We start from the raw sequence: 41,137 nt of genomic DNA, 5'->3' as shown, positions 1-41,137 counted from the left end.
AACTACGGGGCTATCTGGACTGACGCCGTCCGCGCGCCGGTGGGGGTTGGTCGCGGGGGTCCCCCCCCCCCCCCCCCCCACGGCCCGGCTGCCGGGGTTCGGCCGGGCGGTGGCTCCCGCCCGGCCGGGTGCTCCTATGCGGCGACCGGTTCGCGCTCAGTGACTCGGCACCGGGTGAGTACGGTCTGTGCGGTCTCGCCGTAGATGCTGTGGTCCTTGACCGTGCCGGTCAGCTCGACCTCGTCGCCCTGGTCGGGGACGTCGGCGGCGGAGCTGAACCAGACGAACACGTTCCCGTCGCCGTCCTGGAACTTCACCAGTCGGCGGCGCTGGGTGTGGTAGCCGTACGTCCGGCCCTCCAGCTCGATCACGGTGGTGACGGTGGCGTTGGTGGTGATGCGCTCGCCCACGGTGCCCTGCGGCTTGGAGTTCTGGGCGGCCCGCTCGGTGGCCTCCTTCTCCTGGTCGCGGTACCAACCCGCGATGGCGGACACCAGCGTCGGCAGGTGGCGGGGGTCGACGGTCTCCCCCTTGGCCAACTGGCCTACCTTGTGGCGGTAGTCGGAGAGGCTGCCGTATCCCTGGACGGCCCATGCCCGGACGGCGGCTGCGGTGGTCAGCGCGTCGGGGTCGGCGTCGATGGCGGCCCGCCACTCCATCGGGGCCTTGCGGTCGAAGAAGTACGCTTCGACGCCGTCGGCGGTCGGCATGGTGTTCTTCCACTGCTCGGACCGGCTGTAGAAGCGGCCTTCGGCCTTCACGATGGCGGCGGTCACCCGCAGGACTTCGGCCACCGGGACGCGGAGATCGGCCGGGATGCCGCCCTCGTCGCCGTCCCAATCGGAGTCCTTCAGCGTGCCGAACCTCCACAGGGCCTCAAGGCCCTTGATCGGCAGACCGGTGTACGGCTCAACGCACGTCGTGCCCAACTGCCGCATCTCGCCGTTCTCGTGGCGCGCGAGATAGGTGGCGGTGCGGTGACGGGCCACGGCGCACCCGTGGCAGAAGTTCTCGATGGCGCGGTACTGACGCGCGGCCTCGGCGTCCTGCTCGGGCAGACCGGGGAACAGGCTGGTGATCGTCTCGCCCTCCTCGTCGTGGTCCAGGCGGGCGATGACGGTCCAGCCGTGGTGACGGGGGATGTCACCGGAGATCGTCACGGTGACGGTGGGGCGCTGGCCGATCAGACGGCCGTCAATGTCGTGGTAGTCGGCGAGGAACGGCTCGGAGATGTCGAGCGCGTACGCGCTGAGGCGGTGGACGGCGGCGCGGGCGTTGGTGGCCTCGACAAGCTGACGGACGCGGGACTCGGCCGTGGCGGGGATGGAAAAACGCATGGCTGCGCTGGTCATCGTGGGTGCTCCTGCTGGTGAGAGAGGAATCGAGCGCCCGGCCGGGCGGGTTGCCCTCCGCGTACGGCCGGGGTCGGGCCGGCTGGCGGCCCGTGGTGTTGGAGGGGGGTTGCCCTCCCCCTCCAACACCGTTAATTAAACCATGTTTTGCGGTGCGGGGCAAGCATCCCGGCCGGGGATGTCGAGTGCGGCGCGGTCGCGCAGGAACGCGGCGAACAGGGCGGCGGTGTAGCTGTCGGCGGTGCCGTAGGTGCGGCGGCAGTCCAGCGCCCCGATGCGCTCGCCCCGGTGGCGGACGGGGAACGCCTGGCCGGGGGCCGGGATGGCGAGCGCATACAGTCCGCGCGGCGTGTCCACGCGCAGGACGACGGCGGCGGCCTGGTGGTCGTAGGCGGCGGACCAGCGGGCGGGCCCGATGCCGAACTCCGCGAGCCCGGACGCGATGGCGCGGGCCTGCATGATGTCGGCGGTGGTACCGGGGTCGGGCTCGGCGGGGGCCGGAACGCATCCGCAACCGTGATCGTCGGCGTGGGTCTCGAACAGAGCTGTACGGGTCACTGTGGGGCTCCTGGGGCGGTCGGGGGCGGGAGGGATTCCCGCCCCCGGGCGTCGGGCGGCTGAGGTGGTTAGGCGGCGGCTTCGTCGTCGCTTGCCGGGTCGTCGGCTTCCTCGGCCTCCGGCTCGCTCGCCTCCTCGTCGCTGCCGGGCTCCTGCTCGGCCCCCGGCTCACTGCCGGACGTGATCGCGGCGCGGGGCTTCTTCTTCGACGGGTCGTAGGGCTCCTCGTCCACAACCGACTGCTCAATGGGCGTGAGGGGGTAGCCCAGGGACGCGAGCACCTGCAACCAGCGGCCTGTGGGCTTCCGCGTCCACGGGGCGTGCTGGCTGTCCGTCCGCCACGCCGACCGGTTCGCGCACTTCTCCCGGACGGCGGCGATGGCAGCGAACTGCAACTGGGGAGCGCGGCGCGGGTCCTTGGCGACGTGCCCGGCGAAGCTGCCCCGGTCCTTGGCCTGCTGGGCGTTCAGGCCCAAGAAACCGGCCAGGATCTCGGTCGTGCCCTCCTTGTTCAGGTCGTCGGAGATACCCCAACTACCGTTCAGCAGAGCGTTATTGACGTGCCCGATCAGGGTGTTGGTGGTGGCCTTCGGGAGGTTGCGCCGCTTGATCAGGTCTGTGATCCACTTCCGGCGCAGGGCCTCGGCGGCGTCCCAGTCGATGTTCCCCTTCTTGACGGCGGCGCGGGCTGCACGCTCGGCTTCCTTCTCGGCGGTGGTCTTCGTGCCGCCGGTGCCGTTGGCACTCTCGGGCACCGTGTGCCCGTACAGGCCAGGGGCGGAGCAGTAAGGCTCGTACCGGTCGCCCCGCCGCTCATCGAACACCCACACAAGGCCCTTGCACTCGGCGTGCTCCTCGGTGCTGATGCCGCGCAGACGCCACACGGGCATGGCACGCTCGGACAGCTCCTCGGCGTCCCTGATCTTCTGCCCGGCCGCCTCCAGCTCGGTGCGGTGGGCCTCGGCCTTGTTCCGCTTGTCGCGCTTGGTCCGCTCGACGGCAATCGCCCAGTCAACGTCTCCGGCGTCGGCGTCGTCCTCGGCGGCGGCCTCTGTGATCGCGGCGAGTGCTTCGGGGTCGTCGGCAAACTCGGTGAGGGCGGCCAGGTGCTCAAAGGTCCACTCGTAGCCGCTCGCGCCCGTGACGGCGGCGCTCAGCTTCTCGTCGGACCTGACCTTGACGAGGGTCTTCACGTCCTTCTGCCGCACGCCTGCGGCCTTCGCGATGCGGCCCACCTGCGCGCCCGCCTCGGCGGCGCTGAACATGGCCTGGTTCATCTCCGCCGCGCTCAGGCTCTTGCGGTGCTGGGCGGTCGTGATCATGTCGAGGAACTGCCCGGCGGCGTCGCGGTCGTCGTCGTCCCACTCGTACGGCAGGTGGGTAAGGCCCGCGTCCATCGCTGCGTGGTAGCGGCGGTTTCCGTCGTTGACCTGGAGGACTCCGCCGTCAAGTCGCTGGATCTTGACGGGGATGCGGCACCCCTCGGCGCGGAGCGACTCCACGAACGGCGCGTTGATGTCGAGGTCTTCGCGGGCGTTCTTCGGGTGCGGGGTGAGCGCGTCGATCCGGATGACGGGGCGGGGCGTGACCGGCACGGTCTCCAGCCCTGCGGCGACGGCTGCGGCCAGTCGCTGGAACCCGTCGATGATCTGCGGCACGTCGCCGTGGGTCCGCACGACGTACAGCGGCTCCACGACGCCGTTGTCCTTCACGTCGGACAGCAGATCGGCCGGGGCCTCGATGTCACGGACGTTGCCGGGGTGCGCAGTGAGTTCGGCGACCGTGCGGGTCGACCACGGGGCAGGGGCAGTCTGGACGCCGGCCTGGGTCTTGACGTTGGTCATCGGTCCTTCTTCTTCCTGGTGAGAGTTCGTCGGGCCGTTCGGCCCGGTGAAGGTGCCGGTCGGGGGGTTGCCCTCCCCCTTCCGACACCATTAATTAAACCATGTTCTTGCCGCTGGGGCAACCAGGGGTGCTGTGATCGCCGCCACTCGGGTACAGGGCTGCGGCGGCGCGGATCATCGCGGCGGCCTCGGCGGTGGTCCGCTTGAGCTCGTCTCCCCAGCACCACAGGAGGGTGCGCCGGTAGGCGTCCTCGGTGAGCCGCAGTTTGCGCCACCGGACGCCGGAGACGGGGCGGCCGTTGATGTGGTTGCTGAGCACTACAAGGGAGTCGAATAGGGCGCGCTGGAAGATGTCCCACGGTTCACCGCGCACGGACCAGCGGGGCCGGACGGAGCGCACGCCGCGCCCCCACGCGTGCAGCACGGTACACGGGGCGGTGTCGCCCATCCGGCCGGGCTGCCAGAGGTGGTCACCCTGGTAGAGCCCGACTCGTTCGATGTGGTCGGCGGCGGCCGTGAGGATACGGGCAGGGGTGGCGGGCGGTGGCTTCCGGGACGGCATTGCTTTCTCCTGGGGCGGGTTGGTGACGGTCAAGAGCTGCTGTGCTGGGCGGACTTGGCCTTGATGGTGCATTCGACGCAGTGACACGGCGTCTGCCACTGCCACCCGGACGGGCAGATGATCGAGTAGGCAAGGGCGGCGGCTTCGCTGATCCGGCCGGTGCCGGGGTCTTTCGGGGTCGCGGCGGCCCATTCCTGGGGGAAAGGGTAGACCTGGAAGTAGTGGCGGCCGTTCTCGTCGGTCTTGGCGAATCTGGCCCATTCCATGTACATGCGGGATTCCTCTGCGAGCGCGGTCAAGGGCGAGTGGGTATGTGCACGATTCGGCTCACGCCGCGTCCGCCAGGTCATACAGGAGCGTTATCGCCCTGTCCTCAATGGAGTTCGCGGTGACCTCTTCGTCTTCTTGATCGCGTTCATCCTCGTCCGCGTATGCGCCTGCTTCGGCTTCCCATTCGTTGAGCAGTGACTGTGTTCGTCGGGCGAAATCCTCTTGCGCGGCATTGAGTTCGGACCAAGAGAGGAAGTCACGCAGTGCGCTGGCGTAGTCCTCGCCGTGGTAGTGGCCGTGCCACCATTCGGAGGGGGTGGGGCCGAATGCCTTGGGAATGATGGCGGTAACCCACTCATCTCCGTTGTGGAGCAAAGCCGTGCGCATTCCCGTCTGGTGGTTGGCGTGGAAGCTCATTACTTCGTGGTTACCGATGCGCATTTCCGCTCCTGGGGGTCGCAGTGACGTGGTTCGGATGGCCCTTTATCCGGACGCCGGGGCGGCAGGTGACTGCCGCCCCGGCCTGCGCGGGCTATGACGCGATGGCCCCGGCGGCGGCGCGGCCGATCCTGCGGCCCCCGATGTCTGCGCGCCCTCCGGCGGCCCAACCGTCGCCGTATCCGCTGCCTGTGACGGTGGTCCGGCCGCCGCTGCGGGTGCGCGGGTAGGCGGCCCGGTAATTGCGCTCCACGATGGCCTTGCGGTCGGCGAGTACCAGTGCGGTGCTGCGGCCGGTGGCCGTGGTCTCGTGGCTCGCCTCGGCTTGCGCTCGGCGCTCGGCTTCCTCGATGCGGTCCCCGACGCGGTTGATGTAGCCGAGCAACCAGGACCGGCGCCACGCGCGGGCACCTTCTCCCCACGGAACCGACTGGCGCGCCAGGCTGCTGTTCATCTGAAGGAGAAGGGAGGTATAGAGGAGTTCGACCCGCTGAATGTCGGACTCAAAGCCGAAGATGTGCACCTGTCGCGCGGGGCCGTTGCCCTCTCGACCAAGGTGGATGAGTTCGCATCCCATGGCGCGAGCAATGCGGTTGATGAGGCGCACGCGTTCCATGGCCCACGGGTTGGTGACGGTGGTCTTGCGGTCCGTGGAGGCATCGCCGCTCGACTGCCCGTCGTTCAACATGGCCTGCTCGATGCCGTACTTGGCCATGAGCTGAGCGGCCTTCGCGGTGAGCGCTTCGGCCTCCTCGGGATACTGAGTCGCTTCAGCCTTCGCGAGGATGGCTCGAATCTGGGTGAGCTTCGGGTGCTCCTGCTGCATCACTGCCGTTCTCCTGGTGAGAGAGGTTTCGCCGGAGCGTTCGCCCGGCGGAGTGCCGGTTGGGGCGTTGCCCTCCCCTTCCGACACCACTAATTAAACCATGTTATAGAGATTGGGTCAACCTGGAAAGAGGCTCTGACCTGCCCTTTTCTTCACCCCTCGGCCCGCATCCGTCCGGCCGGGCCCGGCCACAACGGACCTGGGCGGGGTTCCCTCCTCGGTCGGACAGCTCCGCCGTACCAGGGTTCCGGACGCGGTGTCCAGGCTCGCGAAGCGACCGCGAAGCGGCCCGGCCTGGACGCCGTGTCCGGGTTCCTGGTACGCCCCTGGGGTGTCCGGCCGAGGAGGGAACCCCGCCTCCACCACCCGCACCACAACGGCGCGGAACCCGCACGACTGCCCCCTCCCCCTCCGAGAGAGGACCCGCCGGAGGCACAGAATCTCTGACGCCGGCGCCCTCTGCCTGGTTCGAGATGTCCGCGGAACCGTGCTTACGGTGCGCGCGATGAGCAGTGACTTCGAACAGAACTAGGGGAACGGGTGAGCACGATTCCGGCAGCATCAGTGAGCGCGGCGGAGCTACGGCGGCGGGTTCGAGCTGCCGAAGCACTCAAGGCGAAGACTCGGGAGATGGCCGCGGCCAACGTGTTGGTCACACGTGAGGCTGCGGTGAATGCCGCGAGGGCGAAGGACGACGCTGATATCGCAGCTCGGGAGGCCGCTGCGGTTGTCCTGCGGCTTTTCGACAGCGACGCCGAGTTGGTCTCCGAGCTGCTGGGTGTACCGGCGGAGGAACTGGAACGTGAGGCGAAGCCTGTTACCGCCGCTCGCGCGAAGGAGGTCATCGAGGAGCTGCGGGCCCGCGCCGAGCGGCCGCCCACCCGTCGTCCCCGGACACCGAAGACAGAGCCATCGGCCACACCGCCTCCTGCACCCACGGCTCCGGCCCCGGTCTACACGCCGGATGACGGCCGGTCTGATGCCCCCTGAGAGCGACTTCGGGCCCGGGCTGTTCCCGCTCACAGCGGTGAACGAGTCCGGGCCCGCTCCCGTCGACGAACAGCTCGCACTCATCGGCGAGCCAACACCCGTGCGCATCCCGGCCATTGAGTGGGCAGCATGGCTGGCCAACGAGGCCGTGCAAGCCCGCTACTGGGCCAAAGTCCGCCGGACCTCGTCGCAGACAGACTGCTGGTTCTTCTTCGGTGGGATCTCCAGCACCGGTCACGCCAGTTTCAGGGCCGCTTCACGGCCGGGCAGAACACGACGCGGTACGGTGCCGGGCCACCTCTACGGATACCAACTCGCCCACGGCGTAATCCCTCGTCTGGGCTGGGGAAACGACAGTCCCACCGTTTGCCATACCTGCGACAACCACTCGTGCCAGCAGCCTGCGCACCTTCGGCTGGGCACGGCAGTGGAGAACCGGGCGGAATGGCTGGCTCGCCGCAGGGATCCGGGAAGTCCGCTGGCCGACATTCGCGGTCCGGCAGGACGCTCCCGCGCCATCGGCGCCGCCATTCGCGCCGCCCTGGCGACCGGTGAGTCGGAGCGGGAGATCGCGGACCGCATTCAAGCTGCCGTTGCAGCGGGCAGACCGCTCAGCCTCTGGTGACCACCTTCTAACTGCTCAACCCAGGTTTCATCCGGGGTTGGGGGCTTTGGGCGTCGTTGCGCTGGCTACAGTGCTCATGACACCCAAGAGGCCTCCTCGGATTCTTCCGGGTGTAGAACCCGACTCGCCTCCCTCACGAACGCGTTCAGTGCCTCGTGCATGGGCTTCAGCCCACGTAAGACCCTTTGCCGGGGGTCGTCCTCTGCCCACTCCACCGCATACATGAGGATCTTCGAAACGTCCTGAGAGGTCAGGTACCCGGCCTGTACGGCCACGTTCAACGCGGTGGGTGAGCCGTCATCCTGGATCAGGCAGACCAGCGCGGCCACGTCCTCATAGGCGGGCGCTTCGTCGGGCGATCTGTCGCGCTCTTCCCCACCGCGCTCGCACGTCCGTGGACGTATCCCACGCCCACACCCGCGCCTGCGAGCGCCAGTTCTGCGGCAGGGCACGGGCCGCGCACTGGATCCGCGCTACCTCCTGCTCCACAGCCAGCACCGCTTCGAGCTGGTCGCGGTCATCGGTCCGCTCCAACTCGTCCAGCTTGTTGAACGCGGCCACGGCACTCGTGTTCCAGCTCTCCTTTCCCCGGCACGCTATCGCCTGGTCGATGAACTGCTTAGCCGCATCGCGAACGGGCCGCGGGCCTTCAATCGACACAACGTCGTACGACCACCGTGCCCGGTCCAGCACCTGGGTGTAGGCCGCCGTATCGGCGTCCAGATCAGGCCCCGGAGCCATGACGTACCGGTGGACCCCATCCGCCAGGGCGCGCGCGTCGCGGGCGAACTCGGCATAGACCAGGCGACGGGCGTCTGTGGCAGCCTGATCTGCCATACCGCGGTTCCCCTCGCGAGCGGCGGCCACAGCACCCTTCCCGCCGACGCGTGCACAACAGTACGCGGCCAGGGCCCCGCCCACCATGGCTATGACCGCTGCCGCAGTCTCCGGGGATACCAACGCGGCCCACAGTGTGGGGTCTTCCTTACGTTGTAGGTGGGTTGGTTTCGGTCACTCGTAGGATCGAAAGGCCCAGGGATGCCGGGTGTGGCTCATGGGTTTCCGCCCGTTGGTGGCTTGAAAGGATTGGCCGCTCGGCATCCCGCGACGACTCGACCACTCATTGGGATGCGCGGCACAAGATCGCTTGGTAAGGACACGCTGGCGAGGTCGTCTGCTGGACTGTGAACGGATACGACTTCGGAGGTGGCCGTGCCCGAACTGTGGGCCGGTACGGATGCGGGCAAGGCCGCGCATCACTGCGTGGTGCTCGGCGCCGATGGCAAGCGTCGGCTGTCGCGTCGGGTGGACAACGACGAGACCGCGCTGCTCAAACTGATCGCCGATGTGCTGGAGTTGAGCGAGGGCGAGCCGGTGACCTGGGCCATCGACCTGAACGCCGGCGGGGCCGCGCTGATGATCGCGCTGCTGACCGACAACGGCCAGCAGGTCCTCTACATCCCCGGCCGCACCGTCCACCACGCCTCCGGCTCCTACCGGGGCGACGGCAAGAGCGACGCCAAGGACGCCTTCGTCATCGCCGACCAGGCCCGCATGCGCCGCGACCTCGAACCCCTGCACCGCGGTGACGACATCGCCGTAGACCTGCGGATCCTCACCTCGCGCCGCCTGGACCTGGCCGCCGACCGCACCCGGGCGATCAACCGGCTGCGGGCACAGATGCTGGAGTACTTCCCCGCCCTGGAACGCGCCTTCGACTACAAGACGTCCAAGGCGGCCCTGGTGCTGCTGACCCAGTATCAGACGCCGGCCGCTCTCCGGCGCATCGGCAGGAACCGGCTCGCGACCTGGCTGAAGAACCGCAGGGTCCGCAACTATCAGCTCGTCGCGTCCACCGCGGTGGACGCCGCCGAGGCCCAGCACACCGCCGTCACCGGGGAGAAGCTGGCCGCCGCCATGGTGGCCAAGCTCGCGAGGGAGGTGATGACCCTCGATGAGGAGATCGCCGAGACCGACGCCCTGATCGAGGGTAGGTTTCGCGACCACCCGCACGCCGAGGTCATCCTGAGCATGCCCGGCATCGGCCCCGTCCTGGGCGCCGAGTTCGTCGCCCACACCGGCGGCGACCTGAGTATTTTCGCCAGCGCCGACCGCCTCGCCGGCGTCGCCGGCCTGGCACCTGTCCCCGGGGACTCCGGACGCATCAGCGGCAACATGCGCCGACCACGCCGCTACTGCCGCCGCCTGCTGCGGGTCTTCTACATGTCCGCCATGGTCGCCGCCCGCTCCTGCCCCGTCTCCAGAGCCTTCTACGAACGCAAGCGAGCCGAGGGCAAGGGCCACAAGCAGGCGATCATCGCCCTCGCGCGGCGCCGCCTGAACGTCCTGTGGGCCCTCATACGCGACGACCGCCCCTTCAAGCTCACAGCACCACACGCCCCCGTCGAGCTGGGCTGACACGCTCACAGCGAGTCACCAACCTGGGTTGACAACTCCATTGGGAATCCTTTCCAGACACGAGTGTGTGTTCCCTTCTCTCGTACGGCGGTCACACACGGTAGCGGCCTGGAATCGGCGGCGGCCCGCACCGTGGGGTGCGGGCCGCCGTCGTGTTACCCAAGTCGGCCCAGGTCGTAGATCTAAATGCCGTCGAGGTATGCGATGCACAGCGCCCAGGAGCGCGGCCCGAACCGCGCCGCCGACTCCGGCGGGCGGCCACGCCTCGCGGTGGACGAACGCCTCGGCGATCGTCTCCAAAATCTCCTGTTGCCCCAACGGGCGCCATGGTGCAGCGGCGTTGGTTCTCGCTACGGTCGCAGGATGACGTTCGACGATGAGTTCGCAGCCGACTTACGGCAGAGCGTGGCACCGGCCGGGGTGATCGCCAACGCGCTGCGATGGGACATCCTGAATGACTGGGTCCGGTACCTGAACGACGACAAACACCCGGACAAAACGGCAGAGATGTCGTACCTCTGGGGTTTCATCAAGCACGATTTCGGCGGCGATGCACTGCGGTGCCTGTGGAACAAGCACCAGAGCAGCTACGGCATGTTCGCCGAGGTGGTGTGGCTGCTGCACCGCGAGTTCAGCGAAGGCGCCGGTGCAGATCATCACCCCCTCTTCGCCAGTCTGCCGCCGATCCCCGCCGATGTCCTATTCCGGAAGATTGCTAGCTCCTCCGCGGTGGCCTGGCGGGGGATGAACGAGGATCAGATGTTCGAGAGGCTGAGCAAGGCGCCACAGGACTACGACGCAATGCGGTAACCCTCGCACCTGGAACGCCGAGGGCGCGCACCCCCAACAGGTGCGGGCCCTCCTGTTACCCGGCCCCGGCCCACGAATCCTCATAGCGCGTACCGTCGAACCTCGTGCTCAATTCCCGAACGGGCCAACCACCGTGTGCTCTGCGCGTAATCTGACCTCGTGCCACGGCATACGTGCCCTCCGCCACCCACGTTCCCGGACACCGGGTCCGGGGCGACTCAGTGGAGGTAGCCGATGCGACGGCACTTAGGGAAGCTGGCCGACAGATTCGGACGGCGCGAACTAGCCCTGATCATCGTTGGATCGATTGCTTCAGCGGTGGCGGCCAAGCTGGTGGACGCACTGTTCTAGCTGGCGACCACGGCGACGGTAACGCCGTGGTCGCCAGCCGCTGGAAGGCCACTCCCCAGGGAGCCCTGCTCTGCAAGCGGAGCAGGGCTCCGCTGTGCGCCGAGCATGGCTTACTCATGTCCTGGACAGCGTGGGCGGGCCGCTGGCGGTCGGCCCCATCTCGGCCAATCGCGTGGCGGCGCAACTGACCCTTATAACTTGACGGATACCGAAAGCGTAGACGATCCAGGAGCGGCTCGTAGGGCGTTAAGCGTCATCACCACGAGAACGGCCATGAGCAGCAAGCACCCTCCATGCAGCCAGGGAGGCGCTCCCTCGTACATGCGCAGAAAGAACTAAGCAATGACGATCGCCCTCACAAGAGCGGTGATGATCCGTCCGCCGCGTGACAAACGCGCATCAGGGCTGGGGACGGCGGCAGCCACTCTCCGCTTGATCAGCTACGCCGCGTCCCCCGCCGGCGCGGGGTGCCGGACGGCCTTCTTCACGTCCATCTCGACGGAGACGCGGTCTGTGCCCTGCCCCTTCGCGTACTTCGTCACCTTCGCCTGAAAGTCCGCGGCGGCGTCGAACCAGGGCCTCCACGCCTCCGGACTGTAGGGCTCGCTCTTGACGGCGTCGTGAGCTTCCAGGGCAGCGCGCTCCGCGTTGATCAGGTCATCGAACGAAATAGCGGTCACGTCAGAGCATCTTACGTCCGAGCAGGACAAAGCCCCGGTGCTAAGCCGCCCTTTGGGCTTCGTCGCGGCCCTGGTCGTCGCCCCCGCCGCCGCGCTCGCGCCGAGCAGCTTCCTCCGCGACTGGCCCGACAGGCCCCTGGATGTCTGGCACAGGCGTCCAGCGCCTTCACACAGGCTTCGTGAAATGCCCGGATCATGGCCGGCCTGTTGATTCCACGTGCGTGTGCCTTCGTGCTGCCGTCGGGTCGGAACTCGGTCCGGAACCCGGCGGCCCGCGTCGTGAAACCGTCGGGCTCGAACTCCCACGTCCACTGGCTACTCACCGGAAGCGGCTCATACGTCAGGGTGCCGCCGACTTCGTACGACGCTAGAACGGAGTACACGAACTGCCGCTCTGGCATCCGGGCCCACACGGCGCCACTGCCGGCCCATCGGTCGCGTCTTTCGGGGCCGAGGGCTCCGCGGCGGGCGATCTTCTCCTCTGGCCAGTCGTCTGCCCGCATGACCGCGATCTCGTCCTCGTGGCCGTCGTTCCACTGGTCGGCAACATCCTGCGCGTGCTCGGTCCACGAACGGCACTTCCCGACCTCCCAGGGTGACGACCCGTTGCGGAGGGTAGGCCGCTGGACCTACCTGCCTTGGCCCCGCCAGCTCGTCAGGCTGTCGCCGCACCAGGTCATGCGGGTAGCTGCCGACAGGCCGGCGCCAGAAGGCAAAACGCATAGACAGTCACAGAGAGTATTCACGATCAGGCCAGGCTGGCAGCACAAAACTCCCCGGTCGCACCCTCACCCCAGGGGGTTTCCAGGGAGTTCAAGTGCGAATCCAGGGAGTTTTCAGGGAGTTTCAGCGCGGGACGGGCCGGGACGCGTAGGGCTTTCGATTCCGCACAACAGTGCAGGTCACAGCGCTAACTCACGTATATCGCCGCAGGTCGGCAAGTCTTCCGCTGCCAGAAGACCGTCAACCGCATGCGCCCAGTATCCCGCCCCTGGGGGTGGGTCTGTGCCGGGACCACTTGCCGAGACCGCTTTCCGTCCTACGGTCTGACGCATGCCCGAAACCGGAGCTTCCGCACTCCCCTCGACGCCCCAGGCGCATTCCCCGCTCTTCCGCGCCGAGCAGTTCGTCTGGCTCACCGCGCGTGTGCTGGAGCAGCGCCTGTTCGCGTACCACTTCCTGAACGGCGCCGCCGACCCGGTGGAGACCGCGCTGGACGCCTACCGCAACGAGGACGGAGGGTACGGCCACGCGCTGGAGCCGGATCTGCGCGGCCCGGTCAGCCAGCCACTGCACACCGGTCACGCGCTGCACGTCCTGGACGCCATCGAACGCTGCGGCGGACAGCGAGTGGACCGCGTGTGCCGCTACCTCACCTCGGTCTCCACCCCGGACGGCGCCCTGCCGGCCGTCCATCCCGGCCAGCGCGGCTACCCTGCGGCGCCCTTCCTGCCGATCATGGACAACGCGCCCAGCTCACTCCTCGCCACCGGCCCGGTGGTCGGCCTGCTGCACCGCAACGAGGTGTGGCACGCCTGGCTGTTCCGCGCGACGGACTTCTGCTGGCAGGCGGTCGAATCCCTGGAGAAGTCCCATCCGTACGAGATCGAGGCCGCCGTGGCCTTCCTGGACTCCGCTCCCGACCGCCCGCGCGCGGAGGCGGCCGCCGACCGGCTCGGCCGCCTGGTCCGCGAGCAGCGCCTCGCGGCACTGGAGCCGGACGACCTCGACGCCTACCCGGTCGCACCCGGCTACGCCCCCGGCGAGCACCACTTCCCGCACGACTACGCGAGCACACCACGCTCCTTCGCGCGCGCGTGGTTCACGGACGACGAGATGAGCCGCTCCCTCGACCACCTCACCGCCCAGCAGCAGGACGACGGCGGCTGGCCGATCGGGTGGCGCCAATGGGCGCCGGGCATCTCCCTGGAGGCCCGCCCCATGGTGACCGTCCAGGCGCTGCGCACGCTCAGGGCGTACGGCCGTCACATCGGCTGACCAGCCTCACCCGCCCATGGCCCGCACCCCTGCCGTCACCACCACGGCCGCCGCGACGACGAGCAGGAACGGGGCCCGCAGCACGAGCGCCAGGGCAGCCGCGGCAAGCCCCGCGGCCCTCGCGTCCAGCACCAGCGCCTGCCCGTCACCGAAGGTCTGCTGAGCGGTGAGGGCGGCAAGCAGAGCGACGGGCAACAGCGCGGCAAGACGCCGTACGACAGGCCTCTCCAGAGCACCCGCGGGCACGAGCAGCCCGACGAGCTTGACGGCGTAGCAGCCGAGAACGGTGACGCCTATGGCTGTCCAGGTGCTCATCGCACACCCTCCCCCGTACGTCGCCCCCGCACCCACAGCACGGTCGGCGCCGCGAGGGCGGCCACCAGAACGGGCACCCCGGCAGGCAGCACCGGCAGGAACCCGAGCCCCAGAACCACGGCCAGACCGGCGACAGCGCGCTCGGTGGCGGACTTCAGCATCGGCGCGAGCAACGCCAGAAACACAGCGGGCCCAGCCGCATCCAGCCCCCAGGCATCCGTGTCCCCGATGGCCTCGGCCCCCAGCGCTCCGAGCAAGGTGGTGAGGTTCCACAGCACATACAGGCTCAGCCCGGTCACGACGAACCCGATCCGCGCACTGCGCCGCGTCGGCTGTGCCAGCGCGACAGCCGCGGTCTCATCGATCACCCACTGCGCGGCGAACGGCCGCACCGCGCGCGGGAGGCGCAGTATCTGCGACAGCCTCAGCCCGTAGAAGGCATTGCGCGTCCCCAGAAAGAACGCCCCGGCGGCCGCGGTCAGTGGACTGCCGCCGGCCGCGAGCGCCCCCACGAGCGCGAACTGCGACGCACCGGTGAACACCAGCAGGCTGAGCACACAGGTCTGCGGGAGCGTGAGCCCGCTGCCCGCCGACGTCACCCCGAAGGCGAACCCGGACAGCCCGACGGCGACCCCCACCCCCAGGGCGTCCCGTACCACGGCGGCATCGGGTTTACCGCCACCCGTGCGGGGATCCATGCGAATTATCTGTTCTGCCACGCCCTCGAAGCTAGACAACCCACTACCGCGGGTCTTGTACGTTCTTGCGCTCCCGCTGATAGGCCCCGGGCGGCACCCCGACGATCCGGGTGAAGTGCCGATTCAGATGCGGCTGATCGGTGAACCCCACAGCCACGGCCGCCTCGGCCGGCGAGACACCGGCGTCCAACAGCCGCCGAACCCGCCGAACCCGCGCATCGGTCAGCCAGGTGTGCGGCGGCATCCCGTACACATCCCGAAAGGCCCGCAACAGAGCGAACGGACCGGTGCCAAGATCGGCGGCCAACCGCTCCAGACTCGGCGGCTCGGCCATCCGCCCTTCCAGCAGCTCACGCGCGCGGGCCGCCACCCGAGCCCCCGCCGTCCGCACCTCCCGCTGCGGCAGCGCCCCACCGTTCAACCGCAGCAGCCGAGTCACGGCAACGCGGAGCAAGGTGTCGGCAGCCAGCGCATTGCCCTCGTCAGCGGCCCGCAACACCTGGTGAACCAGGCCCACGGCATGACGGTCCTCCAACACCGGCCGGACAAACCCCGGCGTTCCCCGAATGGCAGTCGTCTCGGCAGCGATCTCCCCCACCACCTCCGGCGACGGATAGACGGCCCCGTACCGCCACCCCTCAGGAACCCCCGCCCGTCCCGTATGCGGCGTATCCGGATTGACCAACGCGAGAGCCCCGGCCCCCGCGTACACATCGGCCCCCCGATGATGAAAGACCTCCACACCGTCGGCGATGGCGGCGATCACGAAGTGCTCGTGGGTGTGCCGCACAAACGTCTTCCGTATGTACCGCGCCCGCAGCAGATCAACTGCGGGCAACTCGGCGTACCGCCAGTGCCGCGCCAGCTCCCCAGAACCTGCCATGAACCCATTGTCGGCCAGCTCCGGCGGGTGCCCTACGGAGCCGCACCGCTGTACGGCCCCGACCCCCAACCCAACCCCGGGCGCTACCCGCACCCCACCGAACCCCCACAGGCCGCCGCAGGCATCCCGCCCCCCACCACCAGAGGCACGACGTTTCCCCAGCTCAGCCCCCGTTGTCAGTGCCCGGGTGCAGGATGGACACATGGTCAGCAACCCACGCCAAGCCCTCGCCGGCTTCTCCCCCGCCACCCGCGGCTGGTTCACGGGCGCATTCTCCGCGCCCACCGCAGCCCAGGCAGGCGCGTGGCAGGCCATCCAGGAAGGCTCGGACGTGCTGGTCGTAGCCCCCACCGGCTCCGGCAAGACGCTGGCCGCCTTCCTCGCCGCCCTGGACCAGCTGGCCTCCGCACCCCCACCGGCCGACCCCAAGAAGCGCTGCCGAGTCCTCTACGTCTCCCCCCTCAAGGCCCTGGCCGTGGACGTGGAGCGCAACCTCCGCAGCCCCCTCACGGGCATCCGCCAGGAATCCGTACGCCTGGGCCTCCCGGAGCCCGAGGTGAAGGTCGGCATCCGCTCGGGCGACACCCCCGCAGCCGAGCGCCGAGCCCTGTCCACCCGCCCCCCGGACATCCTCATCACCACCCCCGAGTCCCTGTTCCTGATGCTGACGTCGGCCACCCGCGACGCCCTGACCGGCATCGAGACAGTGATCATGGACGAGGTCCACGCGGTGGCCGGCACCAAGCGCGGCGCACACCTCGCGCTCACCCTGGAGCGCCTGGACGAGCTCCTCCCGAAGCCGGCTCGCCGCATCGGCCTCTCCGCGACGGTCCGCCCGGTGGACGAGATCGCCCGCTACCTCTCCCCCCAGCGCAAGGTGGAGATCGTCCAGCCGAAGTCGGGCAAGGAGTTCGACCTCTCGGTCGTGGTCCCCGTGGAAGACCTCGGCGAGCTCGGCGGCTCCCCGGTGGCCGACGGCTCCGAAGGCACGGAACGCCCCTCGATCTGGCCGCACGTAGAGGAACGAATCACGGACCTCGTCCAGTCCCACCGCTCCACCATCGTCTTCGCCAACTCCCGCCGCCTCGCCGAACGCCTCTGCAACCGCCTGAACGAAATCGCCTACGAGCGCGCCACCGGCGAAACCCTGGACGAACACCACGCCCCGGCCGAACTGATGGGCGGCTCGGGCGCGGCCCAAGGCGCACCCCAGGTCATCGCACGCGCCCACCACGGCTCGGTCTCCAAGGAGCAGCGCGCGCTCGTGGAAGAGGACCTGAAAGCCGGCCGTCTCCCCGCAGTGGTCGCCACCTCCAGCCTCGAACTCGGCATCGACATGGGCGCGGTGGACCTCGTCGTCCAGGTCGAATCACCCCCCTCCGTGGCCTCCGGCCTCCAGCGCGTGGGCCGCGCGGGCCACCAGGTCGGCGCTGTGTCCACCGGCGTGGTCTTCCCGAAGTACCGCGGCGACCTGGTCCAAGCAGCGGTCGTCACCGAACGCATGCGCACAGGCGACATCGAGTCCCTCAGGGTCCCCGCCAACCCCCTGGACGTCCTCGCCCAGCAGGTCGTCGCGATGACGGCGATGGACACCTGGCAGTTCGACGACCTCCTCGCCACCGTCCGCCGGGCCGCCCCCTTCGCCTCCCTCCCCGAGTCCGCCTTCACCGCGGTCCTCGACATGCTGGCCGGCCGCTACCCGTCAGACGCCTTCGCGGAGCTTCGGCCGCGCGTGGTCTGGGACCGCGTCGCCGGCACGATCACCGGCCGCCCCGGCGCCCAGCGTCTCGCCGTCACCTCCGGCGGCACCATCCCCGACCGCGGCCTCTTCGGTGTCTTCCTCGCCGGATCGGACCCCAAGAAGGGCGGCGGCAGGGTCGGCGAGCTCGACGAGGAGATGGTCTACGAGTCCCGCGTCGGCGACGTCTTCACGCTCGGCACCAGCTCCTGGCGCATCGAGGACATCACCCGCGACCGCGTCCTGGTCTCCCCCGCCCCGGGTGTACCGGGCCGCCTCCCCTTCTGGAAGGGCGACCAGCTGGGCCGCCCGCTCGAACTGGGCCGCGCGGTAGGCGCGTTCCTGCGCGAGGTCGGCTCGCTCCCCAAGGACGACGCCCGCCTGCGCCTGGTCACCGCCGGCCTGGACGCCTGGGCGGCCGACAACGTCCTTTCCTACCTGGACGAGCAGCGCGAGGCCTGCGGCCACGTCCCGGACGACCGCACGATCGTCGTCGAGCGCTTCCGCGACGAGCTCGGCGACTGGCGCGTCGTCGTGCACTCCCCCTTCGGCGCCCAGGTCCACGCACCCTGGGCACTCGCCCTCGGCGCGAAGCTCTCCGAGCGGTACGGCATGGACGCGCAGGTCATGCACGCCGACGACGGCATCGTGCTGCGCCTGCCCGACGCCGACATCATGGGCCTGGACCTCCTGGACCAGGAGCCGAGGAAGGCCGGCACGGAGTACGACGCCGACCAGGCGCCCGTGGGCGCGTCGGACGTCGTCTTCGACAAGGGCGACGTCGATCAGATCGTCACCGACCAGGTCGGCGGCTCGGCCCTGTTCGCGTCCCGCTTCCGCGAGTGCGCCGCCCGCGCGCTGCTGCTGCCGCGCCGCAATCCCGGCAAGCGCACCCCGCTGTGGCAGCAGCGCCAGCGCGCCGCTCAACTGCTTCAGGTGGCAAGCGAGTTCGGCTCGTTCCCGATCGTCCTGGAGGCGGTCCGCGAGTGCCTCCAGGACGTCTTCGACGTTCCCGGGCTCGTCGAGCTGATGGGCGACCTCGAGTCCCGCAAGGTGCGCCTCGTCGAGGTCACCACCCCCGAGCCGTCGCCCTTCGCGCGCTCCCTCCTCTTCGGGTACGTCGCCCAGTTCCTGTACGAGGGTGACTCACCGCTGGCCGAGCGCCGAGCCGCCGCCCTGTCGCTGGACTCGCGGCTGCTGGCCGAGTTGCTCGGCCAGGCGGAGCTGCGCGAGCTGCTCGACGCCGAGGTGCTGACCGAGCTGGAGCAGGAGCTGCAGTGGCTCACCGAGGACCGCCGCGTCAAGGACGTCGAAGGCGTCGCGGACGTCCTGCGTCTCCTCGGCCCGCTCACCGACGCCGAGCTGGTCGAGCGGGGCGCCGAACCGCACTGGGCCCAGGAGTTGGCCGGTGCCCGCCGCGCCATCAAGGTCCGCATCGCCGGCACCGACCACTGGGCGGCGATCGAGGACGCGGGCCGCCTGCGCGACGCGCTCGGCACGGCCCTGCCCGTCGGTGTCCCCGAGGCCTTCACCGAGCCCGTCAAGGACCCGCTCGGCGATCTCCTCGCCCGCTATGCCCGCACCAACGGCCCCTTCACCTCGGCGACGGCGGCGGCCCGCTTCGGCCTCGGCGTGGCGATCACTGAGGGCGCCCTCCAGCGGCTCGCGGCGAGCGGAAGGGTCGTACAGGGCGAGTTCCACCCGGCCGGCATCGGCCAGGAGTGGTGCGACGCGGCGGTCCTGCGCCGCCTGCGCCGCCGCTCCCTGGCGGCCCTGCGTCACGAGCTGGAGCCGGTGCCGCCGGCCGCGCTCGCACAGTTCCTGCCGCAATGGCAGCACATCGGCAAGGGCCACGGGCTGCGCGGCATCGACGGCCTGGTGCGCGCCATCGAGCAGTTGCAGGGCGCCTCGGTGCCCGCGTCCGCCCTGGAGAAGCTCGTACTGCCGTCCCGCGTCGCCGGTTACACCCCCGCGATGCTCGACGAGCTCACCGCGGCCGGCGAGGTCGTCTGGGCAGGCGCGGGCTCGCTCCCCGGCAAGGACGGCTGGGTCTCCCTCTACATGGCGGACGCGGCCCCGCTGCTCCTGCCGCAGCCCCACCCGCTGGAGCTGACGGCACTGCACCAGTCCGTCCTGGACATCCTCTCCGGGGGCTACGGCCTGTTCTTCCGCCAGATCGCCGACCAGGTCCGCGCCACCACCCACCCCGACGCCACCGACCCCCAACTCGCCGACGCCCTCTGGGAGCTGGCCTGGTCGGGCCGTCTGACGAACGACACCCTCGCCCCCATGCGCTCCCTGCTCGGCTCGGGCCGCACCGCCGGCTCCACGGCCCACCGCGCCAAGCGCACCGTCCCCCGAGGTCGCTACGGCTCACTCACGGCCGCCGCCCGCCCCGCTTCCCGCACCGGCCCGCCCACCGTCGCCGGCCGCTGGTCCCTGCTCCCGGCCCACGAACCCGACGCCACCGTCCGCGCCCACGCCCTGGCCCGAGCCCTCCTCGACCGGCACGGAGTCGTGACCCGGGGAGCGGTCGGCGCGGAGGGCGTCGAGGGCGGCTTCTCGGCGACGTACCGCATCCTGTCCGTCTTCGAGGAGAGCGGTCAGGCGCGTCGGGGCTACGTGGTCGAAGGCCTCGGCGCCGCCCAGTTCGCGATGGACGGCGCGGTGGACCGCCTCCGCGCGGTGGCCAACGCCCGCGACCGGGGCGAGGACCTGCCAGGCCCCCACATCCCCGACTTCCCCGACGACTTCGGGGCGCCCGGGACCCACGGTGGCTCCGACGGTTTCGGCGCCGCGCACGACAACCCGGACGGCACCCCCGCCTACGACATCCCCGACCTCGACCACGACTTCCTGGACGCCCACCTCGGACAACTCGGACCGGGCGACTACGTCTCGCCCCGAGACCTCTCCCCCCAGGACGCCGGCCGCACCCGACAGGGCAACCGGTGGCAGAACAGCGGCACCCCCTACAGCCCCGGCCCCGGCCCCGCACCCCACCGCTCCCGCCCCACCCCCGACACCCGAGCCGTCGTCCTGGCCGCCGCCGACCCGGCGAACGCGTACGGCGCCGCCCTCGCCTGGCCCGAGCCCCCCACCGGCGCCGGGCACAAGCCGGGCCGCAAGGCGGGCTCTCTCGTGGTCCTCGTCGACGGCGAGCTGACCCTGTACATGGAGCGCGGCGGCAAGACCCTGCTCGCCTGGCCCTCGTCCCCGGACACGGAACCCACCGACGACCCCCGCCTGCACACGGCCGCGGAAGCCCTCGCCGCGGCAGCCCGCGCGGGCTCCCTCGGCACGGTCACGGTGGAACGCGTGAACGGCGCCTCAGCGCTGACGGCCCCCATGGGCACCCTCCTGGAAGGAGCCGGATTCATCGCGACACCGAGAGGCCTGCGCCTACGCGCCTGACGCCCCACAGCCCGCCGCCTCGCCCCTCACGCGCCCGCGCCCCATGCCACCCTTGACTCATGCCCGAAGGAGACACGGTCTGGCAAACCGCGAAACGGCTCCACACCGCCCTCGCGGGCGGAACGCTGACCCGTACCGACTTCCGGGTCCCGAAGTTCGCCACCGTCGACCTCACAGGCCGCGCCGTCCTGGACGTCACCCCACGCGGCAAACACCTCCTCACCCGCATCGAGGGCGGCCTGACGATCCACTCGCACCTCGGCATGGAGGGCTCCTGGAAGGTCTACGCCGACCAGCAGCGCTGGACGGGCGGCCTCGCCCACCAGATCCGCGTGATCCTCACCGCAGCGGCCACCGCCCACTCACCCACCCCCGGCCTCACCCACACAGCCGTCGGCTACCGCCTCCCCGTCCTCGACCTCCTGCGCACCGCCGAGGAAGACGGCGCCGTCGGCCACCTCGGCCCCGACCTGCTGGGCCCCGACTGGGACCCGGACCGCGCCCTCGGAAACCTCCTCGCGGACCCGGCCCGCCCCCTCGGCGAGGCCCTGCTGGACCAGCGCAACCTGGCCGGCATCGGCAATGTCTACAAGAGCGAGCTCTGCTTCCTGCTCCGCGTCACCCCCTGGCTCCCGGTGGGCGCGCTCCCCGCCGAGCACACCGCGCAGCTGCCGGTGCTCGCCAAGAAGCTCCTGGAAGCCAACCGCGACCGCCCGATCCGCAGCACGACGGGCCGCCGCGGCCAGGACCTCTTCGTGTACGGCCGCACCCGCCGCCCCTGTCTGCGCTGCTCCACCCCGATCCGCGCCGCCGACCAGGGCGACGGCTCCCGCGAGCGCCCCACCTACTGGTGCCCGAGTTGCCAGGCGGGCCCGGCCCCGAGCACGACGCCGGGCGCCACCTCGCACCGCAGAACCCAACGCCGTACGACTAATTGACGACCCGTCAGAAACCCTCGTACCGTCCCTTCATGGCCGTCAAGGCGTACGACCTCACCGGACGCACCGCATTTGTCACCGGCGCCGCCAGCGGCATCGGCCGCGCGTCGGCCGTGCTGCTCGCCGAGGCCGGCGCCGCCGTGCACTGCGCCGACCGCGACGCGCAGGGCCTGCACGACACCGCGACCCGGATCAAGGCGGGCGGCGGTACGGCCCACACCCACCACCTCGACGTCACGGACCGCGAACAGCTCGGCCGGGCCGTCGCCTCCTGCGAGCGTCTGGACGTGATGGCCGCGGTCGCCGGGATCATGCACAGCAGCCCGGTCCTGGGGACCCGCGACGAGGACCTCGACCGCGTACTCAACGTCAACTTCAAGGGTGTGCTCCACGCCTGCCAGGAGGCCGCCCGCGCGATGCTCGCCCAGCGCATCAGGGGCAGCATCGTCACGATGGCCTCGGGCGCCGTGGACACCGGAGGCCCCGGCCTGCTCTGCTACGGCGTGGCCAAGGCGGCCGTCGTACAACTGACGAAGACGCTGGCGACGGAGATGGGCCCGCACGGCATCCGCGTCAACGCGGTCGCCCCGGGCTGGATCCGCACCCCGATGACCGACCGGCACGACAGCGCGGCACAGACCCAGACCGAAGCTTTCATGGCCCGGATGTCACCGTTGGGCCGAGTCGGCGAACCGGAGGACATCGCGCACGCGGTGCTGCACCTGGCATCCGACGCGTCGTCCTTCACCACGGGGCAGATCCTGCGTCCGAACGGTGGTGTGGCGATGCCCTGGTAGCTGCCCTGGTAGCCGGCCCCAGGCGTCTCACCCGCCCCGCCCGCCAGGCCCGCGCCCACCGCCGCGGGTCCACGACGCCCACGGCGCGCGACTTCGGCACACAGTGCACCGGCAACAGGCTCAGCCCCCACCCTCCGGCGGCGACGGCTCCCTCCAGCGCCCCCGCGCCCGGCACCAGCGCGAGCCGCAGCACGGCCCACCACCACAGCGCGCCGAACGCGCAGGCCGCCCCCCAGCGCGCTATCGGCCGTGCCATCCGCTCACCTCCAGCCCGAGGCTAGGCCGCCCGTTCACCGGCCGGGAGGGCGCACCGACGGCACGCGCAGGGGGCGCGGACCGACGCCTTCACCACCCGTCGGGCACCGTCACATCGGACCAACACCGCGTGTCGGGCACCGTCACACGCGCCGTCACATCCTCCAACCATGACCGCCGACCCACGCACCGGCAAACGGACCCGGAAGCGCCCGCACCGGCAAGCCGACCCGGAGGGCCCCGCACAGCACGAAACCCCGACCGCACTCCCCCAGGTCTCCCTGGAGAAGCCCCGGCCGGGGCTTCACACAACTCCCAGCGCGTGGTCAGCCCACGCGCACGGGCGGCGCCGTCACGCGGCGACCACGTCCACCGCCTCGGAAGGCGCCTTGATGGTCACCCGTTCCGGTGGCACGCCGGTCACCGACACGGAACCCAGCATCGGACGGACCGATGCGGGTACAGGCTCGCTGGGTGTGGCCGCAGCAGACTGGGCCAGCTCGGCGAGGGCGAGCTCATCGCTCACTTCCCGCATGAGCTCGGACATCCGTACGTCCAGCGCGTCGCAGATAGCGGCGAGCAGCTCGGAGGAAGCCTCCTTCTGCCCCCGCTCCACCTCGGAGAGATAGCCGAGTGAGACTCGGGCGGACGAGGAGACTTCGCGCAGAGTACGGCCCTGGCGCTGGCGCTGCCGACGCAGCACGTCACCCAGCAGGCGACGGAGCAGAATCATCGGTGGCTCCCTCCTCGGACCGCGTAGCCGCATCCTTCACGCCCCACCGTACCGCCTTGCGCCGCGGCCGTGCGGGGAGCGATGTCGTGTTCACTCAGGGCTGCAAACATCAAAACCCCCCGTTCTGTTCCGTATCCTGTGCCCGCTCATTCCCACTGTGTTCGCTCGCAAGCTCCTTCAGGAGCAGTGCGAGTACGCTCCGTACACTCTCCATACGGATTTCCTCGCGGCCGCCGTTCAACCGCAGGGCCTCCACTTTTCCGCCACCGGCAGAACCGGAATCGGCGCCGATGGGCCCGTCGACCGCCACGAAGACGGTCCCCACGGGGTGCCCGTCCTGCCTGTCGGGCCCCGCCACACCGGTCGTGGCGATGCCCCAGTCGGCCCCGAGCGCCTTCCGCACACCTGCCGCCATCTGGGCGGCGACCTGCGGGTTCACCGCTCCGTACCGCTCCAGCAGAGCGGCGTCGACGCCGAGCAGTCCGTGCTTGAGCTCGGTGGCGTAGGCGGTCACCGAACCCCGGAAGGCCTTCGATGCCCCGGGGACGCTTGTGATGTCCGCCGCAACCAGTCCACCGGTCAATGACTCGGCGACAGCGAGCGTCTCACCCTTCACTGTGAGTAGTCGCACCACGTCGGTGGCCGGGGAACTCACGCTTCGGTCTCCTCCAACGCGGCCTTGCGCTCGGCGATTCCCTGCCTGCGCAGCACAATGGCCTGTCTCACATAGTCGAGCCCGGTCACCACGGTCAGGACGACCGCCGCGGCCATCACCCAGAACCTCAGGGTGGCCAGCCACCCCGTCAGCGCCAGGATGTACATCCCGACGGCCACGCCCTGCGTGAGGGTCTTGAGCTTGCCGCCCCGGCTCGCCGGGATCACGCCGTACCGGATGACGATGAAACGCAGGAGCGTGATCCCGAGTTCCCGGCCGAGGATGACGCCGGTCACCCACCACGGCAGATCGCCCAGTCCGGACAGACAGATGAGCGCCGCCCCCATGATCGCCTTGTCGGCGATGGGGTCGGCGATCTTCCCGAAGTCGGTGACGAGGTTGTACGCGCGCGCCAGATGACCGTCGAACAGGTCGGTGATCATGGCGATGGCGAAGGCCGCCCAGGCGAGCGAGCGCCACGCCGGGTCGTAGCCGTCGTCGGCCAGCATCAGCGCGACGAACGCCGGCACGAGGACCAGCCGGAGCATGGTCAGGAGGTTGGCGATGTTCCAGACGCTGGCCTGGTTGACGGCCGCGGCCGTGATCTTCCCGCCGCGCGGGGACTTCGCACCGCCCGGGACGCCGTTCCCGGCGCCGGCGACCTTCGAGCCGCCCCCCTTCGAACCGCCCGCCTTCGATCCGCCCCCCTTGGACGACCCGGCCCTGGACGAGCCCATCGCGCTCGCCTTGCCGCCCGCCGCACCCGCCGGGGAGGAGCCACCCGCGGCGGACGCCGGAACTCCGGTCATCTGGCCGCCTCCTCACTACATGCGAGCGAGCCCAGCAACGGCTCGGCCACCAGGTCGACACCTTCCGTACCGACCACCTTCGCCTCGACCATACGACCCACGTGCAACCCCGCGCTGCTCGTGAGCAGCACCTGGCCGTCCGTCTCCGGCGCCTGGTGCGCGCCACGGCCGTACGCGCCCTCGTCCGCGCCGTCCTCCGCGTCCTCGGAGTCGACCGACTCGACCAGCACGTGCACGGTCTCCCCGAGGCGCTCCTCGGCCCGCTGCGAGACGAGCTCCTCGGCCAGCCGGGAGACTCGCGCCAGCCGCTCGGCGACGGTGTCCTCGTCCAGCTTGTTCTCGTACGTCGCGGCCTCGGTGCCCTCCTCGTCGGAGTAGCCGAAGACGCCGATGGCGTCCAGCCGGGCGTGGTTCAGGAAGCGTTCCAGCTCGGCCAGGTCGGCCTCGCTCTCGCCGGGGAAGCCGACGATGAAGTTGGACCGCACACCGGCCTGGGGCGCCTTGCCACGGATGGTGTCGAGCAGCTCCAGGAAGCGGTCGGTGTCCCCGAAGCGGCGCATCGCGCGCAGCACGCCGGGCGCGGAGTGCTGGAAGGACAGGTCGAAGTACGGGGCGACCTTCGGCGTCGAGGTCAGCACGTCGATCAGCCCGGGCCGCATCTCGGCCGGCTGGAGGTAGCTGACGCGGATCCGCTCGAGGCCGTCGACCTCGGCGAGCTCCGGCAGCAGGGACTCCAGTAGGCGGATGTCGCCCAGGTCCTTGCCGTAGGAGGTGTTGTTCTCGGAGACCAGCATGATCTCCTTCACACCCTGTTCGGCCAGCCACCGCGTCTCGTTCAGCACATCGCTGGGTCGGCGGGAGATGAAGGAGCCGCGGAAGGACGGGATGGCGCAGAAGGAGCAGCGCCGGTCGCAGCCGGAGGCGAGCTTCACCGAGGCGACCGGGGTGCCGTCGAGGCGGCGGCGCAGGGGCGCACGGGGGCCGGAGGCCGGAGCGAGGCCTTCCGGCAGGTCGGCGGGGGCGTGCCCGGGGAGCGCCACGGCGGCCGCGGACTCCTGCCGCTCGGCCGGGCTGATCGGCAGCAGCTTGCGCCGGTCACGCGGGGTGTGCGAGGCGTGGATACCGCCGTTCAGGATGGTCTGCAGGCGGTCCGAGATGTCGGCGTAGTCGTCGAAGCCGAGCACGCCGTCGGCCTCGGGGAGGGCCTCGGCGAGGTCCTTGCCGTACCGCTCGGCCATACAGCCCACCGCCACGACGGCCTGGGTTCTTCCATGACCCTTGAGGTCGTTGGCCTCCAGGAGGGCGTCGACGGAGTCCTTCTTGGCGGCGTCGACGAAGCCACAGGTGTTGACGACGGCGACATCCGCGTCCCCGGCGTCCTCCACGAGGTCCCAGCCGTCCGCCTCCAAGCGGCCTGCGAGCTCCTCCGAGTCCACCTCGTTGCGGGCGCAGCCAAGAGTGACTAGTGCGACGGTACGGCGTTCAGGCATGGGCTCAAGACTACTTTGTCTCACTGACAGCCCACGTCGACGGGGTTGGCCGATCTTGGCCAACCCCGTCCTCAGCTCAACCCTTCGGTCGGACTTATCCGGCCTGCGGGTCGCCCTTCGTGTAGGTGAGGCGCTCCACGGCGCCCGGCTGCCAGTCGTCCTCGATCTTCTTGCCGTTGACGAACAGGTCGATCGCACCCGCGTCGCCGAGGACGAGGTTGATCTTCTCGCTGTCCTGGAAGGTCTTGGAGTCGCCCTGCTTGAGAAGCCCGTCGAAGAGCAGCCGGCCGTTGTGGTCCTTGGCCGCGACCCAGCTCCTGCCGTCGGCGGCGCTGACCTGGACGGTCACCTTGTCCTGGGGCACGGCGGCGATGGCGCTGTCCGACGGCTCGGGCTTGGGGTCCTTGGGCTTGTCGGTCTTCGGGGTCGGCGTCGTCTTGTCGGACGTCGGCGTCGAGCCGCCCTCGGCGACGGCCGACTTGCCACCCTCGTCCTCGCCCTTGAACGCGGTGAACCCGACGAACCCGATCACCGCCACGATCGCGGCGACCATGGCCGCGGTCCAGTTCGGCCCGCGGCGCTCGGGCCGGATGCGTTCCGCCTCGAACAGGGGGGCGGCCGGAGTCGGCTCCGGCCGCCCACCGTGCGAGTCGTCGTACAGGGCGAGCAGCGGAGCTGGATCGAGGTGGACGGCCTTGGCCAGGGTCCGGATGTGGCCGCGGGCGTACACGTCGCCGCCACAGGGGGCGAAGTTGTCAGCCTCGATGGCCTGCACGATGGCGATGCGGACCCGGGTGGCACTACTGACGTCGTCGACGGTCAGCCCGGCGTCGATACGGGCCTGCCGGAGGGCATGGCCGATCGAGGGGCGGGCTTCCTCGGACACGTCTTCGAACGGACGCTCGTCTTCAGGGGAGTTGCCGATGGACACGGGGGCGCCTTTCGAGCGTTTAAGCCACCTGTGCTGGAGGTTCAGTCTAGGGGGGTAACGAAAGGGTGGGGCAACCGGGCGGTGGGACTTTATACGCCATCAGAATGGCCGGACACGCCGATGGTGGGGTACCTGCTTGTCGCTTCGCTCAACTTGACGTACGTCGAAGGGAAACGGTTGCTCAATGATCCCTTACGGGTGAGTCACGATCGGACATCGGCTCGTCCCGCACGCGGCCCGCAAGGCGACCACAGCGTCCGGATTCCCCTCCGGACTCCTGTTAAGCCTCCCCGCGGATCACGGCGAGCACGCCGTCCAGCTCATCAGCTTTCACAAGAACGTCACGAGCCTTGGAGCCCTCGCTGGGCCCGACGATGCCCCGCGACTCCATGAGGTCCATCAGACGCCCCGCCTTGGCGAACCCGACGCGCAGCTTGCGCTGGAGCATGGACGTCGACCCGAACTGCGTGGACACCACGAGCTCGGCCGCCTGGCACAGCAGGTCCAGGTCGTCGCCGATCTCCTCGTCGATCTCCTTCTTCTGCTTGGTCCCCACGGTGACGTCGTCCCGGAAGACGGGCGCCATCTGGTCCTTGCAGTGCTGGACGACGACGGCGACCTCTTCCTCGGTCACGAAGGCGCCCTGCATACGCGTGGGCTTGTTGGCCCCCATGGGCAGGAACAGCCCGTCGCCCTTGCCGATCAGCTTCTCGGCACCGGGCTGGTCGAGGATGACGCGCGAGTCGGCGAGCGAGGACGTGGCGAACGCGAGCCTTGAGGGCACGTTCGCCTTGATGAGGCCGGTGACGACGTCGACCGACGGCCGCTGCGTGGCGAGCACCAGGTGGATGCCGGCCGCGCGCGCGAGCTGCGTGATGCGCACGATCGCGTCCTCGACGTCGCGCGGGGCGACCATCATCAGGTCGGCGAGCTCGTCGACGATCACCAGCAGATACGGGTACGGCTGGAGCTCGCGCTCGCTGCCCTCCGGCGCCTTCACCTTGCCGCCCCGCACGGCCTCGTTGAAGTCGTCGATGTGCCGGTAGCCGTACGCCGCCAGGTCGTCGTACCGAAGATCCATCTCTCGTACGACCCACTGGAGCGCCTCGGCGGCCCGCTTCGGGTTGGTGATGATCGGCGTGATCAGGTGCGGGATGCCCTCGTAGGCGGTCAGCTCGACGCGCTTGGGGTCGACGAGGACCATGCGGACGTCCTCCGGGGTGGCGCGCATCATGATCGAAGTGATCAAGCAGTTAATGCACGACGACTTACCCGAACCGGTCGCACCGGCGACCAGCACATGCGGCATCTTCGCGATGTTGGCCATCACATAGCCACCCTCGACGTCCTTGCCGAGCGCGACCAGCATCGGGTGGTCGTCCTCGGCGGCGGCCGCGAGGCGCAGCACGTCCCCGAGGTTGACCATCTCGCGGTCGGTGTTCGGGATCTCGATGCCGACCGCGGACTTGCCGGGGATCGGGCTGATGATCCGCACGTCCGGGCTTGCGACGGCGTACGCGATGTTCTTGGTCAGCGCGGTGATCCGCTCGACCTTCACCGCGGGCCCGAGCTCGACCTCGTAGCGCGTGACCGTCGGCCCACGCGTGAAGCCGGTGACGCGGGCGTCGACCTTGAACTCGGTGAAGACGGTGGTGAGCGACTCGACGATGGCGTCGTTGGCGGCGCTGCGCGACTTGCCGGGGCCGCCGCGCTCCAGGAGGTCGAGCGACGGCAGCGCGTAGGTGATGTCACCGGACAGCTGGAGCTGTTCGGCGCGCGGCGGCAGATCGCGCATCTCGTCGGGCGCGGCCTTGGTGAGGTCGGGGACCCCAGACTTGGTCAGGTCCGGGACCTCGGACTTGGGGAGCTTCTCCTGCTTGGGCCGGGCGGCCGGGACGGGCGTCGGCACCGGGGTGGTCTCGGCGCGGTCGCCCACGCTGACGCCCTGGGTGAGGTCGGCGACGATCGGCGAGGGCGGCATCCCGTGCAGGACGGCGCCGTCGAGCGCGGCAGCGGCGGCCGCCGCGACGTCCACAGCGTCCATGGGACGGTCCATCTCGGGCTGCGGCACCGCGGAGCGCCTCGGGCGGCCACGACGCCGCGAGAGGGCCTCCTGCTCGGCGCCGTCGGGGTCGTACGCCTCGCGCGCCGGTCCCCGCTTGCGGCCGCGCGACGCGGGCAGCGCCTCCCGCCACTGGTCGTCGTAGCGCTGTTCGTCCTCGGGGTACTCGTCGTCGTCCTCGGGGTCGGGCAGGATCCCGAGCTTCACGCCCAGCTGCCGCAGCCGCTGCGGGATGGCGTTGACCGGCGTGGCCGTGACCACCAGCAGACCGAAGACCGTGAGCAGCACGAGCAGCGGTACGGCGAGTACCTCGCCCATGGCGTACGTCAGCGGAGTCGCCGCGCCCCAGCCGATGAGCCCGCCCGCGTCCCTTATCGCCTGCATGCCGGCGCTGCGGGCGGGCGAGCCGACGGCGATGTGGACCTGGCCGAGCACCCCGATGACGAGCGCGGACAGGCCGATCACGATCCGGCCGTTGGCCTCGGGCTTCTCGGGGTGCCGGATGAACCGTACGGCGATGACCGCGAGCAGTATCGGCACGAGCAGGTCGAGTCGGCCGAAGGCACCGGTCACGATGATCTCGACGAGGTCGCCGACGGGACCGCGCAGATTCGACCAGGTGCCGGCGGCGACGATCAGCGCCAGGCCCAGCAGCAACAGCGCGACGCCGTCCTTGCGGTGGGCCGGGTCGAGGTTCTTCGCACCCTGCCCTATGCCGCGGAACACCGCGCCGACGGCGTGCGCGAGCCCGAGCCAGACGGCGCGCACGAGCCGGTAGACGCCCCCGGTGGGGTTGGGCGCGGGCTTCGGCGGCGCGGCTTTCTTCGCCGCGGCCCTTTTGGCCGGCGCCTTTTTCGCGGGGGCTTTCTTGGCAGCGGCCTTCTTCGCCGGAGCCTTCGTGGAAGCGGCCGCCTTCTTCGCGGGCGGCTTCTTGGCTGCGGAGGAACGTGAGGCCATGGAGGTGAGGTTACCGGTGGAGAAGACAGTGGACACGTGTGCCCACTGCTTCACCCGTTCGTGTCGCCCTTGCCAGGGCGGCGAACTGACGCCGGTTCACCGACCGGCCACGCGCAGGACGATCCGGCGCCGCCGGCCCGCCAACCGGCGCCTTCACGACGTCAGTTCTGCGAGGAGACCGACGAGGTGCTCCCGGTGCCCGGCTCCAGCGCGTCCAGCGCCCGTCGCAACCCCGTGAGTTTGCGTTCGAGATGGGCCGCGGTGGCCACCGCGGCCGCGTCCGCGGACTCGTCGTCCAGCTGCTTGGACAGCGCCTCGGCCTGCTCCTCGACCGCGGCGAGCCGCGCCGACAGCTCGGCCAGCAGCCCCGCCGGCTCCTTGGAGTCGGCGCCCGCGGGCTTGCCGCCGCCCTCCAACTGGAGCCGCAGCAGCGCCGCCTGCTCACGCAGCTGGCAGTTCTTCATGTACAGCTCGACGAAGACCGAGACCTTCGCTCGCAGCACCCACGGGTCGAACGGCTTGGAGATGTAGTCCACCGCGCCCGCCGCGTAGCCGCGGAAGGTGTGATGCGGGCCGTGGTTGATCGCGGTGAGGAAGATGATCGGGATGTCCCTGGTCCGCTCTCGCCGCTTGATGTGCGCCGCGGTTTCGAAACCGTCCATTCCCGGCATCTGGACGTCCAGCAGAATGACCGCGAAGTCGTCCGTCAGCAGTGCTTTGAGCGCTTCCTCCCCGGACGATGCCCGCACCAGGGTCTGATCGAGCGCAGAGAGGATCGCCTCCAGCGCCAGCAGATTCTCCGGCCGGTCATCGACCAGGAGGATCTTGGCCTTCTGCACCATGGCCCGCCCTCCTCGCCCCGGCTGTGCACCGGGCTCCGCCCCAGGGGACGACTCCCTAACGCCGCCCGCCCTCGTGCCGGTCATGGTAGCCGCACCCCGCCTGTCGCCACACCCTGTCACCGTGATGTCACTGTGCACGTAGCAGAAACGCAGCAGGAGACCAGAAGGTTCCCCGTATCCCGCACTTCTACACGGCTTCGAGCACACTGAGTCAGCAACTCCGTGTGAACACTCTCGGCTGTCGTCACTGCTCCCTCATCCACTGGTCCATCACCGCCAGGAGATGATCGGGATCGACCGGCTTCGTCACGTAATCGGACGCGCCCGACTCGATCGCCTTCTCCCGGTCGCCCTTCATCGCCTTGGCCGTCAGCGCGATGATCGGGAGCCCGGCGAACTGCGGCATCCTGCGGATCGCCGTGGTCGTCGCGTACCCGTCCATCTCCGGCATCATGATGTCCATCAGGACGACCGCCACGTCGTCGTGCTGCTCCAGGACCTCGATGCCCTCACGGCCGTTCTCGGCGTACAGCACCGACAGGCCGTGCTGCTCCAGGACACTGGTCAGCGCGAACACATTGCGGATGTCGTCGTCGACGATCAGCACCTTCTCGCCGCCGAACCGGATGCCCCGGCGCGACTTCGGCGCCACGTTCTGCTCGGCCGCCGACCACTGCTCCTGCGGTGCCGGACGATGTTCCAGCTCGTTGGCGGCCCTGCGACGGCGCCTGAAGAGTGCCGCGGCGCCGTTCTGCGTCTCCCGGTACGACCGCACCTCGGCCGGCGTCTCGATCTCCACGTCGGACAGCTCCGCCAGATCGGCCGCCGAGGCCACCAGGTCGCCCGCGTCGAGGGCCGGCAGCTGCTGCTGGTAGCCGTGCGGGGGCAGTTCGCTGGGGTGCAGCGGCAAATACAACGTGAACGTCGATCCGCGTCCGGGCTCGCTCTGGGCGTAGATCTCGCCGCCGAGCAGCTGAGCGATCTCCCGCGAGATGGACAGCCCCAGTCCGGTGCCGCCGTACTTGCGGCTGGTCGTGCCGTCCGCCTGCTTGAACGCCTCGAAGATCACCCGCATCTTGCTGGCCGCGATCCCGATGCCGGTGTCGGTCACGGAGAACGCGATCAGCGGCGCGTCCGCCTCGGTCAGCGAACCGGCCTCCAGCAGCTGCTCCCGGATCGTCGGCGGGACGTCCATCCCGGCGGGCCGGATGACCAGCTCCACCGACCCGGAGTCGGTGAACTTCACCGCGTTGGACAGCAGGTTCCGCAGCACCTGCAACAGGCGCTGTTCGTCGGTGTGCAGCGTGGCCGGCAGCTCCGGAGAGACCCGTACCGACAGGTCGAGGCCCTTCTCCGCGGTCAGTGGCCGGAAGGTGGCCTCCACGTAGTCCACGAGCTGGACGAGCGCGATGCGCGTCGGCGAGACGTCCATCTTGCCCGCCTCGACCTTCGACAGGTCCAGGATGTCGTTGATCAGCTGGAGCAGATCCGAGCCGGCGCCGTGGATGGTCTCGGCGAACTCGACCTGCTTCGGCGAGAGGTTGCCCTCGGCGTTGTCGGCGAGCAGCTTGGCCAGGATCAGCAGCGAGTTCAGCGGCGTACGCAGCTCGTGCGACATGTTGGCGAGGAACTCGCTCTTGTAGCGCATGGACACGGCCAGCTGCTCGGCGCGCTCCTCCAGGACCTGCCGCGCCTCCTCGATCTCGGTGTTCTTCACCTCGATGTCGCGGTTCTGCTGGGCCAGCAGCTCGGCCTTCTCCTCCAGCTCGGCGTTGGACGCCTGGAGGGCCTTCTGCCGGTTCTCCAACTCGGCCGAGCGCTCACGCAGTTGCTCGGTCAGCTCCTGCGACTGCTTCAGCAGCACCTCGGTCTTGGTGTTCACGGAGATGGTGTTGACGCTGGTCGCGATCATCTCGGCGATCTGGTTGAGGAAATCCTTCTGGATCTGCGTGAAGGGAGTGAAGGAGGCCAGCTCGATGACGCCGAGCACCTTGCCCTCGAACAGCACCGGAAGGACGATCACTTGCGCCGGAGGCGCCTCGCCGAGCCCGGAGGAGATCTTCAGATAGCCGCTGGGCGCGTTCTCCACGAGGATCGTGCGCTTCTCCTCGGCGGCCGTCCCGATGAGCGCCTCACCCGGCCGGAAGGACGTCGGCATGGACCCCATCGAGTAGCCGTACGACCCCAGCATCCGCAGCTCGTACTGGTCGTCGTTCTCGGCGGCCAGGTCCTTGCCGTCGAGGAGCGGCATGGCGACGAAGAACGCGCCGTGCTGCGCGGTCACCACCGGCGTCAGCTCGCTCATGATCAGCGAGGCCACGTCCGCCAGGTCGCGCCGGCCCTGCATCAGCGCCGAGATCCGGGCGAGGTTGCCCTTGAGCCAGTCCTGCTCCTTGTTGGCGATCGTTGTGTCGCGCAGGTTGGCGATCATCTTGTTGATGTAGTCCTGGAGTTCCTGGATCTCGCCGGACGCGTCGACGTCGATCTTCAGGTTCAGGTCGCCACGGGTCACCGCGGTCGCCACGCGCGCGATGGCGCGCACCTGCCGGGTGAGGTTCCCGGCCATCTCGTTCACGGACTCGGTGAGGTCGCGCCAGGTTCCGTCGACGTCACGCACGCGTGCCTGGCCGCCGAGCTGCCCCTCGGTGCCCACCTCGCGGGCGACTCGGGTGACCTCCTCCGCGAACGACGACAGCTGGTCGACCATCGTGTTGATCGTCGTCTTGAGTTCGAGGATCTCACCGCGCGCGTCGATGTCGATCTTCTTGGTCAGATCACCCTTGGCGATGGCGGTCGTGACCATGGCGATGTTGCGCACCTGACCGGTCAGGTTGGACGCCATCTGGTTCACGGACTCGGTGAGGTCCTTCCAGGTACCGGCCACACCCGGTACGTGCGCCTGACCGCCGAGGATGCCGTCCGTGCCCACCTCTCGGGCCACCTTGGTGACCTGGTCGGCGAACGAACTCAGCGTCTTCACCATGGTGTTGAAGGTGTCGGCGAGCTGCGCGACCTCACCGCGGGCCTCGATCGTCACCGTCCGCGTCAGGTCGCCGTTGGCGACGGCCGCCGCGACCTGGGAGATGTTCCGCACCTGCATGGTCAGGTTCTTGGCCATCAGGTTGACGTTGTCGCTGAGGTCCTTCCAGATGCCGACGACACCGGGCACATGCGCCTGGCCGCCCAGGATGCCTTCGGTGCCCACCTCGCGGGCCACCCGGGTCACCTGCTCGGCGAAGGACGAGAGCTGGTCGACCATCGTGTTGACGGTGGTGACGAGTTCGAGGATCTCGCCCTTCGCGTCGACGGTGATCTTCTTGGACAGGTCTCCCTTGGCGACCGCGGTCGTGACCTCGGCGATGTTGCGCACCTGGATGGTCAGGTTGTTCGCCATGAAGTTCACGGACTGGGTGAGGTCCTTCCAGGTGCCGGAGACGCCCTGTACCTCGGCCTGACCGCCGAGCTGGCCCTCCGTGCCCACCTCACGGGCGACCCTGGTGACCTCCTCCGCGAACGACGACAGCTGGTCCACCATCGTGTTCAGCGTGTTCTTGAGCTCCAGGATCTCGCCGCGCGCGTCCACGGTGATCTTCTGGGACAGGTCACCGCGCGCGACGGCGGTGGCGACCTGCGCGATGTTGCGCACCTGGGCGGTGAGGTTGCCGGCCATGCCGTTCACGGAGTCGGTCAGATCCCGCCACACACCGGCCACACCCGGCACCTGCGCCTGCCCGCCCAGCCGGCCCTCGGTACCCACCTCACGGGCCACCCGGGTCACCTGGTCGGCGAAGCCGGAGAGCTGGTCGACCATCGTGTTGATGGTGTTCTTCAGCTCCAGGATCTCGCCGCGAGCGTCGACGTCGATCTTCTGGGACAGGTCGCCACGGGCCACCGCGGTGGTCACCTGGGCGATGTTGCGCACCTGGGCGGTGAGGTTGCCGGCCATGCCGTTGACGGAGTCGGTGAGCTCCTTCCACGTACCGGCGACCCCCGGTACGACCGCCTGACCGCCCAGCCGGCCCTCGGTACCCACGTCCCGGGCCATCCGCGTGACCTGGTCGGCGAAGGACGACAGCTGGTCCACCATCGTGTTCACGGTGTTCTTCAGCTGGAGCATCTCGCCGGAGACGTCCACGGTGACCTTCTGCGAGAGGTCGCCGTTGGCCACGGCCGTGGTGACCTGGGCGATGTTCCTCACCTGTCCGGTGAGATTCCGGAACGCCGTGTTGACGGAGTCCGTCAGGTCCTTCCAGGTCCCCGCAGCGCCCGGCACCTGCGCCTGGCCGCCCAGCTCACCCTCGACACCGACCTCCCGCGCGACACGCGTGACCTCGGCACCGAAAGACGACAGCTGGTCGACCATGCCGTTGACGGTGTTCTTCAGCTCCAGCATCTCGCCGGCCACGTCGACCGTGACCTTCTGCGACAGATCACCGTTGGCCACGGCGGTCGTCACGGCGGCGATGTCCCGCACCTGAATGGTGAGGTTGCGGAAGACGGTGTTGACGGAGTCCGTCAGGTCCTTCCAGGTGCCGGCGGCACCCGGCACGTTCGCCTGGCCGCCCAGCTGTCCCTCGGCGCCGACCTCGTTGGCCACGCGCGTGACCTCGTCCGCGAAGATCCGCAGCGTCTCGGTCATCTGGTTGATCGTGTCCGCGAGCTGAGCGACCTCGCCACGTGCCGAGACGGTCACCTTCTGCGACAGGTCACCGTTGGCGACCGCCGTCGTCACCTGCGAGATCCCTCGCACCTGCGCCGTCAGGTTGCCGGCCATAAGATTCACCGAATCGGTGAGGTCCTTCCACACACCGGCCACACCCGGCACCTGCGCCTGCCCGCCGAGCTCGCCCTCGGTACCCACCTCGCGGGCGACTCGCGTCACCTCGGAGGAGAAGGACGACAGCTGGTCCACCATCGTGTTGACGGTGTTCTTCAGCTCCAGCATCTCGCCGGCCACGTGAACCGTGACCTTCCGCGACAGATCACCCTTGGCGACCGCCGTCGTCACCAGCGCGATGTCCCTCACCTGCGCGGTCAGCCGGTACGCCATCGTGTTGACGGAGTCCGTGAGGTCCTTCCACGAACCCGACATCCCTCGCACGCGCGCCTGGCCGCCGAGCTTGCCCTCGGTGCCCACCTCGCTGGCCACGCGCGTGACCTCGTCGGTGAACGTCGACAGCTGGTCGACGAGATTGTTGACCGTACGGCCGACCTTCAGGAACTCGCCCCGCAGCGGATGCCCGTTCCCCTCCTGAGCCTGCGACCGCAGCTCCATGCGCGGCGACAGATCACCTTCGGCCACCGCGGACAGCACCCGGCTGACCTCGGAAACGGGCCGTACGAGATCGTCGACCAGGGCGTTGGAGTTGTCGACGGCGGCCGCCCAGGAGCCCTCACAGGCGCCCGTCTCCAGCCGTTCCGTGAGCTTGCCCTCGCGCCCGACCATGCGCCGCACCCGCGCCAGCTCACCCGTGAGGTGGAGATTGCGGTCGGCCACCTCGTTGAAGACGGCGGCGATCTCCGCCATCACGCCGTCCCCGGACACCGTGAGCCGCTTCCGGAAGTTCCCGTCGCGCATCGACACCAGGGCCGCCAGCAGCCGGTTCAGGGCAGCTGTGTCCACCGCGGTGGTCCCGCCACGCGCCTTGCGCTCGTTCCTCAGGGACTGTCCGCCTTTCGCGCGCGTCTTAGTGCCCCGCGTCGCTGCGCCAGACTCCACTGTGTCCCTCCCGCAGGGGTCGACCGTTATGCCGTGTTCGGGTTCTACTGTTCGGCGTACCCATTACTGCTGGGTAGTCCTGCCGGATATACCAGGCCACACCACGTGCTGCTGCCCGCGGTACGCGAATGACACCCAGCCTGCCCGGACCTTCACAAGAAGCTTGCCCAGTGTTTCACCCCTGCTGAACCCGGCCATAACAGTTCGGCAGCTTCGCACATCGTCCGCACACCCTCCGGGCGGAAACACTGCCGACCGGCATCCGCATGGACGGCGAAGGTAAGTAACCTTGCATGCGGCTGTCCAGCCGCGCCGGTCCCGTCCGGCCTGGGCGGTGACAGGAGGAGTACGAGCGGGCATCGGAGGGGCAGCCGGACATGACCACCGGACTGATCCCGGGGGGACAATCCCCGGAGCGGCCGACGGGCGCGCAGATGCCGTACCAGCGGCGCGAGCCGGCCGGCCACGGAGCCCTGCATGGAGACAACCGGACGAGGAGTTCTGTGATCACCGCGCGTGCGGCAGCCAGCTTCGATCCCGTCGGGCGATCGGTCGCTAGCGCCCGCTCCTTCGTCCGCGACACCCTCCAGGGTTGGGGCTTCGCAGACATCGTCGACGACGCCGTCGTCCTCACCAGTGAACTGGTGACCAACGCCGTCGTGCACGCGGGCACTTCCGCGGACGTTCTGTGCCTGCGCAGTGAAGAGGGCGTACGGATCGAGGTGGCCGACCGGTATCCGGAGCGCGAGATCCCCCTCCAGGGCTCCCCCGTCAACATGGGCAGCCCCGACCGCGAGGGGGGCCGCGGCCTCCAGCTGTGCGCGGCCCTGGCCGGCCGCTGGGGTGTCGAGTACACGCCCACGCACAAGCAGGTCTGGTTCCAACTCGACCTTCCCGAGCGACCGGTGGGCACCCGCGCGGCCGGCCCGGCCCTGCCCTCGGACCTCCTCCCGCTCGCCGACGCCCGCGTCCGCGTCGCCGTCGTCCAGATCGACCGTACGGGCGCCATCTCGTCGTGGAACGAGGACGCGGAGGAACTCTTCGGCTACGCGGCCGAGCAGGTCATCGGCAAGCCCCTGACCGACCTCGCGGCCTGGCCGCACACCCCGGGCACCAGCACCGGCATCGCGGAGGCGCTCCAACTCTCGCGCTGGGAAGGCAGCTACGGCCTCAGGGGCGCCAACGGCCGCGTCACCCCGGTGTACGCCTCCCACCTCCGCGTCCGCGACACGGACGGCGAGCCCTCCACGGTCTGCCTCCTGGTCCGCGACCACGAACGCGCCGTCCTCCAGACCCCGTTGCGCGTCCCCGCCACCGACACCGCCGGCGAGTCGCAGAGCACCGACCCCTTCGAGGTGTTCATCGGCTCCCCAGCCCCGGACGACCTCGACGGCCTCCTCCAGCGCACGGTGGAGCGCGCCCGCGACATGCTCGACGGCGACTCCGCCTTCCTTCTCCTCGCGACCGACGACGAGACGGAACTGGAGGTCCGCGCCTCCACAGGCCTGCCCTCCGCGCGCCAGCGCTTCGCGCGCGTACCCGTCGAGGCGGGCCCCGGCCGCTACGGCTCGGCCCGTATGCCGGCCGTCCACGAGGACCTCACCATGGTCCCCGGCGCCGTGCCTCTGCTGAGGGGCACCGGCATGCGCTCGGTCGTCACGGTCCCACTGAAGGTCGAGGGCCGCCTCACCGGCTCCCTGGGCGTCGCCGCCGAGGGCCCCGGCAGATACTCCAACGAGGAGGCGCTGCGCCTCCAGTTCGCCGCCGACCGCATCGCGCTGGCGGTGGAGTCGGCCCGCCTCGGCGAACTCGAACGCCTGCGACGCGGCTCCCTCAGCTTCCTCGTCGAGGCCTCCGACCTCCTCGCCGGCACCCTGGACCGCGACCAGACCCTGGCCCTGATGGCCCAGATGACGGTCCCGACCCTGGCGACCTGGTGCGCGGTCTACACGATCGCCGACCAGGCCTCGGAGCCCTACCTGTCGTACGTCCTGCATGAGGACGAGGAACTCATCGACGGCATTAAGTCCTTGCTGTCGAAGATCGCGCCACCGGACCCCGTCCCCACCCCCGGCGCCCGCGTCTGGTCGGCCCCCGCCCAGTCGGCCCACCAGGCGGCGCTGCGCACCTCCATGCGCAGCCTGGGCCTGGGCGAGCCGGTCGGCCGCATCAGCGCGGGCATCGGCCCCACCCTCGCCACGGCGTCCGCGGTGGGCGGCGAGACGGTCGTACTGCCACTGGTGGCCCGCAACCGAGTCATCGGCATGCTGACCCTGGGCAAGCCGACGGACGAACACTTCCGCCAGGAAATCCTGGAGCTGGCGGAGGACCTCTCCCGCAGAGCCGCCCTGGCCCTGGACAACGCCCGCCTCTACTCCGAGCGCACAGCCATCAGCCAGTCCCTCCAGCGCAGCCTCCTGCCGCCCGAGCTCCCGGAGATCGGCGGCGTCGAGGTCGAGGTCATCTACCGCGCGGCCGGCGAGGGCAACGAGGTCGGCGGCGACTTCTACGACCTCTTCCCGATCAGCGACGGCGCCTACGGCTTCGCCATCGGCGACGTCTGCGGTACGGGCCCGAACGCGGCGGCGGTCACCGGCCTCGCCCGGCACGCCCTGCGCCTCCTTGCCCGCGAGGGCCTCAGCGGCCCGGCGGTGCTGGAGCGCCTGAACTCCGCGATCCTCGACGAGGGCGCCCGCAGCCGCTTCCTGACGCTGCTCTACGGCGAGTTGAGGCCGCAGGAGGACGGCAGCGCCGAGCTGAAGGTGGTCTGCGCCGGCCATCCGCTGCCGCTTCGCCTGCGCCAGGACGGCACCGTCGAACCGGCCGCGGAGCCCCAGCCGCTGCTCGGCGTCATGGAGGACCTGGAGCTCTACGAGCAGACAGTCACCCTCGACCCGGGCGATGTCCTGCTGTGCGTCACGGACGGCGTCACCGAACGCCGCGAAGGCAGCCGCATGCTCGGCGACGACGGCCTCACCGACGTCCTCACCACCTGCACGGGCCTCACCGCGGGCGCGGTCGCGGCCCGCATCATGCGCGCGGTCGAACGCTTCGCCTCCGACGCCCCGTCCGACGACATGGCCATCCTGGCTATGCGCGTACCGGGCATCCACAAGGACTGAGGACATGAGAAAGGCCCCGCCCTAATGGGCGGGGCCTTTCTGGTGGAGCCCCCAAACGGAATCGAACCGTTGACCTTCTCCTTACCATGGAGACGCTCTACCGACTGAGCTATAGGGGCCTGCTGCCTTTTGCGAAGTTCCCCTCGCGGCAACGGGATAGATCATACCCCGAACGCACCGTGCTCCCAAACCCATCAGAAGGCGGGCTGGAGCAGTCCTCCGAGCGCGTTGCAGGCGGCCACGATCCGCTGCATGTCCCGCTTGGTCAGCGAGGCATCGACGGGCAGAGCCAACGTTTCATCAGCGGCCCGCTCGGTCTCCGGCAGCGACACACACCGCCGGAACTCAGGGAGCCGATGCACCGGGGTCTTCACCGGCACCCGGCACTCAACTCCCCTGGCCCGCACGGCCCGAGCGAACGCGTCACGATCCGGCCGCCCGTTCCCCGGCACCCGCACGACGTACTGCTGATAGGTGTGCCCGTCACCGCCGTCAGGCGTGAGCACGCCTTTCAACTTCGCATCCAGATACGAGGCCCGCTCCCTACGCTGAGCGATCTCGTCGTACGGAGCCTCGGACTCACCCTGCTCCAGCACCAACAGCCCGTGCCGCTGCCCGATTTCGTGCAACCGAACGATATCGGCCGACCGACCGAATCGGTGTACGGCCACCACAGCCGCCGTACGCGAGGTGACGACCGCCTCGACGGCGACCGCGTCCAGGCAGTAGGTCACCGGATCTATGTCGGCGAACACCGGCAGCGCCCCAGCCAGGATCACGGCCTCGGCGACTTCGACGTTCCCGAAGGCCGGTACGACAACCTCATCACCGACTCCGACGCCGGCGGCCCTGAGCATTGCAGCAGTACCCATGTGGGTGATGTTGGTTGCATTACGTGAACTTCAGGTGACGCCCAACAAAAAAGGGTTGGACCCGGAACCAAAGTTCCGGGTCCAACCCGATAAAAGGAGTTCGGCGGTGTCCTACTCTCCCACAGGGTCCCCCCTGCAGTACCATCGGCGCTGTAAGGCTTAGCTTCCGGGTTCGGAATGTAACC

Annotated in this window: 30 protein-coding genes, 1 tRNA gene, 1 rRNA gene and 1 pseudogene; 9 read left to right on the top strand and 24 right to left on the bottom strand. The window is 69.7% G+C overall.

All coding sequences use genetic code 11. The features are described from left to right. Positions 1 to 134: 134 nt before the first annotated feature. The 7 genes from ACZ7NC_RS00165 to ACZ7NC_RS00135 all read right to left on the bottom strand — a co-directional run bounded on the left by ACZ7NC_RS00165 (position 135) and on the right by ACZ7NC_RS00135 (position 5,850). A complete protein-coding gene (locus ACZ7NC_RS00165) occupies positions 135 to 1,352 on the bottom strand; it encodes a single stranded DNA-binding domain-containing protein (protein ID WP_471483491.1) in 1,218 nt (405 codons plus the stop codon). A gap of 135 nt (positions 1,353 to 1,487) precedes the next feature. Further along, positions 1,488 to 1,910 carry a hypothetical protein gene (locus ACZ7NC_RS00160; RefSeq protein ID WP_471483490.1) on the bottom strand — a complete coding sequence of 141 codons (423 nt, stop codon included), beginning with the start codon at positions 1,908 to 1,910 and terminating at the stop codon, positions 1,488 to 1,490. Positions 1,911 to 1,978: 68 nt separating this feature from the next. After that, positions 1,979 to 3,754: a ParB/RepB/Spo0J family partition protein gene (locus ACZ7NC_RS00155; protein ID WP_471483488.1), complete on the bottom strand. Its 1,776-nt coding sequence runs from the start codon at positions 3,752 to 3,754 to the stop codon at positions 1,979 to 1,981. Between the two features lie 94 nt (positions 3,755 to 3,848). Beyond that, positions 3,849 to 4,316 (bottom strand): DUF6197 family protein, encoded by a 468-nt coding sequence (locus ACZ7NC_RS00150; RefSeq protein ID WP_471483486.1) that lies wholly within the window; start codon positions 4,314 to 4,316, stop codon positions 3,849 to 3,851. A 29-nt stretch (positions 4,317 to 4,345) separates the two neighbouring features. Next, positions 4,346 to 4,615: a hypothetical protein gene (locus ACZ7NC_RS00145; protein ID WP_471483485.1), complete on the bottom strand. Its 270-nt coding sequence runs from the start codon at positions 4,613 to 4,615 to the stop codon at positions 4,346 to 4,348. Positions 4,616 to 4,643: 28 nt separating this feature from the next. Continuing rightward, positions 4,644 to 5,027, bottom strand: a complete 384-nt coding sequence (locus tag ACZ7NC_RS00140; RefSeq protein WP_471483483.1) for a hypothetical protein — start codon at positions 5,025 to 5,027, stop codon at positions 4,644 to 4,646. A gap of 91 nt (positions 5,028 to 5,118) precedes the next feature. Beyond that, a complete protein-coding gene (locus ACZ7NC_RS00135) occupies positions 5,119 to 5,850 on the bottom strand; it encodes a DUF2786 domain-containing protein (protein WP_471483482.1) in 732 nt (243 codons plus the stop codon). 540 nt (positions 5,851 to 6,390) lie between these two features. Between ACZ7NC_RS00135 and ACZ7NC_RS00130 the strand changes: the two genes are divergently transcribed. Together ACZ7NC_RS00130 and ACZ7NC_RS00125 are read left to right on the top strand one after the other, a co-directional pair. Next, positions 6,391 to 6,840, top strand: a complete 450-nt coding sequence (locus ACZ7NC_RS00130) for a hypothetical protein (RefSeq protein ID WP_471483480.1) — start codon at positions 6,391 to 6,393, stop codon at positions 6,838 to 6,840. Then, positions 6,815 to 7,465 carry a hypothetical protein gene (locus ACZ7NC_RS00125; protein ID WP_471483479.1) on the top strand — a complete coding sequence of 217 codons (651 nt, stop codon included), beginning with the start codon at positions 6,815 to 6,817 and terminating at the stop codon, positions 7,463 to 7,465. The genes ACZ7NC_RS00130 and ACZ7NC_RS00125 overlap by 26 nt, the downstream gene beginning before the upstream one ends. 333 nt (positions 7,466 to 7,798) lie before the next feature. On the opposite strand, the gene ACZ7NC_RS00120 is transcribed toward ACZ7NC_RS00125, so the two are convergent. Further along, positions 7,799 to 8,302, bottom strand: a complete 504-nt coding sequence (locus ACZ7NC_RS00120) for a hypothetical protein (RefSeq protein WP_471483478.1) — start codon at positions 8,300 to 8,302, stop codon at positions 7,799 to 7,801. Positions 8,303 to 8,671: 369 nt separating this feature from the next. On the opposite strand from ACZ7NC_RS00120, the gene ACZ7NC_RS00115 reads away from it, so the two are divergent. Together ACZ7NC_RS00115 and ACZ7NC_RS00110 are read left to right on the top strand one after the other, a co-directional pair. Then, positions 8,672 to 9,883 (top strand): IS110 family RNA-guided transposase, encoded by a 1,212-nt coding sequence (locus ACZ7NC_RS00115; protein ID WP_471483477.1) that lies wholly within the window; start codon positions 8,672 to 8,674, stop codon positions 9,881 to 9,883. 363 nt (positions 9,884 to 10,246) lie between these two features. Next, the gene (locus ACZ7NC_RS00110; RefSeq protein ID WP_471483475.1) at positions 10,247 to 10,693 is read left to right on the top strand and encodes a hypothetical protein; all 447 of its coding nucleotides are present in this window, start codon (positions 10,247 to 10,249) and stop codon (positions 10,691 to 10,693) included. Between the two features lie 791 nt (positions 10,694 to 11,484). Here the strand turns inward: ACZ7NC_RS00110 and ACZ7NC_RS00105 are convergent. Continuing rightward, a complete protein-coding gene (locus ACZ7NC_RS00105) occupies positions 11,485 to 11,724 on the bottom strand; it encodes a hypothetical protein (protein ID WP_471483473.1) in 240 nt (79 codons plus the stop codon). Between the two features lie 1,053 nt (positions 11,725 to 12,777). On the opposite strand from ACZ7NC_RS00105, the gene ACZ7NC_RS00100 reads away from it, so the two are divergent. Beyond that, on the top strand, positions 12,778 to 13,722 hold the full coding sequence (locus ACZ7NC_RS00100; protein ID WP_471483472.1) for a hypothetical protein: 945 nt from the start codon (positions 12,778 to 12,780) through the stop codon (positions 13,720 to 13,722). Between the two features lie 6 nt (positions 13,723 to 13,728). On the opposite strand, the gene ACZ7NC_RS00095 is transcribed toward ACZ7NC_RS00100, so the two are convergent. The 3 genes and pseudogenes from ACZ7NC_RS00095 to ACZ7NC_RS00085 all read right to left on the bottom strand — a co-directional run bounded on the left by ACZ7NC_RS00095 (position 13,729) and on the right by ACZ7NC_RS00085 (position 15,618). Continuing rightward, complete coding sequence (locus tag ACZ7NC_RS00095; RefSeq protein WP_471483471.1) at positions 13,729 to 14,037, bottom strand: AzlD domain-containing protein; 309 nt, start codon at positions 14,035 to 14,037, stop codon at positions 13,729 to 13,731. Next, positions 14,034 to 14,735 (bottom strand): AzlC family ABC transporter permease, encoded by a 702-nt coding sequence (locus ACZ7NC_RS00090; RefSeq protein WP_471483470.1) that lies wholly within the window; start codon positions 14,733 to 14,735, stop codon positions 14,034 to 14,036. The genes ACZ7NC_RS00095 and ACZ7NC_RS00090 overlap by 4 nt, the downstream gene beginning before the upstream one ends. After that, positions 14,633 to 15,618 (bottom strand): annotated as a pseudogene (locus ACZ7NC_RS00085) (AraC family transcriptional regulator). The gene ACZ7NC_RS00090 and the pseudogene ACZ7NC_RS00085 overlap by 103 nt, the downstream one beginning before the upstream one ends. A 202-nt stretch (positions 15,619 to 15,820) precedes the next feature. Here ACZ7NC_RS00085 and ACZ7NC_RS00080 point away from each other — a divergent pair. From ACZ7NC_RS00080 to ACZ7NC_RS00070, 3 genes are read left to right on the top strand one after another with little or no spacing between them, the layout of a single operon-like run. Next, complete coding sequence (locus ACZ7NC_RS00080) at positions 15,821 to 20,770, top strand: ATP-dependent helicase (RefSeq protein ID WP_471483469.1); 4,950 nt, start codon at positions 15,821 to 15,823, stop codon at positions 20,768 to 20,770. A gap of 59 nt (positions 20,771 to 20,829) precedes the next feature. Further along, positions 20,830 to 21,708 carry a DNA-formamidopyrimidine glycosylase family protein gene (locus ACZ7NC_RS00075; protein ID WP_471483468.1) on the top strand — a complete coding sequence of 293 codons (879 nt, stop codon included), beginning with the start codon at positions 20,830 to 20,832 and terminating at the stop codon, positions 21,706 to 21,708. A gap of 32 nt (positions 21,709 to 21,740) precedes the next feature. After that, on the top strand, positions 21,741 to 22,505 hold the full coding sequence (locus ACZ7NC_RS00070; protein WP_471483467.1) for an SDR family NAD(P)-dependent oxidoreductase: 765 nt from the start codon (positions 21,741 to 21,743) through the stop codon (positions 22,503 to 22,505). Here the strand turns inward: ACZ7NC_RS00070 and ACZ7NC_RS00065 are convergent. The 9 genes from ACZ7NC_RS00065 to ACZ7NC_RS00025 form a co-directional block, all read right to left on the bottom strand. Then, positions 22,453 to 22,761, bottom strand: a complete 309-nt coding sequence (locus ACZ7NC_RS00065) for a hypothetical protein (RefSeq protein ID WP_471483465.1) — start codon at positions 22,759 to 22,761, stop codon at positions 22,453 to 22,455. The two genes, ACZ7NC_RS00070 and ACZ7NC_RS00065, sit on opposite strands and share 53 nt — an antisense overlap. 351 nt (positions 22,762 to 23,112) lie before the next feature. After that, on the bottom strand, positions 23,113 to 23,493 hold the full coding sequence (locus ACZ7NC_RS00060; RefSeq protein WP_030046881.1) for a helix-turn-helix domain-containing protein: 381 nt from the start codon (positions 23,491 to 23,493) through the stop codon (positions 23,113 to 23,115). A gap of 109 nt (positions 23,494 to 23,602) precedes the next feature. Next, positions 23,603 to 24,148: a CinA family protein gene (locus ACZ7NC_RS00055; RefSeq protein WP_471483463.1), complete on the bottom strand. Its 546-nt coding sequence runs from the start codon at positions 24,146 to 24,148 to the stop codon at positions 23,603 to 23,605. Continuing rightward, positions 24,145 to 24,957: a CDP-diacylglycerol--glycerol-3-phosphate 3-phosphatidyltransferase gene (pgsA, locus tag ACZ7NC_RS00050; protein WP_471483461.1), complete on the bottom strand. Its 813-nt coding sequence runs from the start codon at positions 24,955 to 24,957 to the stop codon at positions 24,145 to 24,147. The genes ACZ7NC_RS00055 and pgsA overlap by 4 nt, the downstream gene beginning before the upstream one ends. Beyond that, on the bottom strand, positions 24,954 to 26,447 hold the full coding sequence (rimO, locus tag ACZ7NC_RS00045) for a 30S ribosomal protein S12 methylthiotransferase RimO (protein ID WP_471483459.1): 1,494 nt from the start codon (positions 26,445 to 26,447) through the stop codon (positions 24,954 to 24,956). Before rimO ends, pgsA begins: the two co-directional genes overlap by 4 nt. 94 nt (positions 26,448 to 26,541) lie before the next feature. Further along, positions 26,542 to 27,378, bottom strand: a complete 837-nt coding sequence (locus tag ACZ7NC_RS00040; protein ID WP_471483458.1) for a helix-turn-helix domain-containing protein — start codon at positions 27,376 to 27,378, stop codon at positions 26,542 to 26,544. A gap of 280 nt (positions 27,379 to 27,658) precedes the next feature. Next, the gene (locus ACZ7NC_RS00035; protein WP_471483456.1) at positions 27,659 to 30,397 is read right to left on the bottom strand and encodes a DNA translocase FtsK; all 2,739 of its coding nucleotides are present in this window, start codon (positions 30,395 to 30,397) and stop codon (positions 27,659 to 27,661) included. Positions 30,398 to 30,558: 161 nt separating this feature from the next. After that, on the bottom strand, positions 30,559 to 31,239 hold the full coding sequence (locus ACZ7NC_RS00030) for a response regulator (RefSeq protein ID WP_471483454.1): 681 nt from the start codon (positions 31,237 to 31,239) through the stop codon (positions 30,559 to 30,561). 244 nt (positions 31,240 to 31,483) lie between these two features. Then, the gene (locus ACZ7NC_RS00025) at positions 31,484 to 36,958 is read right to left on the bottom strand and encodes a HAMP domain-containing protein (protein WP_471483452.1); all 5,475 of its coding nucleotides are present in this window, start codon (positions 36,956 to 36,958) and stop codon (positions 31,484 to 31,486) included. A 377-nt stretch (positions 36,959 to 37,335) separates the two neighbouring features. Between ACZ7NC_RS00025 and ACZ7NC_RS00020 the strand changes: the two genes are divergently transcribed. Further along, the gene (locus ACZ7NC_RS00020; RefSeq protein WP_471483451.1) at positions 37,336 to 40,080 is read left to right on the top strand and encodes a SpoIIE family protein phosphatase; all 2,745 of its coding nucleotides are present in this window, start codon (positions 37,336 to 37,338) and stop codon (positions 40,078 to 40,080) included. Between the two features lie 43 nt (positions 40,081 to 40,123). Here the strand turns inward: ACZ7NC_RS00020 and ACZ7NC_RS00015 are convergent. The 3 genes from ACZ7NC_RS00015 to rrf form a co-directional block, all read right to left on the bottom strand. Then, positions 40,124 to 40,199, bottom strand: a tRNA-Thr gene (locus ACZ7NC_RS00015). Between the two features lie 75 nt (positions 40,200 to 40,274). Continuing rightward, on the bottom strand, positions 40,275 to 40,937 hold the full coding sequence (locus tag ACZ7NC_RS00010; RefSeq protein WP_471483963.1) for a DegT/DnrJ/EryC1/StrS family aminotransferase: 663 nt from the start codon (positions 40,935 to 40,937) through the stop codon (positions 40,275 to 40,277). A 113-nt stretch (positions 40,938 to 41,050) separates the two neighbouring features. Next, positions 41,051 to 41,137 (bottom strand): 5S ribosomal RNA (gene rrf / locus ACZ7NC_RS00005); the annotation flags it as partial.

It is taken from the genome of Streptomyces sp. NPDC111802, from assembly GCF_055634335.1.
The sequence above is the reverse complement of the archived record's forward strand: the minus strand, read 5'-3'. Positions and strand labels throughout refer to the sequence as shown.

Bases quoted from the DNA above. Each gene is read 5' to 3' on its own strand.
- ACZ7NC_RS00095 (WP_471483471.1), bottom strand. From the start codon at position 14,037: ATGAGCACCTGGACAGCCATAGGCGTCACCGTTCTCGGCTGCTACGCC.
- ACZ7NC_RS00075 (WP_471483468.1), top strand. From the start codon at position 20,830: ATGCCCGAAGGAGACACGGTCTGGCAAACCGCGAAACGGCTCCACACC.
- ACZ7NC_RS00080 (WP_471483469.1), top strand. From the start codon at position 15,821: ATGGTCAGCAACCCACGCCAAGCCCTCGCCGGCTTCTCCCCCGCCACC.
- ACZ7NC_RS00070 (WP_471483467.1), top strand. From the start codon at position 21,741: ATGGCCGTCAAGGCGTACGACCTCACCGGACGCACCGCATTTGTCACC.
- ACZ7NC_RS00020 (WP_471483451.1), top strand. From the start codon at position 37,336: ATGACCACCGGACTGATCCCGGGGGGACAATCCCCGGAGCGGCCGACG.
- ACZ7NC_RS00110 (WP_471483475.1), top strand. From the start codon at position 10,247: ATGACGTTCGACGATGAGTTCGCAGCCGACTTACGGCAGAGCGTGGCA.
- ACZ7NC_RS00150 (WP_471483486.1), bottom strand. From the start codon at position 4,316: ATGCCGTCCCGGAAGCCACCGCCCGCCACCCCTGCCCGTATCCTCACG.
- ACZ7NC_RS00065 (WP_471483465.1), bottom strand. From the start codon at position 22,761: ATGGCACGGCCGATAGCGCGCTGGGGGGCGGCCTGCGCGTTCGGCGCG.
- pgsA (WP_471483461.1), bottom strand. From the start codon at position 24,957: ATGACCGGAGTTCCGGCGTCCGCCGCGGGTGGCTCCTCCCCGGCGGGT.
- ACZ7NC_RS00155 (WP_471483488.1), bottom strand. From the start codon at position 3,754: ATGACCAACGTCAAGACCCAGGCCGGCGTCCAGACTGCCCCTGCCCCG.
- ACZ7NC_RS00010 (WP_471483963.1), bottom strand. From the start codon at position 40,937: ATGCTCAGGGCCGCCGGCGTCGGAGTCGGTGATGAGGTTGTCGTACCG.
- rimO (WP_471483459.1), bottom strand. From the start codon at position 26,447: ATGCCTGAACGCCGTACCGTCGCACTAGTCACTCTTGGCTGCGCCCGC.
- ACZ7NC_RS00060 (WP_030046881.1), bottom strand. From the start codon at position 23,493: ATGATTCTGCTCCGTCGCCTGCTGGGTGACGTGCTGCGTCGGCAGCGC.
- ACZ7NC_RS00165 (WP_471483491.1), bottom strand. From the start codon at position 1,352: ATGACCAGCGCAGCCATGCGTTTTTCCATCCCCGCCACGGCCGAGTCC.
- ACZ7NC_RS00090 (WP_471483470.1), bottom strand. From the start codon at position 14,735: ATGGATCCCCGCACGGGTGGCGGTAAACCCGATGCCGCCGTGGTACGG.
- ACZ7NC_RS00125 (WP_471483479.1), top strand. From the start codon at position 6,815: ATGACGGCCGGTCTGATGCCCCCTGAGAGCGACTTCGGGCCCGGGCTG.
- ACZ7NC_RS00035 (WP_471483456.1), bottom strand. From the start codon at position 30,397: ATGGCCTCACGTTCCTCCGCAGCCAAGAAGCCGCCCGCGAAGAAGGCG.
- ACZ7NC_RS00100 (WP_471483472.1), top strand. From the start codon at position 12,778: ATGCCCGAAACCGGAGCTTCCGCACTCCCCTCGACGCCCCAGGCGCAT.
- ACZ7NC_RS00030 (WP_471483454.1), bottom strand. From the start codon at position 31,239: ATGGTGCAGAAGGCCAAGATCCTCCTGGTCGATGACCGGCCGGAGAAT.
- ACZ7NC_RS00135 (WP_471483482.1), bottom strand. From the start codon at position 5,850: ATGCAGCAGGAGCACCCGAAGCTCACCCAGATTCGAGCCATCCTCGCG.
- ACZ7NC_RS00140 (WP_471483483.1), bottom strand. From the start codon at position 5,027: ATGCGCATCGGTAACCACGAAGTAATGAGCTTCCACGCCAACCACCAG.
- ACZ7NC_RS00120 (WP_471483478.1), bottom strand. From the start codon at position 8,302: ATGGCAGATCAGGCTGCCACAGACGCCCGTCGCCTGGTCTATGCCGAG.